This is a genomic window from Oceanimonas doudoroffii, assembly GCF_002242685.1.
Classification (GTDB): Bacteria; Pseudomonadota; Gammaproteobacteria; order Enterobacterales; family Aeromonadaceae; genus Oceanimonas; species Oceanimonas doudoroffii.
The window spans coordinates 1-54,874 of sequence record NZ_NBIM01000003.1; the positions used below are offsets into that span (position 1 = coordinate 1).

The 54,874-nt window shown below is 59.7% G+C and carries 60 protein-coding genes and 1 riboswitch (1 of these 61 cut by a window edge); of the genes, 22 read left to right on the top strand and 38 right to left on the bottom strand.

The window, feature by feature from the left end:
• Positions 1 to 190 (top strand): hypothetical protein (locus B6S08_RS18470; RefSeq protein ID WP_211284221.1); only part of this gene is annotated, 190 nt, incomplete at its 5' end.
• 295 nt (positions 191 to 485) lie between these two features.
• Entirely contained in the window at positions 486 to 953 is a 468-nt protein-coding gene (locus tag B6S08_RS10890) for an RNA recognition motif domain-containing protein (protein ID WP_094200845.1), read from the top strand.
• Between the two features lie 6 nt (positions 954 to 959).
• Here B6S08_RS10890 and murI read toward each other — a convergent pair whose 3' ends face one another.
• Both murI and B6S08_RS10900 read right to left on the bottom strand, forming a co-directional pair.
• Positions 960 to 1,763: a glutamate racemase gene (murI, locus tag B6S08_RS10895; RefSeq protein ID WP_094200846.1), complete on the bottom strand. Its 804-nt coding sequence runs from the start codon at positions 1,761 to 1,763 to the stop codon at positions 960 to 962.
• 312 nt (positions 1,764 to 2,075) lie between these two features.
• On the bottom strand, positions 2,076 to 3,875 hold the full coding sequence (locus B6S08_RS10900) for a TonB-dependent receptor domain-containing protein (RefSeq protein WP_094200847.1): 1,800 nt from the start codon (positions 3,873 to 3,875) through the stop codon (positions 2,076 to 2,078).
• Positions 3,876 to 3,910: 35 nt separating this feature from the next.
• Positions 3,911 to 4,107, bottom strand: a riboswitch (cobalamin riboswitch).
• Between the two features lie 178 nt (positions 4,108 to 4,285).
• On the opposite strand from B6S08_RS10900, the gene B6S08_RS10905 reads away from it, so the two are divergent.
• Both B6S08_RS10905 and B6S08_RS10910 read left to right on the top strand, forming a co-directional pair.
• On the top strand, positions 4,286 to 5,626 hold the full coding sequence (locus B6S08_RS10905; protein WP_094200848.1) for a sulfite oxidase: 1,341 nt from the start codon (positions 4,286 to 4,288) through the stop codon (positions 5,624 to 5,626).
• A gap of 9 nt (positions 5,627 to 5,635) precedes the next feature.
• On the top strand, positions 5,636 to 6,001 hold the full coding sequence (locus B6S08_RS10910) for a hypothetical protein (RefSeq protein ID WP_094200849.1): 366 nt from the start codon (positions 5,636 to 5,638) through the stop codon (positions 5,999 to 6,001).
• Here the strand turns inward: B6S08_RS10910 and B6S08_RS10915 are convergent.
• Positions 5,995 to 6,522, bottom strand: a complete 528-nt coding sequence (locus tag B6S08_RS10915) for an ATP--cob(I)alamin adenosyltransferase (protein ID WP_094200850.1) — start codon at positions 6,520 to 6,522, stop codon at positions 5,995 to 5,997. The two genes, B6S08_RS10910 and B6S08_RS10915, sit on opposite strands and share 7 nt — an antisense overlap.
• Before the next feature lie 135 nt (positions 6,523 to 6,657).
• Here B6S08_RS10915 and trmA point away from each other — a divergent pair, with 135 nt between their 5' ends.
• The gene (gene trmA / locus B6S08_RS10920; RefSeq protein WP_094200851.1) at positions 6,658 to 7,758 is read left to right on the top strand and encodes a tRNA (uridine(54)-C5)-methyltransferase TrmA; all 1,101 of its coding nucleotides are present in this window, start codon (positions 6,658 to 6,660) and stop codon (positions 7,756 to 7,758) included.
• A gap of 125 nt (positions 7,759 to 7,883) precedes the next feature.
• Here the strand turns inward: trmA and B6S08_RS10925 are convergent, their stop codons facing one another.
• The 3 genes from B6S08_RS10925 to rpmE form a co-directional block, all read right to left on the bottom strand.
• On the bottom strand, positions 7,884 to 9,128 hold the full coding sequence (locus tag B6S08_RS10925; RefSeq protein WP_094200852.1) for a malic enzyme-like NAD(P)-binding protein: 1,245 nt from the start codon (positions 9,126 to 9,128) through the stop codon (positions 7,884 to 7,886).
• A 120-nt stretch (positions 9,129 to 9,248) separates the two neighbouring features.
• Positions 9,249 to 9,986: a thermonuclease family protein gene (locus tag B6S08_RS10930; protein ID WP_094200853.1), complete on the bottom strand. Its 738-nt coding sequence runs from the start codon at positions 9,984 to 9,986 to the stop codon at positions 9,249 to 9,251.
• A gap of 112 nt (positions 9,987 to 10,098) precedes the next feature.
• Positions 10,099 to 10,314 carry a 50S ribosomal protein L31 gene (gene rpmE / locus B6S08_RS10935; RefSeq protein ID WP_094200854.1) on the bottom strand — a complete coding sequence of 72 codons (216 nt, stop codon included), beginning with the start codon at positions 10,312 to 10,314 and terminating at the stop codon, positions 10,099 to 10,101.
• 125 nt (positions 10,315 to 10,439) lie between these two features.
• Here rpmE and priA point away from each other — a divergent pair, with 125 nt between their 5' ends.
• Positions 10,440 to 12,650: a primosomal protein N' gene (priA, locus tag B6S08_RS10940; protein WP_094200855.1), complete on the top strand. Its 2,211-nt coding sequence runs from the start codon at positions 10,440 to 10,442 to the stop codon at positions 12,648 to 12,650.
• Positions 12,651 to 12,657: 7 nt separating this feature from the next.
• Here the strand turns inward: priA and B6S08_RS10945 are convergent, their stop codons facing one another.
• Entirely contained in the window at positions 12,658 to 13,248 is a 591-nt protein-coding gene (locus tag B6S08_RS10945; RefSeq protein WP_094200856.1) for an LON peptidase substrate-binding domain-containing protein, read from the bottom strand.
• A gap of 237 nt (positions 13,249 to 13,485) precedes the next feature.
• Here B6S08_RS10945 and argS point away from each other — a divergent pair, with 237 nt between their 5' ends.
• The 5 genes from argS to rraA all read left to right on the top strand — a co-directional run bounded on the left by argS (position 13,486) and on the right by rraA (position 18,561).
• A complete protein-coding gene (gene argS / locus B6S08_RS10950) occupies positions 13,486 to 15,240 on the top strand; it encodes an arginine--tRNA ligase (protein ID WP_094200857.1) in 1,755 nt (584 codons plus the stop codon).
• Positions 15,241 to 15,243: 3 nt separating this feature from the next.
• The gene (locus tag B6S08_RS10955) at positions 15,244 to 15,825 is read left to right on the top strand and encodes an SPOR domain-containing protein (RefSeq protein WP_094200858.1); all 582 of its coding nucleotides are present in this window, start codon (positions 15,244 to 15,246) and stop codon (positions 15,823 to 15,825) included.
• Positions 15,826 to 16,091: 266 nt separating this feature from the next.
• Positions 16,092 to 16,622 carry an ATP-dependent protease subunit HslV gene (hslV, locus tag B6S08_RS10960; protein ID WP_094200859.1) on the top strand — a complete coding sequence of 177 codons (531 nt, stop codon included), beginning with the start codon at positions 16,092 to 16,094 and terminating at the stop codon, positions 16,620 to 16,622.
• A 27-nt stretch (positions 16,623 to 16,649) separates the two neighbouring features.
• Entirely contained in the window at positions 16,650 to 17,978 is a 1,329-nt protein-coding gene (gene hslU, locus B6S08_RS10965; RefSeq protein WP_094200860.1) for an ATP-dependent protease ATPase subunit HslU, read from the top strand.
• Between the two features lie 97 nt (positions 17,979 to 18,075).
• The gene (gene rraA, locus B6S08_RS10970) at positions 18,076 to 18,561 is read left to right on the top strand and encodes a ribonuclease E activity regulator RraA (RefSeq protein ID WP_094200861.1); all 486 of its coding nucleotides are present in this window, start codon (positions 18,076 to 18,078) and stop codon (positions 18,559 to 18,561) included.
• Between the two features lie 73 nt (positions 18,562 to 18,634).
• On the opposite strand, the gene B6S08_RS10975 is transcribed toward rraA, so the two are convergent.
• From B6S08_RS10975 to B6S08_RS11025, 11 genes are all read right to left on the bottom strand, one after another.
• Positions 18,635 to 18,844 carry a cell division protein ZapB gene (locus tag B6S08_RS10975; RefSeq protein WP_094200862.1) on the bottom strand — a complete coding sequence of 70 codons (210 nt, stop codon included), beginning with the start codon at positions 18,842 to 18,844 and terminating at the stop codon, positions 18,635 to 18,637.
• Between the two features lie 142 nt (positions 18,845 to 18,986).
• Positions 18,987 to 19,769 carry a serine O-acetyltransferase gene (gene cysE, locus B6S08_RS10980; protein ID WP_094200863.1) on the bottom strand — a complete coding sequence of 261 codons (783 nt, stop codon included), beginning with the start codon at positions 19,767 to 19,769 and terminating at the stop codon, positions 18,987 to 18,989.
• A gap of 26 nt (positions 19,770 to 19,795) precedes the next feature.
• The gene (gene fieF / locus B6S08_RS10985; RefSeq protein WP_094200864.1) at positions 19,796 to 20,695 is read right to left on the bottom strand and encodes a cation efflux pump FieF; all 900 of its coding nucleotides are present in this window, start codon (positions 20,693 to 20,695) and stop codon (positions 19,796 to 19,798) included.
• Positions 20,696 to 20,789: 94 nt separating this feature from the next.
• A complete protein-coding gene (locus tag B6S08_RS10990) occupies positions 20,790 to 21,083 on the bottom strand; it encodes a hypothetical protein (RefSeq protein ID WP_094200865.1) in 294 nt (97 codons plus the stop codon).
• A 91-nt stretch (positions 21,084 to 21,174) separates the two neighbouring features.
• Entirely contained in the window at positions 21,175 to 21,651 is a 477-nt protein-coding gene (locus B6S08_RS10995) for a tRNA (cytidine(34)-2'-O)-methyltransferase (RefSeq protein WP_094200866.1), read from the bottom strand.
• Between the two features lie 4 nt (positions 21,652 to 21,655).
• Positions 21,656 to 23,017: an MATE family efflux transporter DinF gene (dinF, locus tag B6S08_RS11000; RefSeq protein WP_094200867.1), complete on the bottom strand. Its 1,362-nt coding sequence runs from the start codon at positions 23,015 to 23,017 to the stop codon at positions 21,656 to 21,658.
• A gap of 33 nt (positions 23,018 to 23,050) precedes the next feature.
• On the bottom strand, positions 23,051 to 23,695 hold the full coding sequence (locus B6S08_RS11005; RefSeq protein WP_094200868.1) for an SCO family protein: 645 nt from the start codon (positions 23,693 to 23,695) through the stop codon (positions 23,051 to 23,053).
• Positions 23,688 to 24,584 carry a heme o synthase gene (gene cyoE, locus B6S08_RS11010; RefSeq protein ID WP_094200869.1) on the bottom strand — a complete coding sequence of 299 codons (897 nt, stop codon included), beginning with the start codon at positions 24,582 to 24,584 and terminating at the stop codon, positions 23,688 to 23,690. Before cyoE ends, B6S08_RS11005 begins: the two co-directional genes overlap by 8 nt.
• Positions 24,521 to 25,552: a COX15/CtaA family protein gene (locus B6S08_RS11015; RefSeq protein WP_094200870.1), complete on the bottom strand. Its 1,032-nt coding sequence runs from the start codon at positions 25,550 to 25,552 to the stop codon at positions 24,521 to 24,523. Before B6S08_RS11015 ends, cyoE begins: the two co-directional genes overlap by 64 nt.
• Before the next feature lie 8 nt (positions 25,553 to 25,560).
• Positions 25,561 to 25,992 carry a hypothetical protein gene (locus B6S08_RS11020; RefSeq protein WP_094200871.1) on the bottom strand — a complete coding sequence of 144 codons (432 nt, stop codon included), beginning with the start codon at positions 25,990 to 25,992 and terminating at the stop codon, positions 25,561 to 25,563.
• On the bottom strand, positions 25,982 to 26,659 hold the full coding sequence (locus B6S08_RS11025; RefSeq protein WP_094201070.1) for an SURF1 family protein: 678 nt from the start codon (positions 26,657 to 26,659) through the stop codon (positions 25,982 to 25,984). Before B6S08_RS11025 ends, B6S08_RS11020 begins: the two co-directional genes overlap by 11 nt.
• Before the next feature lie 28 nt (positions 26,660 to 26,687).
• Between B6S08_RS11025 and B6S08_RS11030 the strand changes: the two genes are divergently transcribed.
• Positions 26,688 to 26,891, top strand: coding sequence for a DUF2909 family protein (locus B6S08_RS11030; RefSeq protein ID WP_094200872.1), 204 nt, complete (start codon positions 26,688 to 26,690; stop codon positions 26,889 to 26,891).
• 18 nt (positions 26,892 to 26,909) lie between these two features.
• On the opposite strand, the gene B6S08_RS11035 is transcribed toward B6S08_RS11030, so the two are convergent.
• The 7 genes from B6S08_RS11035 to B6S08_RS11065 form a co-directional block, all read right to left on the bottom strand.
• Positions 26,910 to 27,779 (bottom strand): cytochrome c oxidase subunit 3, encoded by an 870-nt coding sequence (locus B6S08_RS11035; protein WP_094200873.1) that lies wholly within the window; start codon positions 27,777 to 27,779, stop codon positions 26,910 to 26,912.
• Between the two features lie 13 nt (positions 27,780 to 27,792).
• The gene (locus tag B6S08_RS11040; protein ID WP_094200874.1) at positions 27,793 to 28,320 is read right to left on the bottom strand and encodes a cytochrome c oxidase assembly protein; all 528 of its coding nucleotides are present in this window, start codon (positions 28,318 to 28,320) and stop codon (positions 27,793 to 27,795) included.
• Positions 28,320 to 29,915, bottom strand: a complete 1,596-nt coding sequence (gene ctaD, locus B6S08_RS11045) for a cytochrome c oxidase subunit I (RefSeq protein ID WP_206063492.1) — start codon at positions 29,913 to 29,915, stop codon at positions 28,320 to 28,322. The genes B6S08_RS11040 and ctaD overlap by 1 nt, the downstream gene beginning before the upstream one ends.
• An 18-nt stretch (positions 29,916 to 29,933) precedes the next feature.
• Complete coding sequence (gene coxB / locus B6S08_RS11050) at positions 29,934 to 31,079, bottom strand: cytochrome c oxidase subunit II (protein WP_094200876.1); 1,146 nt, start codon at positions 31,077 to 31,079, stop codon at positions 29,934 to 29,936.
• A 204-nt stretch (positions 31,080 to 31,283) separates the two neighbouring features.
• Positions 31,284 to 31,898 carry a transcriptional repressor LexA gene (gene lexA / locus B6S08_RS11055; RefSeq protein ID WP_094200877.1) on the bottom strand — a complete coding sequence of 205 codons (615 nt, stop codon included), beginning with the start codon at positions 31,896 to 31,898 and terminating at the stop codon, positions 31,284 to 31,286.
• A gap of 78 nt (positions 31,899 to 31,976) precedes the next feature.
• Positions 31,977 to 32,849, bottom strand: coding sequence for a 4-hydroxybenzoate octaprenyltransferase (ubiA, locus tag B6S08_RS11060; RefSeq protein WP_094200878.1), 873 nt, complete (start codon positions 32,847 to 32,849; stop codon positions 31,977 to 31,979).
• Positions 32,846 to 33,433, bottom strand: coding sequence for a chorismate--pyruvate lyase family protein (locus B6S08_RS11065; RefSeq protein ID WP_094200879.1), 588 nt, complete (start codon positions 33,431 to 33,433; stop codon positions 32,846 to 32,848). Before B6S08_RS11065 ends, ubiA begins: the two co-directional genes overlap by 4 nt.
• A 115-nt stretch (positions 33,434 to 33,548) precedes the next feature.
• Here B6S08_RS11065 and B6S08_RS11070 point away from each other — a divergent pair, with 115 nt between their 5' ends.
• Positions 33,549 to 33,950, top strand: a complete 402-nt coding sequence (locus B6S08_RS11070) for a flagellar basal body-associated FliL family protein (RefSeq protein WP_094200880.1) — start codon at positions 33,549 to 33,551, stop codon at positions 33,948 to 33,950.
• Here B6S08_RS11070 and glpG read toward each other — a convergent pair.
• The 10 genes from glpG to B6S08_RS11125 all read right to left on the bottom strand — a co-directional run bounded on the left by glpG (position 33,928) and on the right by B6S08_RS11125 (position 43,570).
• Positions 33,928 to 34,776 carry a rhomboid family intramembrane serine protease GlpG gene (gene glpG, locus B6S08_RS11075; protein ID WP_094200881.1) on the bottom strand — a complete coding sequence of 283 codons (849 nt, stop codon included), beginning with the start codon at positions 34,774 to 34,776 and terminating at the stop codon, positions 33,928 to 33,930. The genes B6S08_RS11070 and glpG overlap by 23 nt on opposite strands.
• Positions 34,773 to 35,093, bottom strand: a complete 321-nt coding sequence (gene glpE / locus B6S08_RS11080) for a thiosulfate sulfurtransferase GlpE (RefSeq protein WP_094200882.1) — start codon at positions 35,091 to 35,093, stop codon at positions 34,773 to 34,775. Before glpE ends, glpG begins: the two co-directional genes overlap by 4 nt.
• 44 nt (positions 35,094 to 35,137) lie before the next feature.
• The gene (locus tag B6S08_RS11085; protein WP_094200883.1) at positions 35,138 to 35,842 is read right to left on the bottom strand and encodes an ABC transporter ATP-binding protein; all 705 of its coding nucleotides are present in this window, start codon (positions 35,840 to 35,842) and stop codon (positions 35,138 to 35,140) included.
• Positions 35,842 to 36,606, bottom strand: coding sequence for a high-affinity branched-chain amino acid ABC transporter ATP-binding protein LivG (gene livG, locus B6S08_RS11090; protein WP_094200884.1), 765 nt, complete (start codon positions 36,604 to 36,606; stop codon positions 35,842 to 35,844). The genes B6S08_RS11085 and livG overlap by 1 nt, the downstream gene beginning before the upstream one ends.
• On the bottom strand, positions 36,603 to 37,844 hold the full coding sequence (locus B6S08_RS11095; RefSeq protein ID WP_094200885.1) for a high-affinity branched-chain amino acid ABC transporter permease LivM: 1,242 nt from the start codon (positions 37,842 to 37,844) through the stop codon (positions 36,603 to 36,605). Before B6S08_RS11095 ends, livG begins: the two co-directional genes overlap by 4 nt.
• Positions 37,841 to 38,764, bottom strand: coding sequence for a high-affinity branched-chain amino acid ABC transporter permease LivH (gene livH, locus B6S08_RS11100; RefSeq protein ID WP_094200886.1), 924 nt, complete (start codon positions 38,762 to 38,764; stop codon positions 37,841 to 37,843). The genes B6S08_RS11095 and livH overlap by 4 nt, the downstream gene beginning before the upstream one ends.
• Positions 38,765 to 38,848: 84 nt before the next feature.
• Positions 38,849 to 39,964, bottom strand: coding sequence for a branched-chain amino acid ABC transporter substrate-binding protein (locus B6S08_RS11105; RefSeq protein ID WP_370462282.1), 1,116 nt, complete (start codon positions 39,962 to 39,964; stop codon positions 38,849 to 38,851).
• 436 nt (positions 39,965 to 40,400) lie between these two features.
• Entirely contained in the window at positions 40,401 to 41,426 is a 1,026-nt protein-coding gene (gene tdh, locus B6S08_RS11115) for an L-threonine 3-dehydrogenase (protein ID WP_206063493.1), read from the bottom strand.
• 11 nt (positions 41,427 to 41,437) lie between these two features.
• Positions 41,438 to 42,628, bottom strand: coding sequence for a glycine C-acetyltransferase (locus B6S08_RS11120; protein ID WP_094200888.1), 1,191 nt, complete (start codon positions 42,626 to 42,628; stop codon positions 41,438 to 41,440).
• Between the two features lie 96 nt (positions 42,629 to 42,724).
• Complete coding sequence (locus B6S08_RS11125; RefSeq protein WP_094200889.1) at positions 42,725 to 43,570, bottom strand: TetR/AcrR family transcriptional regulator; 846 nt, start codon at positions 43,568 to 43,570, stop codon at positions 42,725 to 42,727.
• Between B6S08_RS11125 and rfaD the strand changes: the two genes are divergently transcribed.
• The 6 genes from rfaD to waaA are packed head-to-tail and all read left to right on the top strand — an operon-like array spanning position 43,563 to position 49,919.
• A complete protein-coding gene (gene rfaD / locus B6S08_RS11130) occupies positions 43,563 to 44,516 on the top strand; it encodes an ADP-glyceromanno-heptose 6-epimerase (protein WP_094200890.1) in 954 nt (317 codons plus the stop codon). The genes B6S08_RS11125 and rfaD overlap by 8 nt on opposite strands.
• Positions 44,517 to 44,524: 8 nt before the next feature.
• Positions 44,525 to 46,291: a bifunctional glycosyltransferase family 4 protein/polysaccharide deacetylase gene (locus B6S08_RS11135; RefSeq protein WP_094200891.1), complete on the top strand. Its 1,767-nt coding sequence runs from the start codon at positions 44,525 to 44,527 to the stop codon at positions 46,289 to 46,291.
• A gap of 24 nt (positions 46,292 to 46,315) precedes the next feature.
• Positions 46,316 to 46,927, top strand: a complete 612-nt coding sequence (locus B6S08_RS11140; protein ID WP_094200892.1) for an acyltransferase — start codon at positions 46,316 to 46,318, stop codon at positions 46,925 to 46,927.
• Between the two features lie 4 nt (positions 46,928 to 46,931).
• Entirely contained in the window at positions 46,932 to 47,594 is a 663-nt protein-coding gene (locus B6S08_RS18630; protein WP_141202191.1) for an acyltransferase, read from the top strand.
• Between the two features lie 25 nt (positions 47,595 to 47,619).
• The gene (waaF, locus tag B6S08_RS11150; RefSeq protein ID WP_094200894.1) at positions 47,620 to 48,648 is read left to right on the top strand and encodes a lipopolysaccharide heptosyltransferase II; all 1,029 of its coding nucleotides are present in this window, start codon (positions 47,620 to 47,622) and stop codon (positions 48,646 to 48,648) included.
• 5 nt (positions 48,649 to 48,653) lie between these two features.
• On the top strand, positions 48,654 to 49,919 hold the full coding sequence (gene waaA / locus B6S08_RS11155) for a lipid IV(A) 3-deoxy-D-manno-octulosonic acid transferase (protein ID WP_094200895.1): 1,266 nt from the start codon (positions 48,654 to 48,656) through the stop codon (positions 49,917 to 49,919).
• Here the strand turns inward: waaA and B6S08_RS11160 are convergent.
• Positions 49,904 to 50,614 carry a 3-deoxy-D-manno-octulosonic acid kinase gene (locus B6S08_RS11160; RefSeq protein WP_094200896.1) on the bottom strand — a complete coding sequence of 237 codons (711 nt, stop codon included), beginning with the start codon at positions 50,612 to 50,614 and terminating at the stop codon, positions 49,904 to 49,906. The genes waaA and B6S08_RS11160 overlap by 16 nt on opposite strands.
• An 86-nt stretch (positions 50,615 to 50,700) precedes the next feature.
• Here B6S08_RS11160 and B6S08_RS11165 point away from each other — a divergent pair, with 86 nt between their 5' ends.
• Both B6S08_RS11165 and B6S08_RS11170 read left to right on the top strand, forming a co-directional pair.
• Positions 50,701 to 51,762, top strand: a complete 1,062-nt coding sequence (locus B6S08_RS11165; protein WP_094200897.1) for a glycosyltransferase family 9 protein — start codon at positions 50,701 to 50,703, stop codon at positions 51,760 to 51,762.
• A complete protein-coding gene (locus B6S08_RS11170; RefSeq protein ID WP_094200898.1) occupies positions 51,759 to 52,535 on the top strand; it encodes a glycosyltransferase family 2 protein in 777 nt (258 codons plus the stop codon). The genes B6S08_RS11165 and B6S08_RS11170 overlap by 4 nt, the downstream gene beginning before the upstream one ends.
• Here B6S08_RS11170 and B6S08_RS11175 read toward each other — a convergent pair.
• Positions 52,504 to 53,523 (bottom strand): glycosyltransferase family 9 protein, encoded by a 1,020-nt coding sequence (locus B6S08_RS11175; protein WP_094200899.1) that lies wholly within the window; start codon positions 53,521 to 53,523, stop codon positions 52,504 to 52,506. The genes B6S08_RS11170 and B6S08_RS11175 overlap by 32 nt on opposite strands.
• A gap of 77 nt (positions 53,524 to 53,600) precedes the next feature.
• On the opposite strand from B6S08_RS11175, the gene coaD reads away from it, so the two are divergent.
• Positions 53,601 to 54,086 (top strand): pantetheine-phosphate adenylyltransferase, encoded by a 486-nt coding sequence (coaD, locus tag B6S08_RS11180; protein ID WP_094200900.1) that lies wholly within the window; start codon positions 53,601 to 53,603, stop codon positions 54,084 to 54,086.
• 335 nt (positions 54,087 to 54,421) lie between these two features.
• On the opposite strand, the gene mutM is transcribed toward coaD, so the two are convergent.
• A protein-coding gene (mutM, locus tag B6S08_RS11185) for a bifunctional DNA-formamidopyrimidine glycosylase/DNA-(apurinic or apyrimidinic site) lyase (protein ID WP_094200901.1) crosses the window boundary here: on the bottom strand, positions 54,422 to 54,874 show its 3' portion. It continues 360 nt past the right edge of the window; only the last 453 of its 813 coding nucleotides appear in the window; the start codon falls outside the window, past its right edge; the stop codon is at positions 54,422 to 54,424.

The following is a 54,874-nucleotide window of genomic DNA, read 5'->3' on the forward strand; positions in this document are numbered from 1 at the left end:
AACATCCTGCGAGTGCCCACACAGTTTGCTTGATAAATTGTTAAAGAGCGTTGACCCTTCAGCGGGTCAGGGCTGCGTATTCTACGCAATCCTTGGTGTTCGTCAAGCGTTGAATCAAACTTTGTTTCGTGTTGTTTCAACCCTTGTGACCGTCGGCGTGTTCCGCCGTGTCAGTGAGGGCGCATTATAGGGAGCCGCCGATTTTGCGCAAGGGCTTTTTTGTAAAAAACTCGCCCTTTCGCACCAACAGCTCAACAACCCAGCAAAATCACATATTAACCACAGAGTTATACACAATATGTAAGGATTGGAATAACCACGAGTACATTTTTCATTCACTTTTGGGAGGCATGATGGCAAGGAAACACCGCAGCCAAAACAGATACCGGGTCAGGATGCCCGATTGAAGCTATGCTGTGATCGATACGCCGGACTGAACCTGCGGCGTGATTTATTCTTTTTCATTTTTCGAGACGCGATCATCAATGAAAGTATTTCAGCAACCCGTTCCCGTTCAGGCTGTTCTGCTGGCCATGCTGCTGGCTGTACCGGGCCTGGCCCTCGTCACCTGGGCATCGTCTTCTTTTTACCTGGGCCTCTTCTTTTCGCTGGGCGTGCTGCTGGGCGGCATAGTGGTGCCACTGCTGGTGCAGTCGCCGGCGGCCGGAACCCTGGCGACCACCACCCTTTATGTGGGTAACCTGCCCTACCGGGCCAATGAGGCCACGGTAAGAAGCCTGTTTGAAGAATTTGGGCAGGTATTGTCGGTGCGCCTGATGAAAGACAGGCAGACCGGCAAACGCCGGGGCTTTGGCTTTGTGGAGATGCCGGCAGACGCGGCGGAAGCGGCAAGGACCGCGCTAAACGACACCGAATTTCAGCAGCGTACCCTCAAGGTGCGGGAGGCCAATGAGCGCAAGGACGACGACGGTGATAACGAAGCCGCGTCATAAGCGGCCTCAAATCACGAAGGTCTTCAACCCCGCGAAGCCTTCACCTAGAAAAGCCCCTGATTGAGCCTGCGCTTTTGCGGTAAGTTCGGTGCAGTAAACGTGCCCGAACACTCCCTGCTCATCGCCCGCTTCGGCTGCGGGCGCCTGCAGTAACAGGCTGGCCACGCGCCGGGCAATAGCCTGGCCGGAGTCCACCAGTTGCACTCCTGGCAGGCATTGGCTCAGCTCCTGGGCCAGCAGCGGAAAATGGGTGCAGCCCAGCACCAATGCGCTGGGCCCGTCATCACTTCGCCAGGGAGCCAGCACGCGGGCAAGCCTGGTCATATCGACAGGAAGGCCGGCCAGCTTGTCTTCCGCCATTTTTACCAGCTCGGTGGTACCCAGCATGGATACCTGCATATCGGCGGCAAAACTTTGCACCAGCTCGGCAGTATAACTGCGGGACACCGTGCCCGGCGTGGCCAGCAGGCCAATATGAGTAAACCCGTGCAAACGGCAATATTCCGCCGCCGGCTTGATGGCCGGCACCACGCCCACCACAGGTATATGCAGACGCTCACGCAGGGCCGGCAACACATGGGTGCTGGCGGTGTTGCAGGCGATCACTACAATGTCTATGTCATGTTTTGGCACAAAGTTAGTCAGCAGCTCCAGCACCCGCTCCACCAGCCGTGTCTCGCCCAGCTCACCATAGGGAAAGCAGGCGTTATCGAAGAGATAGAAGTACTGGTGCGTTGGCAAAGACCTGCGGACTTCCCGGTAGACGGAAAGGCCTCCCATGCCGGAGTCGAAGATAAGAATATTTGCCACTGGCTGCCCTCGCTGTGCAAGGGCGTCATGATAACGCCAACGGCTGAAAAAGAAAAAAGCCGGCGCAAGGGCCGGCTTGCATCAATCAGGACAAGGTATCCCACACCAACACGCAGCATTAAGTGCCACTTTCGCTTGTCGCCTGCTGCGAACTTTCACAGGAAGTTCGATCAGGCAACAAACTCGGTACTAGCGAGCAAGCTCGCCCATGCATGCTCGACGATGGCATCCCTGCCATCGACGGTTGGCTTTGGGAACACCTTGTCCTTCTTCATGCCCTGCCAACTCTAGGGCGTGAAGAATATCACTCACTCAGAACCGGTAGTCGACGCCGACGTAGAACTCCATATCGGGGGCATCGTAGCCATCAACTACCTGATAGTCCTTGTCGAACAGGTTGTTTACCTTGCCGTTCAGGGTCAGGTTGCTGGTGAGCGGATAACGGGCTCCGATATTCCAGATGGTGTAAGAGGGCAACATTACATCGCCAACATCTGTTCTTTCTCCCACATACAGCACCTGAGCAAACAGACTGGCACTCGCTACATCTATATCACCGGTCCAGCTGAATTTGCGCTTGGCACGACGGAGCAGCTGGCGACCGTTATTGTTTTCATTTTCGGCATCGGTGTAATCATAACTAAAGGCATGATGTACAGGCCCGGTTTCAACATTGGCAACCAACTCAATGCCCCTGATGAGTGCATCGGTATTCTTGGTCGAGTTAATGTAACCGCCCTGATAAACAATCAGGTCATCGATTTTATTGCGATAAAAGTTAACCTGCCAATCCATCAGCTCGTAGTCGCCGGCCAGGCCAAACTCCCAGTTTTCAGACTCTTCGGGCTTCAGATCCTTGTTACCACCGAACCCATACAGATGACTGAAGGTCGGTGCCTTGAAGGCCGTGCCATAACTCAGGGTTGCCTTGTGCCGCATGGGAAGAGCCAAAGATAATGCACTCTGCCAAGTATCATGGGTACCAAACTGCTCGTTATCATCTACTCGTCCCGTCAACTCAAAGGATACTGGTGCCCAGGTATGATACACAGATGCGTAAACACCGGTATTATCTCGGTCAGGAGCACGCGTGCCCGTAGTTTTTGCTTTCAGTCGGTCTCTGTCCCAATCCATACCGGTCAAAACATAGCCTTGCTCGGAATAGTGGTACTGAACCAATCCATCAAGCCGTGTTGTTGACGTGTTGGTAATGCTGGCAGTATGTCGACCACTCTCCTTATTCCAGTCTTCGGACTCATACTCACCGTAGCTGGCATTAAGCTGACCGGATAATTGGTCACTCGTGTATTTCAGTCCGGTGTCTAACTGATAGGCCTCTGTATGATTTTTATCTGAGCCAGGTGTACCCCAAACCGGCTCATAAAAATCATATTCCAGATTGTTCTCCCAGCCGTTAAAGTTGGCATCCAGTGTCCAATTCTGATTCAGCTGATGTTCAATACCCAAAGTCAGGTTTTTACTGTCAAAGCCATCCCTGTCGTTCTGACTGTTGCTAGGTACAACATCATACCCACGGGTTTCCCGATAGCCGGTCGCCAACTGCAGGCGAGTAGCATCGCTAACCCACTGGTTGATTGAAGCATTGGCGGCATAGTAATCATTGCTGCCGGTGGTCACGCCCACAGTGGCATCATTAACCTGTGAAGTGGTAATGATATTGACCACGCCACCAATGGCACGGGAGCCATAGATAGCGGCGCGAGGGCCCCGAATATACTCGATACGCTGCACGTTATTGACCGGCAGCTGGCTGAAATCCACATTGCTGGACACCATTTGCGCCATCGGACGACCATTCAGCAACACCAGCACATGATCGGAATTGGTGCCGCGCACAAACAGGCTGCTGCTCTGACCAATGCCACCGTTCTGGCTGCCAAACTGCATGCCCGGCAGGGTTTCCAGCAGGTCGACAAGGGAGCGAGGCTGGCGGCGTTCAATATCGGCCTTGGTGATCACTTCCACCGGTGCCAGGGCACTGGTAAGCGGCTGCTCTACCCGGTTGTAGATGGTGATAGAGGTGGGATCGGTTGAATTCTGGGCAAAGGCGGCCCATGGCAGCAAAGCGGCTGCCAACAGCTTGTTGGACATGTTCTTCCCTAGTTCGCGTAGTGAGGCCCACAGGCCTTGTGACTCTCTCTTTGGCAGGTTTTCGGACTTGAAGGCACGAGCCAATGCTCACCTAGGGCGACGGCTTCCCACCTTGCGGCAGTGCCTGGAGTTTTCCGTGTCGCCTTCGTTCCTTCTTACCGCTGCGCGCCAGTTCCGGATTTGCACCGGATTCCCGTTTACGCCTGTCGGCACCAAAGCGCGGGAATTATAGGAAAAGGTTAACTGCATGTATATGCATGATTAATGAGACTAAACGCATCGAAAACTAGCCTGTAAAACATGAGCGCCCTCCCAATTACATAAATATCACATATATTTAACCTTCCACCCTTTGATAGCCTGCTCATTCGGGTCTTTGTCATTGCCACACGTAACAAGGAGAGAACACCATGGCCAGCGATTCAAATCACGACCAGAAGCCACGGCAGCGAGGGCTGCATGAACTTTACCGGGAAGATCCCATCAAGGCCGACGAGCAGCTCTGGGGCCGGGAAACCGACCCCGACAGCCGGCGCGGTTTTTTAAAACGCAGCGGTCTGCTGGCCATGGCCACGGCGCTGGGAGCCAGCATTCCCTTTGCCAAAAACATGCCCGCCGGGCTGATTCCGGCGGCCTTTGCCCAGTCCGACGAGCCTTTTACCCTGCCCGGCAAGGAAGGGCTGACCATTCTTAACGACAGGCCCATTAACGCCGAAACCCCGCCTCATCTGCTGGATGACGAAATCACTCCGGCCAAACACATGTTTGTGCGCAACAATGGCCTGTTGCCCAACATAGAAGCCCTGGATCCGAATAAATGGACCCTGGAGATCGCCGGCGAGTCCTGCGAGAACCCCACCACCTTTACCATTGCCGAGCTCAAGGAGCGCTTTAAGCATCACAGCTATCAACTCACGGTGGAGTGCGGCGGCAACGGCCGCAGTGAATACGTGCCGGCAGCCAGCGGCAACCAGTGGACCACGGGCGCCGTGGCCAGCCCCAAATTCACCGGGGTGCGCCTGCGGGACGTACTGGAAGCCTGTGGCATCAAGAAAGACGCCGTTTACATTGGCTACTACGGTGGTGATTTGCACCCCAGTGGGGATCCGAGCAAGGCGGCCATTTCCCGTGGAGTGCCCATGTCCAAGGCGCTGGAAGACGAAACCCTGATTGCCTGGGCCATGAACGATGAAGACATTCCAGTACTCAACGGCCACCCGCTGCGGCTGGTGTGCGGCGGCTGGCCCGCTTCTACCTCGGGCAAGTGGCTGAAGAAGATCGTGATTCGCAACCAGATTCACGACGGCAACAAGATGGCCGCGCCCTCTTACAGTGTGCCCAAATATCCGGTGGCTCCGGGCACTCAAGTGCCGAACGAAGACATGGAAATCATCGAATCCATGCCAATCAAGTCGCTGATCACCTTTCCCAAAACCGGTATTAGTCACCAATTGGGCCAGCCACTGAAGGTCCGTGGCCATGCCTGGGCCGGCGATCTGGAAGTGACCGAGCTGCATCTGTCCATCGACTTTGGCGCCACCTGGCACAAGGCCGAACTGCGGGCACCGGCCAACCGGCTGGCCTGGCAGCACTGGCAAAGCGAGCTGACCTTTCCCGAGAAGGGCTATTACGAGGTGTGGGCCAAAGCGGTAGACAGCGAAGGCCAGGCTCAGCCCATGGTAGTGCCGGGCTGGAACCCCAAGGGGTACCTCAACAACGCCTGCCATCGCATTGCGGTGCAAATTGTCTAGGAGGTGAGCATGATACGCACAGCTGCATTGGCGCTGCTGCTAGGCCTGACGGCGGCGCCCGCGTCGGCCGCCGAGCTGGACCCGCAAACCGGCTTTATTATCGCCCCGGGCTGGGAGACGGTGCGCAACAACTGCATCGCCTGTCATTCACCCAAGCTGGTCACCCAGAACAGCGGCAGCCGGGAACACTGGCTGTCTCTGATCCGCTGGATGCAGGAAAAGCAGGGGTTGTGGCCCTTTGATGCCCAGACCGAGGAGACCATTCTTGACTACCTGAGCACCGCCTACGGACCAAAGGAAGGCGCCCGCCGGCCACCGCTTCGGCCCGACCAGCTGCCGGAAAACCCTTACCGGCAGCCAACCAAGGCTCAGTAGTTCACGCTGATATAGGGCACCTCTTCCACGTTGAGCCTGGCCTTGATGGCCACGGTAAGCACAAAGAAGAAGTTGGCCAGCACATTGGCAAAACGGGGCAGGGTTTCTGCGAAACGCCTGCCTTCTTCCTCCAACCGCACCAGCATGCGCACTATCTTCTTGCCGGTACAACGGCACAGGTGCAACTGCGGCACCGGCGCCGGCCCCCGTGGCAACACAAAGCCCGTGACCCTGCCCTCGGTTTGCTGCTGATAATGGCTGTAACGCCCTTTCAGCCACTTGATGTCCTGCTCAAAAATGCCGTTTCTACCCCGCACCGAGCCGTTCAGGTTATAAATCAGCGACTGCAGTTGTTCGAGATCGGCCCGTATGTCATCACACCCCTCAGGCAGCGCCGCCAGCACCACGCCAATATGGCAGCACAGTTCGTCGGTAAGAATTTCGTAGTTGCAGGTCAGACGAGTTTCATAAATAAAGGGGTAACACCACTCCCGCAAATCGTCCGGCTTGGGTCGCCGCATGGGCTTGCTCCTGAAGTCTGAATACTGGCACTCAGTCTGGCAAAAAGCCCTCACCGCCACCAGCACAGGCCGGCCAACTGGACAAATTCACTACAACCCGTAGAATTTGCGCTCCGTTTTAAAGTGAGGCACGTCATGAGCACCCAGGTCACCCCGCACAGCTACCAGACCCAACTGGACGAAAAGGCCGCCCGGCTGGAGCAGACCTTTGCTCCCTTTAGCCCGCCCCGGCTGGAAGTGTTTGCGTCCGAGCCCGAGCATTACCGCATGCGGGCCGAGTTTCGAGTGTGGCACGAAGGCGATGACCTCTACTACATCATGTTCGACCAGGCCTCGCGGGAAAAATACCGGGTTGAGCAGTTCCCGGCCGCCTCACGCCTGATTAACACCGCCATGCCGTTGCTACTGGAGGCGCTCAAGCCCAACCCGGTATTGCGCCGCAAGCTGTTTCAGGTGGACTTTCTGTCGTCTTTGAGCAACGAGCTGGTGATCAGCCTGCTCTACCATCGCCAGCTCGGTGAAGACTGGCAGGCCGAGGTGCAGCATTTGCGCGCCCGGCTGAAAGAACAAGGCATCAGCGCCCATATTATCGGCCGCGCCAAAAAGCAGAAGCTGGTGCACGACTGTGATTATGTGGTGGAGCGGCTGAACGTGGCCGGCAAAGAGCTCATTTACCAGCAGGTGGAAAACAGCTTTACCCAACCCAATGGTCGTATGAACGAGCACATGCTGGCCTGGGCCCTGGACGTGACTCAAGGAGCCAGTGGTGATCTGCTGGAGCTGTATTGCGGTAACGGCAACTTCTCCCTGGCCCTGGCGCGAAACTTTCGCCGCGTGCTGGCCACCGAGATTTCCAGCTCGTCGGTGAAGTCGGCCCAGTACAACATTGCCGAAAATGCCATCGACAACGTCACCATACTGCGCATGTCGGCGGAAGAGTTCACCCAGGCCATGCGTGGCGTACGCGAGTTTCGCCGGTTAAAAGGCGTGGATCTGCAAAGCTACGAGTGCAACACCATACTGGTGGATCCGCCCCGGGCCGGACTGGACGAAGACACCGTAAAACTGGTGCAGGACTACGACAATATCGTCTATATCTCCTGCAACCCGGACACGCTGCGCCAGAACCTGGACACCCTGGGTCAGACCCACCACATCAGCCGCTTTGCGCTGTTTGATCAGTTTCCCTACACCCACCATATGGAAGCCGGGGTCTATCTGACTCGCCGCAAGTAAGGTGTGAGGATTAAGGGGGATTGGTATAAAGAGTATCCACCCCTCTCCCCTCACGCCTTTCCCCTCACAAAAAAGGGATCAAAAAGGGGAGCCGAAGCTCCCCTTTTTCATGCATGGGCCGACACTCAGTCCTGCATGTAGTTTTCCGGCAGCGCGATGCGGGCCACACCGGACTCCACGGCAGCCACGGCCACGGCGCGGGCAACGCGCGGCAGCAGGCGCGGATCCATCGGCTTCGGAATCACGTAGTCCTTGCCGAACTCGAGCGAGTCGTAACCGGACGCAACCAGCACTTCCTGGGGAACCGGCTCCTTGGCCAGGGCACGAATGGCGTCAACGGCGGCCACTTTCATTTCGTCGTTGATGCGGGTGGCACGCACGTCCAGGGCACCGCGGAAGATGAAGGGGAAGCACAGTACGTTGTTCACCTGGTTGGGGTAGTCGGAACGACCGGTACCCATGACCAGATCGTCACGAGTGGCGTGAGCCAGCTCGGGCTTGATTTCCGGATCCGGGTTGGAGCAGGCAAAGATAACCGGGTTCGGCGCCATCAGCTTGACGGCCTCGGCCGGCAGTACGTCGGGACCGGATACGCCCACAAATACGTCGGCGTCGGTGATCACGTCTTCCAGGGTACGCTTGTCGGTGTTGTTAGCAAACAGCGCCTTGTACTCGTTCAGATCGTCACGGCGAGTGTGGATCACACCATTGCGGTCCAGCATGTAGATGTTTTCACGCTGGGCGCCACACTTGATCAGCAGCTCCATACAGGCCACAGCGGCGGCACCGGCGCCCATGCACACGATGCGGGCTTCGGCGATGTCCTTGCCCTGCACTTCCAGGGAGTTGATCAGACCCGCGGCGGTCACGATGGCGGTGCCGTGCTGGTCGTCGTGGAATACCGGCACGTTGCAGCGTTCGATCAGCTCGCGCTCGATTTCAAAGCACTCGGGGGCCTTGATGTCTTCCAGGTTAATGCCGCCAAAGGTGTCGGCGATGGCTTCCACGGTCTGAATGAACTCTTCGGTGGTGCGGTGCTTGACTTCGATGTCCACGGAGTCGAGGCCGGCGAAGCGCTTGAACAGCAACGCCTTGCCTTCCATGACCGGCTTGGAAGCCAGCGGACCCAGGTTACCCAGACCCAGAATGGCGGTACCGTTGGAGATAACCGCGACCAGGTTGCCTTTGGCGGTGTACTTGTAGGCGTTTTCCGGATCGGCGGCGATTTCGCGCACCGGCTCGGCTACACCCGGGCTGTAGGCCAGGGACAGATCCTTGGCGGTTTCTGCCGGCTTGCTGATTTCAACGGAGATTTTGCCCGGCTTGGGGAAAGCATGATAGTCGAGCGCTTTTTGACGGAAGTCGGTCATTTTGCAAGTACCCTGATGCGATTGTAGACATTTATTCGATTACACTGTGAACAAGTTTATCACAATGTTTATACAATGTGATACTAATCAACTTTTTTCACCTTGCCCAGCCTGATCCCGCTATTTTTCTCGGTGAAACTGCCAGGGATGGTTAATCCACAGCAGCCAGCCATCGGCGGTTTTTCGCGCATGGCCACGCACAAACAGGTGCTCGCCGGCCTGCAGCCGGCCCAGAGCCCGACGAGATTGCGCGGACAGACGCTTGCCGGTGCGAACCTTAAGTCCACCCGCGGCCCGTATGGTCACTCCGCCGCGACCCTGGTGCACCTCGTGCACCTGAAACCGCAGCCGTTGCCAGCCGGTGCGCGCCGGCACCCGCGGCAGGTTTTGCGACCAGATCCCCAGCCGTCGGCCGTAAGCTATGCTTTCTGCCTGCAGCAGACAGTGCCAGTAGCCGTGATTGGGCGGGATCAGCAGCAGCTCACCCAGGCCCGCCGTCAGCATGCTTTTTACCAGCAGCCGACCGTCTGCGGTCAGGGGATGAGCCAAGAGGCGCCCATAATCATCACGCCTTTCCATGGCAAAAACCAGTTTCATTTGACTCCTTTCTGGTATTTTATTGCGCAGCCAGCGCCGGGCCGCCCGCGCGCCCGGCTCGGGGGCCAAAAGACCCTTTTTGTATAATTCCGGTGTATCTATTCCCACAAAGCGAATGCGTCTACCATCGGAGAGAAGGACAGTATCTCCGTCTATTACTTTTTTAACATTCACGGTTTCATACTGGCTGAATTGTGGACAGGCGAAGGCCGCCGAGAAGGGAGAAAAAACGAGCAGGGCAACACAGAGTCGAAGCAACATGTCGACGCACCGGATTCAGGCAGGCCGGTTAACCATGGTAAAGAAAGCGGGAGGAGGCAAATAACGGGCAACAAAAAAGCGCCCGCAGGCGCTTTTTCGAAACCGAAGCAGCTTACTTCTTGCTGCCCAGCATGCCGAAACGCTTGTTGAAGCGATCAACACGGCCGCCGGTGTCAACGATCTTCTGCTTGCCGGTGAAGAAGGGGTGGCAAGCTGAGCAAACGTCCAGGTTCAGATCATGGCCCAGGGTAGAGCGGGTCTTGATCTCGTTACCGCAAGAACATTTGGCAACAATTTCTTTGTATTCCGGATGGATACCTTGTTTCATGGACAACCTCTGTCAGTAGGCCGTGTCGCTATCTGATCCTGAGCCAGACACCACACGAGTGATACACGTTTTGTGAAGGGTGCGAATAATATAGGATCGCCTTTTTTCAGGCAAGGAAAATGCGGATGAAAAAACCAGCAACATCCCCACAGGCGCAACAGGCTTTGCTGCGGGTTGTGCTGCCCGTTCCGCTGCGTCGGGAATTCGATTACCTCTGCCCGCAACCCTTGCCTGCTCCCGGCTGCCGAGTGAGTGTGCCTTTTGGCAACCGGACCCTCGTGGGGCTGGTGGTGTCCCATCCCGAACACACCGAGTTTGATCTCTCCCGCATCAAGCCGGTCACCGCCGTGCTCGACGACACCCCGGTGCTGGGTGGGGCCGAACGTCAGCTGCTGGCCTGGGCAGCGCAATATTATCTGCACCCGCCGGGTGAAGTGTATTTTCAGGCTCTGCCCACCCTGCTGCGCAAAGGCGAGCCCGCCGGCTACAAGCCGGTGGAAGTCTGGCATGCCCTGGACGGTGACAGCGCCCCCCTGGCCCGGGCCATCAAGCAACAGCAGGCCCTGGCGCTGCTCACTCAGGGGGCCATGCCCCCGGGTGAGCTGGCAGCCCGGGGCGTGACCTCCGCCACCCTCAACGCCCTGGCCAAAAAAGGCCTGGCGGAAAAACGGCAAACCCTACCCACCCCCTCCGACTGGCGCGGTGAAGTGACCATCAATGAGGACGGCAAACCCCGCCTGACCACGGAGCAGGCGCTGGCGGTGAGCCTGTTGCAACAGGCCGAGGGCTTCAGCCCCTTTCTGCTGGAAGGCATCACCGGCTCGGGCAAGACCGAAGTCTATTTGCAGGCCATGGAGCCGGTGCTCAAGGCCGGCAGGCAGGTATTGGTAATGGTGCCGGAAATCGGCCTCACTCCCCAGACCATCGCCCGCTTTCAGCGCCGCTTTTCGCTACCCGTGTGTACCCTGCACTCGGCCATGAACGAGCGAGAACGGCTCGACGCCTGGCTGGCCTGCAAGGACGGCAGCGCCGCCATCGTGATCGGCACCCGCTCGGCCCTGCTCACGCCCTTTGCCCGACTGGGGCTCATTATTATCGACGAAGAGCATGACGGCTCGTTCAAACAGCAGGACGGCTTTCGCTATCATGCCCGGGATCTGGCGCTGCTGCGCGCTCAGCAGCTGCACATTCCCATCGTGCTGGGCTCGGCCACCCCCAGCTTTGAAAGCCTGCACAATGCCGCCAGCGGCAAATATCGGCTGCTCACCCTGAGCCAGCGCCCCGGTAGTGCCACCCTGGCCGAGCACCTGTTGCTGGACAGCCGTCACGTACAGCTGGAGGCCGGGCTTTCACCCCAGCTGCAGCAGCTGATGGCCGAAGAACTGGAAAAGGGCAACCAGGTGATGCTGTTTCTCAACCGTCGGGGCTATGCGCCGGCGCTGCTGTGTCACGACTGCGGCTGGGTGGCGGACTGTGAACGCTGCGATGCCCACTACACCTGGCACAAGAGTGGCAACCGGCTGCATTGTCATCACTGCGATCACCAGCGCGCCCGGCCGCCCCGCTGCCCCCACTGCGGCAGTACCCATCTGGTAGGCACCGGCCTCGGCACCGAGCAGGTGGAGCAGGCCCTGGCCATGTTGTTTCCCCAGTACAGCACCATTCGTATTGACCGGGACAACACGCGGCGCAAGGGCAGTTTTGAGCAGCACCTGGAAGGCATTCGCGCCGGCAAGTACCAGATCCTGATCGGCACCCAGATGCTGGCCAAGGGCCATCATTTTCCCGACGTCACCCTGGTGGCCATGCTGGACGTGGACGGCGCCCTCTTTGCCGGGGATTTTCGGGCCGCCGAGCGGCTGGCCCAGCTGTATATTCAGGTGGCCGGAAGGGCCGGACGGGCCAGCAAGCCGGGCCGGGTCATACTGCAGACTCACCACCCGGATCACGCCCTGTTGCAGGATCTGGCCAACCAGGGCTATCGCCATTTCGCCCACACCGCCCTGCAGGAGCGCCATCAGGCCGGCCTGCCGCCCTACAGCTATCAGGCGTTGTTTCGCTGTCAGGCCACGCAGGGGGAAGCCTGCCGGGAGTTTCTGGTGCCCCTGGCACAGCAGCTGGCTCCCGCCCTGCCCGCCTCCGTGCTGTGCCTGGGCCCCTTTAGCGCCCGCATGGAGCGCAAAGCCGGTCAGTACCGTTATCAGATGCTGCTGCAGGCGAGTAACCGGCGGGACCTAGCCAGTGCCTGCCGGCGAGCACTGGCCATTGCCGACACGCTGCCGGCGGCCCGCAAGGTAAGATGGTCGCTGGATATGGATCCGCAGGAATTGTGGTAACGCCGGCTCAGTGCCGCTGGCCTCGGCGGGATTCGGGGGTGATCATCGACAGCAGAAAGGTCAGCGCCCGGTGGCAGCTGGGTTCACTCATCAGCAGCTGAGTGTAGTCGTTCTTGATGGGTAGTACTTCCAGCCAGCGCTGGGTCACCCAGGTGGCGTCCTGCCAGCGGGGATCCGGATGCAGATCCGCCAGCTCCGGGTATTCCACAAAGACCTCCTGCAGCTTGTCGGCCAGCACCTGCTCCACCGGCGCCAGTGAACGGGACCGCCAGTTGTCGAGCAGATCCACTTCGGCCTGCAGCAGGCCGTCGGCCTCCTGCTCCAGCCGGCGTATGCGAAAACGCTCGGTGGCCTCCACAGTAATACCGAGCAGGCCGTCGTCCAGGGTATAGAAGTCCACAATTTTCACTCGGGCGCCCAGCATGTAAAGATCGCCCTTGCCGCCGTCGTCGGGTTCTTCCAGCATGCCGATGCCAAAACCCCTGCCATCCTTGCCGGCTTCGGCCACCATACGCACATACTTGGGTTCAAAAATACGCAACGGCACCCTGCCTTCCGGCAGCAGGTGCAGGGTCAGCGGTAACAGTGCCAGTCTCATGGGCCGCTCCTTGTTGCTTTATTCAGCATGAACGGGAAACGCTTACTTTGCCACCGGGGGCAATTTGAGTACCGATTTCAAACATGCCATACCATCAAGGGGACCCGCCCTGACTGGCCACGCTTTCAGCAAGGCGCCGGCGCCGGCCTTGAACGGTAGTTTTTGAGGCTGGTTATGAGTAGAATTTGTGCCCCTCGGGTTTTCTTCGACCTTGTCTCAAACTTTGGTGAACTGACAATGAAAGAACATATTCAAGCGCTGCTTGAGCAGACGGTCTCTACTCTCAAACAACAGGGCAAGCTGCCTGCCGAGCTGGAGCCCCGCATCCAGGTAGACCGCACCAAAGACAAGGCCCATGGCGATCTGGCCACCAACCTGGCGCTGTTGCTGGCCAAGCCCGCCGGCCAGAATCCCCGCGCCCTGGCCCAACTGCTGGTCGACAACCTGCCCGCCTCCGAGCTGGTGGCCAAAACCGAGCTGGCCGGCCCCGGCTTTATCAACTTCTTCCTCGACAGTGCCTGGCTGGCCCGCCAGATCGACGCCATGGTGGCCGACGAGCGCGCCAATGTGCCTGCCGCCGAGCAGCCGCAAACCGTGGTGGTGGACTACTCTGCCCCCAATGTGGCCAAGGAAATGCACGTGGGTCACCTGCGTTCCACCATTATCGGTGATGCCGTGGTACGCACCCTGGAGTTTCTCGGCCACAAGGTGATTCGCGCCAACCACATCGGCGACTGGGGCACCCAGTTCGGCATGCTGATCGCCTACCTGGAAAAGCTGGAGCAGGAAAACCCGGACGTGCTCTCGTCGGGCCTGTCGGATCTGGAGCAATTCTACCGGGAGTCCAAGCAGCAGTACGACGCCGACCCCGACTTTGCCGAACGTGCCCGTAACTACGTGGTGAAACTGCAGGGCGGCGACGCCTACTGCCTGAATATGTGGCAAAAGCTGGTAGACATTACCCTGCAGCACAACCAGGCCGTGTATGACCGTCTGGGTGTGTCCCTGACCCCGGCCAACGTCATGGGCGAGAGCATGTACAACCCCATGCTCAACGACATCGTCGCCGATCTGCAGCAACAGGGCCTGGCGGTGGAAGACGAGGGTGCCTTGGTGGTGTACCTCGACGAATACAAGAACAAGGACGGTGACCCCATGGGCGTCATTGTGCGCAAGAAGGACGGCGGTTTCCTTTACACCACCACCGACATCGCCTGCGCCAAATACCGTTATGAGCAACTGGGTGCCGATCGGGCGCTGTATTTTATCGACTCCCGCCAGCACCAGCACCTGATGCAGGCCTGGACCATAGTGCGCAAGGCCGGCTATATCCCCGACACCATGAGCCTGGAGCATCACGCCTTTGGCATGATGCTGGGCAAGGACGGCCGGCCGTTCAAGACCCGCTCCGGCGGCACCATCAAGTTGGTGAACCTGCTGGATGAAGCCGAAGAGCGTGCCACCGCCCTGCTGGAACAGAAGCAGACCGATCTCAGCGCCGAAGAAAAGGCCCAGGTCGCGAAACGGGTAGCCATGGCCGCGGTGAAATACGCCGATCTGTCCAAGAGCCGCACCACCGACTACATCTTCGACTGGGACAACATGCTGTCGTTTGAGGGCAACACCGCCCCCTACCTGCAGTATGCCTACACTCGCGTGCAGTCCATCTTCCGCAAGGCCGGTGTCAGCGCCGATGCCCTGAGCGGCAGCGTGGCCATCGAGGCCCCGGCGGAAGAAGCCCTGGCCCAGAAGCTGGTGCAGTTCAACGACACCGTCAAATCGGTGGCCGACAAAGGCATGCCGCACCTGCTGTGCCTGTATCTGTACGAGCTGTCCGGCGCCTTTATGAGCTTCTACGAAGCCTGCCCCATCAACAAGGAAGGCGTGTCCGCCGAGGCCCGGGCCAGCCGCCTGCGCCTGTGCGCCGCTACCGCCAAGGTGCTGCAGCAGGGCCTGTCTCTGCTCGGCATCGATACCCTGGAGCGCATGTAAGCCATGGCCAGGGATTACGTTCGCCGCAGCCCGCCCAAAAAAAGGGGCGGTACCCAGCAGCGCTCCGCCAGCCGTGGCCGGGCACCGGAGCGGCGTACTCCCTGGCTGGCCATACTGCTCGCCCTGACGCTACTGGCCGGACTCGGTTATCTGATCCTGCTGATCAAGGGCTCGGCGGACACCCGCCGAGCCGCCGAGCCCGCCGCCGAACAGGCGGCACCAGCCAAAAAGGTCAACCCCATCGACCAAAAACCGGTGGAGAAGTGGCGCTATATCGAGCAGCTGGAAAACAAGGAAGTGGTGGTGAGTGTGCCTACCCCCGCCAATGAACGTAAGAAGCCCGATGCCGCTCCGCCCAAAATTTATTATATGCAGTGCGGCTCGTTCCGCTCCTCGGCACAGGCGGAGCAACTCAAGGCCCGCATCGCCTTTCAGGGCCTGGCCTCGGAAGTCAAACGCAGCGAAGGCAGCAACGGCATCTGGTACCGAGTGGTGATGGGCCCCTACGACAGCAAGCGCAAGGCCGATCAGGAGAAACACAAAATGGGCCGTATCAACACCAGCTGCATCGTGTTGCAGGGCTGACAGTCGCTTTCTCTTTAATCCAATGGCAAGGTTGGCGATAGGCGCAGCGAATCCCAACCTTTCCTACCTGTGGCATTGCCCACGACGTACATTTTCCCCGACACAACGGCCGCGCAACCCCACCGTTGCTTCGCATGAGACCTATGGCTGCCGGCCTGACGCCAAGAGTCCGGCAACAGGGTTGAAGTTTTTCTTACTCGCCCCCATCTCCGTGAACATGACATTCTCGTCGGCCCGGCCGGCAACACCGTCAAGTGAGGTTCATAGTGACAACAATCGTTTCAGTACGCCGTAACGGCAAGGTGGTTATCGGTGGCGATGGCCAGGTTTCCCTGGGCAATACCGTGATGAAGGGCAACGCCCGCAAGGTACACCGCCTGTTCAACGGCAAGGTGCTGGCCGGCTTTGCCGGTGGCACCGCCGACGCCTTTACCCTGCTGGAACGCTTTGAGGCCAAACTGCAGGCCCATCAGGGCAACCTGGAGCGCGCCGCCGTGGCGCTGGCCAAGGACTGGCGAACCGACCGTGCCCTACGCCGGCTCGAGGCCCTGCTGGCGGTGGCCGATGAAAAGCATTCCTTTATCATTACCGGTAACGGCGACGTGGTGCAGCCCGAGCAGGATCTGATCGCCATCGGCTCCGGCGGCGCCTTTGCCCAGTCCGCCGCCCGCGCCCTGCTGGAAAACACCGACATGGATGCGCACGATATCGTGGAAAAGGCGCTGACCATCGCCGGCGATATCTGCGTCTACACCAATGGCAACCAGACCATCGAAGAACTCGACTACGGCCGCTGAGGCGGGCCGCTGCAACAGGATTGAATTATGTCTGAAATGACCCCGAGAGAAATCGTCCACGAGCTGGACCGCCACATTGTCGGCCAGGCCGATGCCAAGCGCGCCGTGGCCATTGCCCTGCGCAACCGCTGGCGGCGCATGCAGCTAGAGCCCGAGCTGCGCCAGGAAGTGACCCCCAAGAACATTCTGATGATTGGCCCCACCGGCGTCGGCAAGACCGAGATCGCCCGTCGTCTGGCCAAGCTGGCCAATGCACCCTTTATCAAGGTGGAAGCGACCAAGTTCACCGAAGTAGGTTATGTGGGCAAGGAAGTGGACTCCATCATTCGCGATCTCACCGACATCGCCATGAAAATGGTGCGCGAGCAACAGATGGATAAATACCGCCACCGCGCCGAGGAAGCCGCCGAGGAGCGGGTGCTCGACGCCCTGCTGCCCAACCCCCGCAACGGCTGGGGTGAGGAAGAAAAGGCCGACAACAGCGGCAGCCGGCAGATCTTTCGCAAGAAGCTGCGTGAGGGTCAGCTCGACGACAAGGAAATCGAGATCAACGTGTCCGCACCGCAGATGGGTGTGGAAATCATGGCCCCTCCCGGCATGGAGGAAATGACCAACCAGCTGCAGGGCATGTTCCAGAACCTGGCGGGCAATACCAGCAAACAGCGCAAGATGAAGATCAAGGATGCCTTCAAGCTGCTGGTGGAGGAAGAAGCCGCCAAGCTGGTCAATCCGGAAGAGCTGAAGGAGCAGGCCATTCACGCGGTGGAAAACCACGGCATCGTGTTTATCGATGAATTCGACAAGATCTGCAAGCGCGGCGAGAGCTCCGGTCCCGATGTGTCCCGGGAAGGCGTGCAGCGGGATCTGCTGCCGCTGATCGAAGGCAGCACCGTCAACACCAAGCACGGCATGGTGCGCACCGATCACATGCTGTTTATCGCTTCCGGCGCGTTTCAGGTGGCCCGCCCCTCTGATCTGATCCCCGAGCTGCAGGGTCGCCTGCCCATTAGAGTGGAGCTGAGCTCGCTCACCACCGAAGACTTCGAGCGTATTCTCACCGAGCCCAGCGCCTCGCTGACCGAGCAATACAAGGCACTGCTGGCCACCGAGAATGTGCATGTCGAGTTTACCGACGAAGGCATTCGCCGCCTGGCCGATGCCGCCTGGCGGGTCAACGAAACCACCGAGAACATCGGTGCCCGCCGCCTGCATACCGTGATGGAGCGACTGCTGGATGAGCTTTCATTTGAAGCTTCAGACAAGTCTGGTGAAACCATTACCGTGGACGCGGATTACGTGGATCGCTACCTCAAGGATCTGGTGGAAGACGAGGATCTGAGTCGCTTTATCCTCTGATTCATATGATTCCGGGAGCGGTCACATCATTGTGATTGAAAACCGCTCCCGCCCCCTTATACTGGAAGATACCTTGTCTTCAGACGTGGCTGACTCCATGGAATACAATACTTCTGAACTGTGCGATACCTACATTGATATGGTCGACGTGGTCGAGCCCATGTTTTCCACCTTTGGGGGCCGCAGCTCCTTTGGTGGCATGATCTCCACCATCAAATGCTTTGAGTCCAACGGATTGATCCTCGAGGCGGTAAAGCAAAGCGGCGTGGGCCGGGTATTGCTGGTTGACGGCGGCGGCTCATTGCGCCGGGCGCTGATCGATGCCGAAATCGCCGAGACCGCGGCGGAAAACGGCTGGGAAGGCATTGTCTGCTATGGCTGCGTGCGCGAGGTGGACGCACTGGAAGACACCGATATCGGCATTCAGGCGCTGGCTTCCATTCCGGTGGGGGCCGACGACAACGACATTGGCGAGATGGACGTACCGGTCAACTTCGGCGGCGTCACCTTCCTGCCGGAAGATCACCTTTACGCCGATACCACCGGCATTATTCTGTCGCCGGAAGCGCTGGATATCGAATAGTGTTCGACATGAGTGCGCACGCATAAAAAACGCCGGCAAGCGCCGGCGTTTTTTATGCGTGCGCGATGCCCGCTCAGGCGCTTTCTTCCACCTGATCAATCTTGCCCAGCAGTGCCTGCAGGCGATCCTGCCAGGCCTGATGCTGCTGACGCAGTTGCTGGTTTTCGTCGTCCAGCTTGCCGTTTTGTTCTTTCAGCTCGTCCACTTCCATCTGCAGCAAAGAGATGGTGTCAACCGCGGTCTGGATCTTGGCTTCCAGCTTTTCCAGTACATCAAAAGACATGTGCTAACCCCTGTAATTCACGTTTACCGGCCATCCGGCCCACAAGCCCGAGCATACCTTGGGCCCGCACCGACAACAAGACGCCGCACCGGGCGGAACGTCGTTTGCCGCAAAATTATGCCGGTTCGGTCAAATCCCTGCGTCAGATATTCTGACTCATGTCGAGGGAAGGCTTGTCCGAGCCCGGCCGACCCACCACCCGGGCCGGCACACCGGCCACCGTGGTGTGGGCCGGCACCGGCTCCAGCACCACGCTGCCGGCACCAATCTTGGCGCCCTCGCCCACCTCGATATTACCCAGAATCTTGGCACCGGCCCCTATCATCACGCCTTCGCGAATCTTGGGATGGCGATCACCGCACTCCTTGCCGGTGCCACCCAGGGTTACCCCCTGCAGAATGGACACATCATTCTCGATCACCGCGGTTTCCCCCACCACTATGCCGGTGGCGTGATCAAACATGATGCCCTTGCCGATACGGGCCGCCGGATGCACATCCACCCCAAACACCACGGAAATCTGGTTTTGCAGATAGGTGGCGAGGGAACGGCGGCCATGGCGCCACAGCCAGTTGGAAATGCGATAGCCCTGCAGGGCATGAAACCCCTTGAGGTAAAGCAGAGGGGTGGAAAACAGCTCAACCGCCGGATCCCGCTCCTGCACCGCGCAGATATCGGTAGCCACCATGTCCAGAATGGCGGGCTCCTCGTCCAGCGCCACCTCGATGACTTCCCGCAGCGAAATCGCCGGCATGACCAGGCTTTCCAGCTTGTTGGCGAGAATGAAACTCAGGGCACACTTGAGGGTGTCGTGGTTAAGGATGGTGGAGTGAAAAAAGCTGCCGAGCATGGGCTCTTCCACAATCATGCGTTTGGCTTCTTCACGAATGCGCAGCCAGGTTCTGGATTGTATGCCGTCTTCCATGGGTAAACCTTGTTTAAAATGTATGTTCACTTGCTTTCGGACCGGCTTCCGAAAGGCACTACCGAGACAGGATCCATATGGATGATAATGTCGGCATCGGCGAACTGCTGTCTCAGGGTTCGCTCTGCCGTGTCGGCGATGCGGTGGGCGCGCACCAGGGGCAGGTGATCATCCAGCTCCAGGTGAAGCTGAATAAAGCGGGTCCGGCCCGACCGCCGAGTGCGCAGCGCGTGCAGCCCCTGCACTCCCTCCACCGCCAGACAGCATTCAATAATGCGCTTTTGCTCTTCATCCGGCAACCGTCTGTCGAGCAACATCTGCACGGAATCGTAACCTATTCTCAGGGCGCCGGCCAAAATATAACCACCGATAAGCACCGCAAACAGGCCGTCGGCGCGATACCAACCCCAGCCGGAGAGCATTATGGCCAGCAATACCGCCAGGTTGAGCAGCAGGTCGGCCCGATAGTGCAGCTGATCGGCCTGAATCGCCAGTGACCGGGTTTTCCGAATCACATAACGCTGATACAGCAGCAGCAGGCCGGTCAGGGCCAGGGAAAACAGCGTTACCCCGATGCCGGTGGCCGCGTTGGCCACCGGAGCCGGGTTGAGCAGGTGGGCCACGCCGTTGAACAGCAAAAACAGCGCCGAGCCGCAGATAAAGGCCGACTGGGCCAGGCCGGCCAGAGACTCAGCCTTGCCGTGACCGAAACGATGCTCCTCATCGGGCGGCGCCAGGGCGTAGCGAATGGCCATCAGGTTAATCAGCGACGCGCTGATATCCAGCAGCGAGTCAGTTAGCGAGGCCAGCATGCTGGCGGAGCCGGTATAAAACCAGGCCACCAGTTTGATGATGATAAGCAGGCCGGCCACCAGGGTGGCCGCCGTGGCGGCGGTGGTAACCAGGCGAGAATAGGATGAAGACATGAGTCGGCCGGTGCAGGAATTTGCGCCATTATAGCGCTCACCTGCACCGGCCGTGATGTTTTCCCGGTGCTTGTTGTTTGTGCGCCGATGAACCTTAAAGGTCGCTCATCAGCTCTTCCAGTTCTTCGCGGCTGTCCTCCATCAGGTGATAAAGCGCAAAGGCGTCCTGAGCCGACAGCGCCAGGCAAAATGGAACACCGGCCGTTTCCTCACAGACCAGCTCCATGCTTTGTTCACTGCGGCGAAACAGTACATGATCGATATCGACCGAAAAGTGCTGCCGCCGCTCGGCCACATCCACTTCCAGTTCGCCCGTGGGATGCAATACCATTTTTGCCATTGGGTGCTCGGCATCCATCAGGGTACAGTTAAATCGTCTGTTCAGCATGGCACTCTCCTCCTGGTTGACGACATACCGTCACCAAGTGTAGGCCAGACTGCTCAATAAACAACCACAATTAATTGCGTGTCATTTTTATTCAAGATAAGGCCGAAATGGCCCCCGCAAACCCTTGCTGACGCCAGGCTTCGTAACTGATCACCGCCACCGCATTGGACAGGTTGAGACTGCGGCTGTCGGCCTGCATGGGAATACGAATTCGAAAGTCGGGGGCCACTTCCGTCAGCACGGCCTCGGGCAGCCCCCGGGTCTCGGGACCAAACAGCAACACGTCGCCGGGCTGATAGGCCACCTCGTGATGGTGGCGGCTGCCCTTGGTGGTGCAGGCAAAGATGCGCCGCCCGGCCATGGCCTGCAAAAAGGCGCCGTAGCTTTCATGCACGCTAATCCGACCGTAATCCGCGTAGTCCAGCCCGGCCCGGCGCAGCCGCTTTTCATCCAGGCTAAAGCCGAGCGGCTCAATCAGGTGCAGGCGGCAACCGTTGTTGCGCACCAGCCGCATGATATTACCGGTATTGGGTGCGATTTCCGGCTCGTAAAGGGCGATTTCAAACATGGCGTTATTTCTCCGCGGGCAAAACGTCGGGAACAAAGGCGCGTCGGCCATCCAGCTGCCACCAGGCCCAAGCCAGGGTCAAGCCCCGGGCCCCCATAAAACACAGCATGGCCAGCCACAGGGCGTGGTTGCCCAGCCCCTGGCCAAGCCACCACACCGGAAAGAACACCCCCAGGGTGGAAACCAGCATCATATTGCGCATAGCCCGGCCCTGAGTGGCGCCGATAAAGATGCCGTCCAGCACAAAGCACCAGCAGGACACCAGCGGCATGGCCACCAGCCAGGGCAGGAACCGGCCGGCCTGTTCGCGCACTTCGGCAATGGTGGTGATGCGATGCACCAGGGCGTCCCCGGCCAGGGCGAACACCAGGGTAAACGCCACCGCCACCAGGGCGCCCCAGAACAGATTGAGTCCACAGGCCAGCCGAAAACGCACTTGGCTGCCCCGGCCGATGGCCTTACCCACCATGGCTTCGGCGGCATAGGCAAAGCCATCCATGCCGTAGGAGATAAACATCAGAAAGTTCATCAGCACGGCGTTGGCTGCCACCACCTGGTCCCCCAGCCGGGCGCCCTGAAAGGTCATGAAGACAAAGGTCAGCTGCAGGCACAGCGCCCGAATGAAAATGTCCCGGTTCAGCCCCAGCAGGCGGCGAAAGGCCGCGCCGTTCAGGGCGTCGCGCCAGAACCCGGGGGCCGGCCGCAGCCCGCGCCGGTCCAGGGTACGCCATACCAGCCAGGCACCGAGGGCGGTGGCGGCGTAGTCTGCCAGCACGGAGGCGGCGGCGGCGCCCTGTACCTGCCAGCCCAGTCCCACCACAAACCAGATATCGAGCACAATATTGGCGCCGTTGCCCAGGATCAGCAGCCACATGGGCGCCCTGGCATTCTGGTTGCCCAGCAACCAGCCCAGCAGTACCAGGTTGGTGAGCGCCGCCGGCGCACTCCAGATGCGTACGTTCACATACTGGCGGCCATAGGTTTCCACCTCGGCACTGGCGCCGGCCAGGGAAAAGGCCAGTTCGATAATGGGCGTTTGCAGCAACAACAGCAGCAAGGCAAGCCCCCAGGCCAGCAACAGCGCCCGGGCCAGTACGCTTAGCAGTCGTTGCTCATCCCGAGCGCCAAAGGCCTGAGCCGCCAGCCCGGTGGTGGACATGCGCAAAAAACCCAGCAGAAAAAACAGCAGGCTGATGATGGTGGCACCCACCGCCACGCCGCCCAGGTAATACGCCTGCTCCAGGTGACCGATCACCATGGTATCGACCAGCCCCAGCAGCGGCACGGTGATGTTGGACAGCACCATGGGCAGGGCCAGGGCAAAGACCCGGCGATGCCGGGCGGCATTGAAAAAGGAGGTTTTCAAGAACGACTCAAACAGAAAAAGAAGGTGAAAACATCAGCCGCGCCAGCGGCCGACGATACGCTTGAAGTCCTGCAGCAGCAGTTGGGAATCCACCAGCGGGATGCCGCTGCCCTCGTCAAACACCGGACGAAATGACGCGTGCAGCTCACCGTTAGGGTTAATCAGGGCGATGGAAGCGGAATGATCCACCAGGTAGTCCTGCTCACCCCGCTCGTGCACACCGTAAATCAGCCCCAGCTGCTGCACCGCCGGCATCAGGATGCTGTGGTCGGCGGTGGCGGCAATAAACTCCGGGCTGAAGTGCGCGGTATAAGCCTTGAGCCGATCGGGCGTATCCCGGCCGGGATCGGCGGAGACAAACACCACCTGGGCCTTGTCACTCAGTTGCCTGAGTTGCGGGTAAACCCGGGCCAGATCCGCCAGGGTGGTGGGGCAGATATCCGGACAAAAGGTGTAACCCAGAAACACCAGACTCCAGTGATCACGAAACTGCCGCTCGGTAAAGGGCCGGCCATCGGCGTCGGTCAGCGCCATGGGCGCCAGGGGACGGGGTTCGGGATAGACCACTGCCGCCTCGGTCAGGGTATTCCTGCCCTGGTACCAGGCCGTACCGCTCAGGGTCCCCACTACCAGCAGGGTCAGTGCCAGCAGCCAAATCAGCTTGCTTGTGTTAGCCATAATCGATCCAGTGATCCGCCAGAATAAGGACAAAGAGCCACATCAGGTGACTGATGGAAAAGCGGAAGCATTGTAATGCGGTTTGCGGCCCGGGTCTAAACTTGAGCCGCCAGGCCCACTGCACAAAGCGCAGATTGAGCGCCAGCGAGCCCAGCAGGTAGGCCGGCCCCGACATGCTCACCACCCAGGGCAGCAGGCACACCAGGGTCAGCAACAGGGTATAGAGCAACACACAGGTTTTGGTGAACTCAATGCCGTGGGTCACCGGCAGCATGGGAATCTCTGCCTTGGCATAATCGTCCCGGCGGTGAATGGCCAGGGCCCAGAAGTGGGGCGGCGTCCAGGTAAAGATGATCATCACCAGCAACAGCGCATGCCCGTGAAACTCGCCGCTGACCGCGGTCCAGCCGAGCAGTGGCGGCATGGCTCCGGCCAAGCCGCCAATGACAATATTCTGGGGCGTTGCCCGCTTGAGCCAGACGGTGTATACCACCGCATAACCCAGCAGGGACGCCAGGGTCAGCCAGGCGGTCAGGGCATTGACCAGCACCAGCAGCACTGCCAGTCCGCTGGCCGACAGCGCCAGCGCAAAGGCCAGTGCCGGCCCGGTGGCCACTCTACCCTGGGCCACCGGCCTGTGGTGGGTACGAGCCATCTTGAGATCGATACGTCGGTCCAGCACATGGTTGATGGCCGCCGCCCCCCCCGCCATCAGGCCAATGCCCAGGGTGGACGCCAACACCGTCAGCGCAGACGGCAACGCCTCGGTTAAAAACATGCCGACCACGGCGGTGAGCAGTATCAGCGCCACCACCTTGGGTTTGGTCAGCGCGAAGTAATCCCGCCAGACCAGGGTCCGGTGGGCGGACAGTAACTCGCTTCGTGCCATTTTGCCTCCCTGCCACGCCACAGGCGTGTTCCTGTTCCCGTCAAAATCAGCAACAACACGGCCGCGCCGCCGTTATGGGCCACTGCCACCCACAGCGGCAGGTGCAACACCACGTTGGCCACTCCCAGCATCAGCTGCACCATGACCATAATCGCCAGCATAACTCCCCAGTTGCGCAACCCGGGTTGGCGCAGTAGCCGCCACGCCAGCACCAGCAGCAGCACCACGGTTACCATGGCCCACAACCGGTGGGCGGCATGAATGGTGGCCCGCTCCGCCTGGCTGAGCACGCCATACTGATAGGTCTCGGCGGGCATGCCGTGGGGGTGAAAGGCGCTCCATTGCCACTGGCCGACCCAGTCTCCCTGGCACACCGGCAGCTCGGTGCAGGCCATGGCCGCGTAATTGGCCGCGGTCCAGCCTCCCAGGGCAATCTGTACCACCAGCGCCAGCAGTGCCGCCCAGAACCAGGGCGCCAGGCTACGATCCAGTGAATGCCTCTGGGCACTGCGCTGCCCTCGGCACAAGAGCCAGAACAGCAGCGCCAGAATGCTGAAGCCGCCCAGCAGATGTCCCATCACCACGAAGGGCAACAAATTGAGGGTCACGGTGAGCATACCCAGGGTTGCCTGCCCCGTGACCATGGCCAGCAACAGCCATGCCGGCGCCCGGTAGTGGCGGTGGGCCCGCCTGAGCGAGCCCACCGCCATCAGCAGTATGGTCAGCCCAAGGGTACCGGCGGCATAACGATGGATCATTTCATTACGCGCCTTGGTCACTTCCAGCGGCGCATCGGGAAAACGCTCGGCGGCCAGGGCATGCTCTCCCGGCGTGGCCGGCACATAATTGAAGCCGTAACAACCGGGCCAGTCGGGACAGCCCAGCCCGGCGTCGGTGAGCCGCGTCCAGGCACCCAACACCACCACCACCAGGGTCAGAATAAAGGCAACGCCACAAAGCTTCTGCATGGCACCTCCTAGCCGGCCCGGGAATATTTCAGCAACCGGCGCAGATCGTTCAGCAGATCTCTGCCGGTCTCGCGGTTTTGCACCTCGTCCGCACCCATCGGGTAGCGCATCACCAGCATGCCCGGTGGATCGGCAATATAGACAAATCCCGGCACCAGCCCTTCACCGGCGGCCTGTTGTTCCACTCGGACCCGGTCCCCGTCCCGACCCAGGGCCAGATCCAGGTTATTGAGCAGCTCGGTGGCCGACGCGCAGTAATCACAGTGCGCAGGCGTGACCAGCACCAGCCGCCACTGCGTCGCCGCATCGATATGTCCTTCCACCCATTCGCCGTGACCGCGCACGCCGGGGGTAAACCAGCCCTGAGCCAGCACCAGCCAGGCCAGCGCCACAGGTAACACAAAAACCCCCACCAGGGCCAATACCGGTTTATGCTTCATGTCCCCTCCGATACCACCACCAGGCTGCCAGCCAGATGGCTACTGTCATGGTGAACCACTGCACCGCGTAGCCCAGGTGCTTTTCCGGCCCCATTACCACCGGCTGCCAACCATCGCCACCGCCGTCGGTTTTCAGCACCACCGGCAACACCGGCTGCCCCCAGCGCTCGGTCAGCAGGGCCGGCTCCAGGCTGGAAAGGCGCCGAGGATGGGCATCCCGCTCCCTCCCCAGTGACAGCGGCGGCTGCCAGGGACGCACCAGCACGCCGGTGAGCTCCAGGGCATGGTCATCGGGAGGGTTGACCGCTGGCAGGCGGGAACGATCGGCACTGGCCGGCCACCAGCCGCTGTCCACCGCCAGCAGGCCCTGAGGCGTCTGCAACGGCCGAATCAGCCGGTAGCCAGCCCGGCCTTGCTCAATCTGGTTGTCCAGAAACAACTCGCCGCCGGCAAGATAGACACCGCTGGTCCGCAGCCGGTAGCCAAAGGGGCTGTGCATGGCCAGGGCCTCTTTCAGCTCAAGCTCCATCTGGCTGCGTTGCTGCCACTCCTGCAATAGCTGGCGCTTTTCGTCGGCCCGGGACAACTGCCACATCCCCATGAACACCATCAGGGCACTGATGGCCGCGGTCAGCACCAGTAATCCGCCACGCTTACCTATAATCAAGGTTCCATCCTTTTCATACGCGTGATACATGCTGCTCAAACTGCTGATTGTGCTGTTGTTATTGCTGATGATCGGTAACCTGGCGCTGGGGCTGGGGGCCCTGCTCAGCCGGCGGGACCCGGCACTGATGGCGCGCTACATTGGCCGGCGGCTGCTGTTTGCGGTGATCATCGTCATACTGCTGATTCTTGCCCTGGCCACCGGCCTGCTGACCCCCAACCCCACGCCATAATAAGATTCAATCGAGACACTACAAAATATAGACAAAAACGAAGAGACACAGCCAGACCACGTCCACAAAGTGCCAGTACCAGCTGCTGGCCTGAAAGCCAAAATGCTGAGCCGGTGTAAAGTGTCCCTTGTTAACCCTGAGCCACATAATGAACAACATCAGGGTACCCAGGGTAACGTGGGCGCCGTGAAAGCCGGTGAGCAGAAAGAAGGTATTGCCGTAAATGCCGGAGTCGAGCCGCAGGCCGAGATCCTGGTAGGCATGCACGTACTCCCAGATCTGCAGCGCCAGAAACAACACCCCCAGCAGCACGGTGGCACCCAGCCAGGCCTTGATTCGGTCACGCTGCTCCTGCAGCAGGGCCAGGTGGGCCAGGTGCGCCGTCACCGACGAGGTCAACAGGATAACGGTGTTGATCAGCGGCAATCCCAGCCAGCCCATGGCGGTGGTTTCCATGCCCCCCGGGGTGGTCAGCAGCGGCCAGATAGGCTGAAACTGCGGCCACAGCACCTCGTGGGTCATGGCGTTGTTGCCGGCTCCCCCCAGCCAGGGCACCGCCAGAATGCGGGCATAAAACAGGGCGCCAAAGAAAGCGCCAAAAAACATCACTTCGGAAAAGATGAACCAGGTCATGCCCTGACGAAAGGATCTGTCCATCTGTTCGCTGTACAGGCCCTGATGGGATTCGCTGATCACATTGGAAAACCAGCCAAACAGCATGACCGTCATGACCAGGGTGCCGGCGGCAAACACCACAGGCCCGGCAATGCCGGCAATGCCGGCGGCCCACATACCTGCCCCCGAGGCCAGCAAAAACAGGCCAACGGCGCCGACAATAGGCCAGGGACTTTGCGCCGGTACATAATATTTTTCCGTCTTGACCGCCATGCTAGCCTCCTTGTCAGCCTTCGCTGGCCACCTGCTCGCTGATGTCGTAAAGGGTGTAGGACAGGGTGAATACCTCAATATCGTCGGGCAGCGCCTCGTCCACGTAAAAACTCATGGGCATTACCGCTCGCGCCAGGCCATCAAGGGGCTGCTCCTCAAAGCAGAAACACTCGGTCTTGCGCAGGTAACCCGCCGCCCTCCCCGGTGACACCGAGGGAATGGCCCGCAGCACCCGGTTGTCCACCCCCGGATTGGTCACGGTAAAGTCCACCCTGTGCATCTCGCCCGGATGCACTTTCAGCCGACGCACCGAAGGGGAAAATTCACCGCCCAGGCCGGTGTTCTGATAGGTGATGAACTCCACCGTGACCAGCCGCTGTTCATCCACCCGTTTCGCCGCTACCGCCGCCGTGGTGTCGGTCTTGCCGTTCAGCCCGGTGATGTCGCAGAACACGTCATACAAGGGCACCAGGGCAAAACCAAAGCCGAACATGGCCAGGGCCAGTCCGCCCAGCCGCAGGGCCTTCCTGCCGTGATCCATCACTTCACCTCCGGCGGCGTTTCAAAGGTGTGGTAGGGTGCCGGCGACGGCACCGTCCACTCCAGCCCTTCGGCGCCCTCCCAGGGTTTGGCCTGGGCCCGCTCGCCGCCGCGAATGCACTTCACCAGCACCGCCACGAAGATCAGCTGGGACAGGCCAAAGGCAAAGCCGCCGATGCTGACCAGGGCATTGATGTCGGCAAACTGCAGCGAATAATCGGGAATGCGCCGGGGCATGCCGCCCAGGCCGAGAAAGTGCATGGGAAAGAACAGCAGGTTGACCGATACCACGGAGCACCAGAAGTGCCATTTGGCCAGGCGCTCGTCGAACATGTGACCGGTCCACTTGGGCAGCCAGTAATAGGCCGCCGCCATGATGGAGAAGATGGCACCCGACACCAGCACATAGTGGAAATGGGCCACCACGAAGTAGGTGTCGTGATACTGAAAGTCGGCCGGAGTAATGGCCAGCATCAGGCCGCTGAAGCCACCCATGGTAAACAGCACGATAAAGGCCAGGGCGAACAGCATGGGCACTTCAAAGCTGATGGAGCCCCGCCACATGGTGGCCACCCAGTTGAACACCTTAACCCCGGTGGGCACCGAAATCAGCATGGTGCAGTACATGAAGAACAGCTCCGCCGCCACCGGCATGCCCACGGTGAACATGTGGTGGGCCCACACCAGAAAGCTGAGCCCGGCGATGGAGGCGGTGGCATACACCATGGAGGCGTAGCCAAACAGCGGCTTGCGGCTGAAAGCGGGAATGATGGCCGAGATAATGCCGAAACTCGGCAATATCATGATGTATACCTCGGGATGGCCAAAGAACCAGAAAATATGCTGGAACATCACCGGATCCCCGCCCCCGGCTGCCTCAAAGAAGCTGGTGCCAAAATACTTGTCGGTCAACACCATGGTCACGGCGCCGGCCAGCACCGGCATCACCGCAATCAGCAGAAAGGCGGTGATCAACCAGGTCCAGCAGAACAGCGGCAACTTCATCCAGGTCATGCCCGGCGCCCTAAGATTCCATATGGTTACAATGACATTGATCGCCCCCATGATGGAACTGATGCCCATGATGTGAATGGCAAACACAAACAGGGCGGTGCTGTCGGGACCATAGGTAGTCGACAGCGGTGCATAGAAGGTCCAGCCGAAGTTGGGGCCGCCGCCGGGCACAAACAGCGAGCTCAGCATCAGCACAAAGGCAAAGGGCAGTATCCAGAAACTCCAGTTGTTCATGCGCGGCAGCGCCATGTCGGGCGCCCCTATCATCATGGGAATCATCCAGTTGGCCAGGCCCACAAAGGCGGGCATGACGGCGCCGAACACCATGATAAGTCCGTGCATGGTGGTCATCTGGTTAAAGAAGTTGGGCTCCACCAGTTGCAGCCCGGGCTGAAACAGCTCGGCCCGAATCACCATGGCCATGGCGCCCCCCAGCAGGAACATGGTCAGGCTGAACAGCAGGTAGAGGCTGCCGATGTCCTTGTGGTTGGTGGTAAACAGCCAGCGGCCCAGTCCCCGGGCGGGGCCGTGATGATGCTCCTCTCCCACCAGGTGAATGTCCGCGGTTTCAGTGCGATCCATCTGCGCCATCACTGCCCCCTATTGTCCCTGTCTGGCCTGATGAATGTCCTTGGGCTGTACCAGATCCCCGGTGTCGTTGCCCCAGGCATTGCGTTCATAGGTGATCACCGCCGCCAGCTCCTTGAGCGCCAGCTGCTTGTCAAAGCTCTGCATGGCGGTGCCCGCCTTGCCGTACAGCACTATGTTGATATGGCCGGCCCTGTCATTGAGCACCATGTCGCTGCCTGTAAGGGCTGGAAAGGCACCGGGAATGCCTTCGCCATTGGCCTGGTGACAGGCGGCGCAGGCTTTCTGGTAAACCTGCTCGCCCAGGGTCATCAGCTCCTCCCGGCTCATGTTCATGGCCAGCAGTTCCTGCTCGGCGGCCCTGGCCTCGGCCTGTTCGGCCCTGACCTGAGCCAGCCAGCCATCAAATTCCTCGGGTGAGCGGGCATCCACAACGATGGGCATAAAGCCGTGATCCTTGCCACACAGCTCGGCGCACTGACCCCGGTACAGGCCGGGCTCGTTAATGCGGGTCCAGGCCTCGTTGATAAAGCCGGGCACGGCGTCCTTTTTCACCGCAAAGGCCGGCACCCACCAGGAGTGAATGACGTCGTCGGAGGTGATCAGGAAACGCACCTTGCGATCCGTGGGCAGCACCAGGGGATAATCCACCTCCAGCAGGTAGTTGTCTCCCTTGGTCACCGTGCCAGCAATCTGCTGGGGCATGGTGGCCAGCAGGCTGAAAAATTCGACGTCTTCGTCGAAGTAGCGGTAATGCCACTTCCACTGAGAGCCGGTGACCTGCACGGTGAGATCGGGTTCGGACGCGTCTTCCATCGCCACCAGGGTTTTGGTGGCGGGAATGGCCATGGCCACCAGAATGAGAAAGGGAATAATGGTCCAGAGGATCTCGACCTTGGTGCTTTCGTGAAACTGGGCGGCCTTGGCCCCTTTTGACTTGCGATGGTGAATAATGGCCCAGAACATGACCCCGAACACCACCAAGCCGATAACGGCACAGATAATGAGGATGGTCATGTGCAGGCCGTAAACCTGCTGGCTGATTTCGGTGACCCCTTCGGTCATGTTAAGACGGGTCTGCGCCCGCGTAGGCAGGCAGACCAGCAAGGACAATAGCAACAGCAGAATCGGCTTCACGCGCACCCCCAATCGTTTCATCCTGTCACCCGGAGTACTCAAGTCTGGAATGAATGTGTGCCGAACGACTACATCCCTTAGGCTCGGCTGACTCTAAGTAAAGCAGCACTCAAGGAAATGTAAAATATAAAGATTTTAGGACTGAGGATGGGGGAATAGGGGCTGTAACGGGCCTGAGTGAAGAAAGGACCGGCAGGCAGGGGCCTGCCGGTTGAAACGACGACGTTAGAAATCACCGTTGCGGATCACGCCCACGGCCAGGCCTTCAATGGTGAGCTCCTGGCTGCGCAGATCCACTTCAATGGGCGAGAGCTCTTCGTTTTCCGGGATCAGGCTGACCTTGCTGCCCGTGCGCTGAAAGCGCTTGACGGTCACTTCGTCGTCGAGCCGGGCCACCACCACCTGGCCGTTGCGAACCTCCTGGGTTTTGTGCACCGCCAACAGGTCGCCGTCCATGATGCCGATGTTCTTCATGCTCATGCCCTGCACCCGCAACAGAAAGTCGGCAGAGGGGTGGAACAAGCCGGGATCAAGCCGGTAATGGCTCTCGATGTGCTGTTGCGCCAATATGGGTTCACCGGCGGCCACCCGGCCCACCAGCGGCAGGCCCTGTTCTTCTTCCGCCTCTTCCCCGGCCAGGCGAATGCCCCGGGAAGTGCCGGGCATGATTTCAATCACGCCCTTCTTGGCCAGCGCCTTGAGGTGCTCTTCCGCCGCATTGGCGGACTTGAACCCCAGCACCTTGGCAATTTCCACCCGGGTGGGCGGCATGCCGGTTTGCTGAATGTGTTCCTTGATAATGTCCAGCACCTGCGACTGGCGGGGAGTAAGGGCCTTCATGATGAAACCTGTCTGTTTATACAGTTAACTGTCAGTATATCCAGTAATGAGTCCAGAGCAAGCCCCAAAGCCTTCCACTTACCACAGCGCCAGCACCAGGCCGGCGAACACCGCCATGCCGGCGTAGTTGTTGTTGAGAAAGGCGCGAAAGCAGGGCATGCGCTCCCGATCGCGAATCAAACGCTGCTGATACACAAACAGGCCGGCGGCCGCCAGCAGGCCCCAGTAAAAGGGGGCGGCCAGTTCAAACGCTCGGCCCGCCGCCACCAGCAGCAACAGGGTAGCCAGTTGCAGCAGGCCCACAATCAGCTTGTCACGCCGGCCAAACAGAATGGCGGTGGACTTGACGCCGATTCTGAGGTCGTCGTCCCGATCCACCATGGCATACATGGTGTCGTAGGCCACGGTCCAGGTCAGGTTAGCGGCAAACAGCAACCAGAGGCCGGCGGGCAGGCTGTTGCTCTGGGCGGCAAAGGCCATGGGAATGGCCCAGGAAAACGCGATGCCGAGAAACAGCTGAGGCAGGTTGGTAAAGCGCTTCATAAAGGGATAGAGCGCCGCCCAGAACAGACCCGCAAAGGCCAGGCCAATGGTAAAGGCATTGGTGGTCAGCACCAGCACAAAGGAAATGCCCACCAGCAGGGCAAAAAAGCCCAGCGCCTGGCGCTCGGTGAGTTCACCGGCGGGCAGCGGCCGGGCCTGGGTGCGCTTGACATGACCGTCGATATGGCGGTCGGCGTAGTCGTTGATCACACAGCCGGCGGAGCGCATGGAAAACACCCCGGCCACGAACACCAGCAGCAGCCAGGGTGACGGTAACCCGTCGGCGGCAATCCACAGTGCCCACAGGGTGGGCCACAGCAGCAGCAGGGTGCCAATGGGCTTGTCGAGCCGGGCCAGGGCCATGTAGGCGCGCCAGCGCGGTCGGGAAGGAGAAGTCAGGGTGGTCATGAGGTCGTGTCCTGCATTGTGTCCTGATAGAGAGCCGAAGCCGGCAAAAAGAGTTCGGTCACCAGCACTCGGGCGGCGCCGGTGCTGAGGGTGGAGCGGCGCGCCCAGGGCGCAGGGGCAAAGCCGGCGTTCAGCCCGGTACGCTCGGCCAGTCGCCGATATTCAGTAGCATTCAGGCGCGCGAACTCAAAGGGCGTGCGCTCCAGATCCGGCGCCTCGAACATCAGCTCACCCAGCGCCCGGGAGCCCAGCCCGGCCAGCGCCGGCAGCGCCCGTTGCGTGGCGGAAGAATAGAGCGAGCTGGCATAGACCCAGGGCCGGCCGTCACAGCACAGCAATACCTCTCGACAAAAGGCCTGGTCACAGCCGAGCAGTTCCGCCTGGGTCGGTGTGAGCGACCGCAGGCTGGCATCGCTCAACAGCTGCACCTCAAACTGCCGGCAGTGCCGGCGCAATAGCCGGGTCAGTGAGCCGGTGTCATGCAGCCAGGCATTCAGCACCGGCGCAGCCGGCGTTTCGCTTCCCCAGCGCCAGAGGTGATCGGCGCTGGGGGCCGTGTTTTGTTCATCAAACAACAAAGACATACAATTGCTTTCTGGTCCTGCTCCGGTCACAGCCCGGCCTCACCGGGCACCCGCCGATTGACTTGGCCGGCAAATATTTAAACAATGCCCGCTCGCTTACTCGTCGGAGACTCATATGTTTCGGTTTGTTGCCCTCTGCCTGCTGCTGGTCAGCGCAGGCCCGCTCAGCGCCCAGGATGAACCGGCGGCGCCTGCCGGGCCCATATACTACACCATGACACCGGACATTATTACCAACTACCAGAACTCAGGACAAAACCTGGGCTATGTGCGAGTGGCGGTGGATCTGATGCTGGAACGACCGGATCAGCTGACGGTGGTGGAAGAGAATATGCCGCTGCTGCGGGACGCGCTGAATGATCTGCTGGCCCAGAAAAGCCGGCAGGAAATCCGCTCCCTGCCGGCCCGCACCGAACTGGCCGATCAGGGCCGGGAGCGGCTCAACGAACTGCTGCTCGAGGAAACCGGCCAGACCCCGGTGCGCCGTCTGCTGTTTACGACCTTTCTTTACCAGTAGTGCGGCGGTTGTCGAGCCAGGCCTGAAGCAGGCCGATCAGGGCGCCGCCCAGGTGGGCCATATTGGCCACCGGCGTGCCCAGCAGATCGGCAAAGCCCAGCACCAGCCACACCACCATGAAGACCGCCATGCCGTCGGGCAGGCCGATGCCCCGGGCCGGGTTGAGTCGGCCGCTGAACCAGACGTAGGCCAGCAGCGCATACACCACCCCCGACAGCCCCCCGAAACGCGGCCCGCTGGCCCAGAACTGCAGCAGGTTGGGCAGCACCGCCGCCACCAGCAGCAGCACCAGCAGCTTGCCGCTGCCCAGCCGTCGCTCCACCATGCCGCCCAGATACCACCACCAGAACAGGTTGAACACCAGGTGCATCAGGGAGAAATGCATCAGCGCCGGAGTAAAGGCGCGCCAGAATTCCACCCCCAGCAGCCATTCTGCCCGGGGCGGGAAAGACAGCACGCCGAACATGGGCAGCCCCAGCCAGCTCAGGCCATAAACCAGCAGGCAGGCCAGCAGCACCAGCAGGTTGACCGGACCGGTCTGGCGCAGCAGATCGCTGATCCAGCCGGCTTGCCGGGGACCATCGGCAAAGCGGGCATGACTGTCTCCCCGCTTCCAGGACGCCTCCTGATAGCGGGGGTGAAAGGGTTCGGCGAGAAAGCGTTTTACTTCCCGGTGGGCCTGCTCATAACGAGACTCGTCCACCAGCCAGATATGCACATTACCGTCGTCGTCCTGGGTGAGCTCACAGTGCAGGCCGAGCTCACTCAGGTAGTCCACAAAGGCCTGGGCCCGGCGCGGATCGTCGAGCACCAGCAGCGCCTTCACGACTGGCCGACCACCGCCTGACTGCGCCGCCAGGCCTCAAAGCCGCCGTCCAGGCTGTAGACTTCCTCAAAGCCCTGATTGATCAGGTACTGGGCGGCGCCCTGACTGCTGATGCCGTGATAGCACATCACAATCACCGGCACCTCGTAATCCACCTCGTTGGTAAAGCTCACCAGGCTGTCGTTGGTGAGGTGAAAGGCACCCTCGGCGTGGGCCAGGGCAAAGGACTGGGGGTCGCGAATATCCACCAGCCGGGCCCGGCCCTCGCTCAGCATGACGTGGGCTTCATCCACCGAAATATGGGCAAACTGATCCATGAATTCCTCCTCATTAATGTGGCGCCAGTGTACCCAATTCAGCCTCAGCCGCCCAGATAGGCGTTGCGTACCCGTTCGTTCACCAGCAGGGCGGCGCCGGTGTCGGCCAGCACCACCCGGCCGTTTTCCAGCACATAGCCCCGGTCGGCCAGCTTGAGCGCCTGATTGGCGTTCTGCTCCACCAGAAAGATGGTCATGCCCTTTTCTTCCCGCAACTGAGCAATGGTGTCAAAGATCTGATTGATGATAATGGGCGCCAGCCCCAGCGAGGGCTCGTCCAGCAGCAGCAGCCGGGGCTTGCTCATCAGCGCCCGGCCAATGGCCAGCATCTGCTGCTCGCCGCCGGACATGGTGCCGGCACGCTGGTGGCGGCGCTCCTTGAGCCGGGGGAACATGGCAAACACCTCGGCCATCAGCCCGCCGTGCTCGCGTTTGTCCACGAAAAAGGCACCCATGTGCAGATTTTCCTCCACCGTGAGCCGGGCGAAAATGCGCCGCCCTTCCGGCACGATGGCGATGTCCCGGCGCATGATGGCGGCGGTATCCAGCCCGGACAGATCCTGGCCTTCATACAGCACCCGGCCCCGAGACGGTCGGGGATCGCCGCAGATGCTCATCATTAATGTGGTCTTGCCGGCGCCGTTGGCGCCGATCAGGGTGACGATTTCCCCCTGCTCAATGTGCACGGTAACGTCTTCCAGGGCGCGAATCTTGCCGTAATGGGCGCAAATATTGTCGACATGCAGCATCAGGCTTCTCCCAGGTAGGCGTTGATCACGTCCGGGTGGCTGCGCACCGCGTCGGGGTCGCCGTCGGCCAGGGGGCGGCCCTGATTGACCACGTAAATATGGTCGGAAATGTCCATTACCAGCTTCATGTCGTGTTCAATCAGCAGCACGCTGACGCCTTCGTTATCACGCAGATCCTGAATCAGCCGGTTCAGCTCCTGAGTCTCGTTGGGGTTGAGCCCCGCCGCCGGCTCGTCGAGCATCAACAGGGCCGGTCGTGCCGCCATGCAGCGGGCGATCTCCAGCCTGCGCTGCTGGCCATAGGCCAGATTGCCGGCGGCGCGGTTGGCAAACTCGGTCAGGTTGACCTTCTCCAGCCAGTAATGGGCCCGCTCCAGCCCTTCCCGCTCGGCCCGGCGAAAACCCGGGGTCTTCAGCAGGCCGGCGAGAAAATTGGTGTTGAGATGGGCATGCTGGGCCACCAGCAGGTTTTCCAGCACCGTCATTTCCCTGAACAGGCGCACATGCTGAAAGGTACGCACCATGCCCAGACGGGAGATTTTGTGGCCCGGCAGGCCGGCAATGGCCTGGCCGCGAAAGCGCACCGTACCGCCGCTCGGCCGGTAAAATCCCGACAGGCAGTTGAATACCGTGGTCTTGCCGGCGCCGTTGGGGCCGATGATAGACACAATTTGCCGCTCCGCCATGGTGAGCGCCACCCCGTCTACCGCCACCAGGCCGCCAAAACGCATGGTGAGGCCGGATACGTTCAGCAATTCACTCATGATTTCAGCTCCATGTGAGGGCGGTGCATGGGCAGCAGCCCTTGCGGCCGCCAGATCATCATCAGCACCATCAACAGGCCAAACAGCAACATGCGGTATTCGTTAAATTCCCGGGTCAGCTCCGGCAGTATGGTCATGATGATGGCCGCCAACACCACACCAATCTGCGAGCCCATGCCCCCCAGCACCACGATGGCCAGAATGATGGCCGACTCGATAAACACAAAGGACTCGGGGCTGATAAAGCCCTGCCGGGCAGCAAAGAAGCAGCCGGCAAAGCCGGCAAAGGCCGCGCCAATGGTAAAGGCACTGAGCTTGATAAGGGTGGGGTTGAGGCCCAGTGAGCGGCAGGCGATTTCGTCTTCCCGCAACGCCTCCCAGGCCCGTCCCAGGGGCATGCGCAGCAGCCGGTTGATGATAAAGATGGTCAGCACCACCAGCACCAGCGCCAGCAGGTAAAGGAAGATCACCTTGTAGCCCGAGTTGTAGGCGATGCCAAAAAACTCGTGAAAGGTGTTGTCGCCGCGACGGTCGAACTCCAGTCCGAATAGCGTGGGTTTGGGAATGCCGGCAATACCGTTAGGGCCGCCGGTGATCTCGGTCATGTTGTTGAGTAATATACGAATAATCTCGCCAAATCCCAGGGTCACGATGGCCAGGTAGTCCCCCCGCAGCCGCAGCACCGGAAAGCCCAGCAAAAACCCGAACAGTGCCGCCAGGGCGCCGCCCAGCAGCAGGCAGGTCCAGAAATCCAGGCCAAAATAGGCATTGAGCAGGGCATAGCTGTAGGCCCCCACCGCGTAAAAGGCCACGTAGCCCAAATCGAGCAGGCCGGCCAGGCCCACCACCACGTTGAGGCCCAGCCCCAACATGACGTAAATCAGGGTTAACGTGGCCAGATCCACCGCGCCGCGAGAGCCCATAAAGGGCCACACCAGCAGGGCCGCCAGCACCAGCACGGACACAATGCGATACAGCCAGGGCTGCTCTTCCGGCGCCGGCAGGGCAAAGCCGCCCTTGCGTTCCGCCAGAAAACGAAAGGGTTTGCGCCACTGCTCGGCAAACAGCTGGGCCAGAAACACCAGGCCGGCGCCCAGTGCCAGCCACTGCCAACTGGCGTCCAGCCGATTGGCCACCACCAGCCGAGTGCCTTCGGTTTCCAGCCGCAGACCAAGCAGCCAGCCCGCCAGCAGCAGAAACAGGGCGGCGGCAATGAGTGCAGGTTTCAGTTTGCTCATACCTTTTCCACCTCCGGTTTGCCCAGAATGCCGGTGGGCATGAACAGCAGCACGAAGATCAGCAGGCCAAAGGACACCACATCCTTGTATTCGGTGCTGAAATAGGCGCCGGTCATGGCCTCGGTCACCCCCAGCAGCAGGCCACCGAGTACGGCCCCGGGAATGCTGCCAATGCCGCCGAGCACGGCCGCGGTAAAGGCCTTGAGCCCGGCGATAAAGCCGATGTAGGGGTTGATGACGCCGTAGTAGGAGCCCAGCAACACCCCGGCCACCGCCGCCAGGGCGGCACCGATGACAAAGGTGAGGGCGATGATGCTGTTGCTGTTGATACCGAGCAGGTTGGCCATTTTCAGATCTTCGGCACAGGCCCGGCAGGCCCGGCCCATGCGCGAGCGGGAAATAAACAGCGACAGCAGGGTCATGGCAATAAAGGTGACCACGAAGATGATCAGCTGCATATAGGACAGGGTGGCCTGAAAGCCCTCGCCGCCAAAGCTCCAGCCGCCGGGCAGCAGGGGCGGAATGGCGATATCCCGGGAGCCTTGCGCCAGGCGCATCATGTTCTGCAGAAAAATGGACATGCCGATGGCGGAAATCAGCGCAATCAGCCGTTTGCTGTGGCGCAGCGGCCGGTAGGCGACCCGCTCGATGGAATAGCCGTAGACGCTGGTCAGCACTATGCTCACCGCGAAGGCGCCGCACAGCAGCAGGGCGGTGCTGTCGATGCCGGCCATGGTCAGCGCCGTCATCACCATAAAGGCGGCGTAGGCGCCGATCATGTACACCTCGCCGTGGGCAAAGTTAATCATGCCGATAATACCGTACACCATGGTGTAGCCGATGGCGATCAGGGCATAGGTGCTGCCGATGGTCAGGCCGTTAAGCAGCTGCTGAATAAAGTAAAGAAGGGGCTCGGACATACAACCTTTCCTTGTCGTAGCACGATGAGCGCCGTCAGCAGGCGGGGCAACCCCGCCTGCTGACGATGGAGTAACGGCCGGCCGTTACAGCTGGGTGGAGGAGCCGTCCTTGTGCCATTCAAACACGCCGAACTCAAAGCCCGTAAGATCGCCCTTGTCGTCCCAGGCCAGTGGGCCCATCACGGTGTCGACCGGTTCGGCCCGCAGCGCGGTGGCCACCGCTTCCGGGTCCGCGCCGACCCGTTTAATACCCTCGGCAATGGCTTCCACCGCCGCATAGGTGGTCCACACAAAAGGCCCGGTGGGGTCTTCACCCTTGGCCTGAATGGCGGCCACGATATCGGCGTTGGCCGGATCCAGATCGTACTTCTTGGGCAGGGTCACCAGCAGGCCTTCCGAGGCGTCACCGGCGATGGAGGTAATATCCTTGTGGCCCACCCCTTCCGGCCCCATAAAGCGCGCCTTGAAGCCCTTTTCGGCTGACTGACGCAAAATCAGCCCCAGCTCCGGGTGGTAGCCGCCGTAATAGACGAAGTCCACCTGCTCCCGCTGCAGCTTGGCGATCAGCGCCGAGAAGTCCTTGTCGCCGGAGGTAATGCCCTCATAGGCCACCACATTGGCGCCGGCGTCTTTCAGGGCGTCGCGCACGCTGGAAGCCAGGCCTTCGCCGTATTGCTTCTTGTCGTGAATAATGGCGATGCGCTCAGGCTTGACCTTGTCGACGATGTGACGCGCCGCGGTGGGGCCCTGATCACTGTCGAGGCCGATGGTGCGCATGACGAATTCCAGGCCCCGCTCGGTAATGGTGGGACTGGTGGCCGCCGGGGTCACCATGAGAATGCCTTCGTCGTCGTAGACGTCGGACGCCGGCAGGGTACTGTCGGAGCACAGATGACCGGCCACAAACTGAATGCCGTCATTGACGATGCGGTTGGCCACCGCCACCGCCTGCTTGGGATCACAGGCGTCGTCGAACTCCACCACTTCCAGGGTGTGCTCACCCAGCCGGCCGGATTTGTTGATCAGCTCCGCCGCCATGCGGCCGCCGGTAAACTGCATGTCGCCATACTGAGCCACCGGGCCGGTAATGGGGCCGGCAATGGCAATCTTGATGTTGTCGGCCTGGGCAGAAAACGCCGCGCCGTATCCCAGGGCGGCAAACACCGCCATGGCCACCACCTTTTTATTCCTTGTCACCATACGAACATCCTCTATTCGAAATCGGGTACCGCCGAAGGGGCTTCGGCCGTCTTCTCTGTTCTAACCCTTGTACGAAATTAGCACAAGGGGAAAATGCTTCGTATGGGACCGGGTGGATTTGTGAATCGGAATGGATGAGCTGGAGGACAGGTGAACTGGGGACGGGAGACGGGAGACGGGAGACGGGAGACGGGAGACGGGAGACGGGAGACGGGAGACGGGAGACGGGAGACGGGAGTATCATTCAGTGCGAGCTTCAGCTGGCAAGAGCCAGCCGGACAAACAACTGATGTGCTGGCGAGGAAGTTAAAGGGCAACTGCATCACGACCCTCTGCGTCAGGGATGGCGCAGCGGAGCCCCCATGGAAGGGTGTACGGCGTGTCGTGAGGCAGTGCCCTTTGGCCGACTTACTGCGGTATGTCAGGCACGCCAGGCTTACTGCCAGTCGAGGATCACCTTGCCGGACTGGCCGGAGCGCATGGTGTCAAAGCCCTGCTGGAAGTCGTCCACCTTGAAGTGGTGGGTGATGATGGGGCTCAGATCCAGGCCGGACTGGATCAGGCTGGCCATCTTGTACCAGGTTTCAAACATTTCCCGGCCGTAAATGCCCTTGAGCACCAGCCCCTTGAAGATCACCTGGTTCCAGTCAATGGCCATGTCGGACGGGGGAATTCCGAGCATGGCGATTTTGCCGCCGTGGTTCATCTTGGCCAGCATGTCCTGAAACGCCGCCGGCACGCCGGACATTTCCAGGCCCACGTCAAAGCCCTCGGTCATGCCCAGCTCGGCCATAACATCACTCAGGTTGTCGGTGGCCACGTTGACCGCCCGGGTCACGCCCATGCTGCGGGCCAGATCGAGGCGATATTCGTTAACGTCGGTGATCACCACGTGGCGCGCGCCCACATGGCGGGCCACGGCGGCGGCCATGATGCCGATGGGGCCGGCGCCGGTGATCAGCACGTCTTCGCCCACCAGATCGAACGACAGCGCGGTGTGCACGGCGTTGCCAAAGGGGTCGAAGATGGACGCCAGATCGTCGGAGATTTCATCGGGCAATTTGAAGGCGTTATAGGCCGGAATCACCAGATATTCGGCAAAGGCCCCTTCCCGGTTCACGCCCACGCCCACGGTGTTACGGCACAGGTGGGTACGGCCGCCACGGCAGTTGCGGCAATGGCCACAGGTGATGTGACCCTCGCCGGAAACCCGGTCGCCGATGGCAAAGCCGCGCACTTCCTGACCGATGGCTACCACCTCTCCCACGTATTCGTGGCCCACCACCATGGGCACCGGAATGGTCTTTTGCGACCAGTCATCCCAGTTGTAGATATGAATGTCGGTGCCGCAGATGGCGGTTTTACGGATTTTGATCAGCAGATCGTTGTGACCCAGTTCCGGTTCGGCCACCTCGGTCATCCAAATGCCCGGTTCGGCCTTGAGTTTTGCCAGTGCTTTCATGTTGATTCTCCTCAGATCACGCCCAGTTCTCGACCCACTTCGGTAAAGGCCGCAATGGCCCGATCCAGCTGCTCACGACTGTGGGCCGCCGACATCTGAGTGCGAATGCGGGCCTGGCCCTTGGGCACCACCGGGAAAGAGAAACCGATAACATAAATGCCTTTTTCCAGCAGCTTGTCGGCCATTTGCGCCGCCAGGGCGGCGTCGCCCAGCATCACCGGAATAATGGCGTGATCCTTACCGGCCAGGGTAAAGCCGGCGGCGGTCATTTGCTCTCTGAAGTAGTCGCTGTTTTCCCGCACCTTTTGCCGCAGAGCGTCGCCGTTCTCCAGCATTTCCAGCACCTTGATCGAGGCGGCGACGATGGCCGGCGCCACCGAGTTGGAGAACAGGTAGGGCCGGGAGCGCTGGCGCAGCCAGTCGATCACTTCCTTCTTGCCCGAGGTGTAACCGCCGGAGGCACCACCCAGGGCCTTGCCAAGGGTGCCGGTAATGATATCGACTCTGTCCATCACCTCGCAGTATTCATGGGTACCCCGGCCTTGCTCGCCAACAAAACCGACGGCGTGAGAGTCGTCCACCATCACCAGAGCATTGTACTGATCGGCCAGATCGCAGATGCCCTTCAGGTTGGCGATGACACCGTCCATGGAGAAAACGCCGTCGGTGGCAATCAGTTTGAAGCGAGCGCCGTCGGCCTCGGCCTGCTGCAGCCGGCTTTCCAGCTCGGCCATGTCGTTGTTGGCATAGCGGTAGCGTTTGGCCTTGCACAGGCGCACGCCGTCGATGATGGAAGCATGGTTCAGCGCATCGGAAATAATGGCGTCTTCCGGGCCCAACAGGGTTTCAAACAGGCCGGCATTGGCATCAAAACAGGAGGTGTAGAGAATGGTGTCTTCCATGCCGAGGAAGGAAGACAAGGCAGTTTCCAGCCGCTTGTGCAGATCCTGGGTGCCACAGATAAAACGCACCGAAGCCATGCCAAAGCCATGGCTTTGCAGGCCCTGCTGCGCCGCCTCAACCAGTTGCTCATGGTTGGCCAGTCCCAGATAGTTGTTGGCGCAGAAGTTGATAACCTCCTGTTCGCCCACGCGAATGGCGGCGCTCTGAGGAGAGCTGATCACCCGCTCCTTCTTAAAAAGGCCTTCTGCCTTGGTGTTTTCCAACTGCTCGGTTAAGTAAGCATAAAATGCCGACGACATAACAAACTCCCGTTTTCCATGTGGCTATCTGGGTTCAATTCAGACCATTTTACTACCTCATTGGGTGATACTCATAACTTATTCCACCTTCTTCGGCTATTTGTGAAAGGGATCACCGGGGCTGGCGGCCAGGGCGTGATAATGTGCCAGAACCTGGTCTAGCTCGAGTCCTTTATTCTCATGGAAATAGGGCTTGAGCAGGATCAGTACACGCACCATTCCCTCATAAAGCACCGCCTGGATGATGCAGGGCTGAAGCAACTGCATGCGCCGGTAACTCACCCAGCAGGACACCATCAATGTCAGGGTTTGCGCCAGGGTGGCGATGTCTTGCTCGGGCACGGCCAGCACTTTCCGAGCATTGAATTCCCGCAGCTGCGCCTGCAAATGGCCCTCCAGCCGCCGCTGCACCTCGAGGTATTGTGCGTGCAGTTGTGGATCCCGCCGCAGAATGTCCTCGAGATTGGCGTGAAAAAAACGGAACTCCCACATCACATAAAACACCGCATCCAGGTAATGAAACCAAAGTGCCGGGCTGGCGCTGGCCGAGCCGGTGGCCGGCGTGAAGCTTTTGGTTAAATGTGCGCAATACTGTTTGAAAATACAGCGAACAATGTCGTTCTTGTTGCGAAAGTGATAGTAGAGGTTGCCCGGGCTGATGCCCAGGTAGGCGGCAATATGATTGGTGGTCACCCGGGCTTCGCCCCGCTCATTAAACAGTTCAAGGGCGGCAGCCAGAATGCGGTCCCGGGTTTTCTTGGGGATAGCCACGGCACGCAATAACAACGAAATGATAACTGAATAGTAACACAGTGCCGCCGCCACACCCGTCGCCGGCAGCGGGTTAGTTTTCTGGCCGCAGGGCATGGTAAACTTGCGCCCACTTTTCTTCGAATTGCCGAACCCGGGTTCGGCCAGCAAGAGGCGAACAACGATGATCATTGTAACTGGCGGTGCCGGCTTTATCGGCAGCAACCTGGTAAAAACCCTGAACGAGCAAGGCCGCACCGACGTGGTGGTGATCGACGATCTGACCGACGGCACCAAGTTCGTCAACCTGGTCGATCTGACCATCGCCGACTATCTGGACAAAGACGAGTTTCTGCACCGCATCGTGTCCGGCGACGAGTTCGAGGAGTGGGGTGGCATTGAGGTGATCTTCCACGAAGGCGCCTGCTCCGCCACCACAGAGTGGGACGGCAAGTTCATGATGGAGAACAACTACGAGTACTCCAAGGATCTGCTGCACTACTGCCTGGAGCGGGAAATTCCGTTTATCTACGCCTCTTCCGCCGCCACCTACGGCGGTCGCAACGACAACTTCATCGAAGAACCGCAATACGAGCAGCCGCTCAACGTGTACGGCTACTCCAAGCAGCTGTTTGACCAGTATGTGCGCCGCCTGATGCCGGAAATCAACTCTCAGGTCGTCGGCCTCAAGTACTTCAACGTATACGGCCCCCGAGAGCAGCACAAGGGCAGCATGTCGAGCGTGGCCTTTCATCTCAACACCCAGTTGCACAAGGGCGAAAACCCCAAGCTGTTCGCCGGCTGTGACGGCTACGGCGACGGCGGCCAGATGCGCGACTTCATCTATGTGGGCGACGTGTGCAAGGTCAACCTCTGGTTCTGGCAAAACCCGGACGTGTCCGGCATCTTCAACTGCGGCACCGGCCGTGCCGAACCCTTCCAGAACGTGGCCGATGCCGTCATCGACTTTCACGGCAAGGGCCAGGTGGAATACATTCCCTTTCCCGACCACCTGAAGGGCCGCTATCAGAGCTTTACCGAGGCCGATCTCACCAAGCTGCGTGCCGCCGGTTACCCCCACGAGTTCAAGACCGTGGCCGAGGGCGTGGCCGAGTACATGAGCTGGCTGAACAAGTAAGGGACGCCATGAACATTCTGATGGCATTGTCCCAGATTGAGGTGACCGGCGCGGAAGTGTATGCCACCACAGTGGGCGACGTGCTCACCGAGCGCGGCCACAAGGTGTTTTACGTCTCCGACACCCTGACCAAGCCGCACCGGGGAGCCTTTTTCAAACTGCGTTTTAACAAGCGCAGTATTCCCCGCCGGTTCTGGCACGTGGGTTATATGGTCTACCTGATTAAAAAGCACCGCATTCAGCTAGTGCATGCCCACAGCCGAGCCTCCAGCTGGAGCTGCTATGTGGCCTGCAAGCTCACCGGTACCCCCATGATCACCACAGTGCATGGTCGCCAGCCAGTACACGCTTCCCGCAAGAAGTTTCACGCCTTGGGCGATCGCGCCCTGGCGGTGTGCGAAGCAGTGCGGAATCAACTGGTTTCCGGTCTGGGAGTGCAACCCGAGCTGATTGCCATCGGACGTAACGGCATCGACACCAACCACTATCAGCCGGTGCCGGTGCCCGACAACGACAAGCCGGTTGTCAGCATCATCGGCCGCCTGAGCGGCCCCAAGGGCGAGCTGTGCTACCGGCTGCTGGATCAGTGTCTGGATCTGAACCGTTACCGGGTACAAATCGCTTCCGGCTCTCAAGTACCCGAGCGCTTTGAACGTTTTAAAGGCAAAGCCGACTTTCTCGGTTACGTGCATGATGTGCCCGGGCTGATGGCTCAATCCGATTTGGTGATCGGTGCCGGCCGGGTGGCCATGGAAGCCATTCTGATGCAACGTCCGGTCTTTGCCGTGGGCGAGGCAGAAACCGTAGGGCTGGTGACCCCCGACAACATTGACGCCGCCATGGCGAGCAATTTCGGCGATATTGGCCCCACCGATCTCAATATCGACTTTGCTACCCTGCCCGCTCAAATTACCGCTGCTCTGGACACTCGATTCGACAGCTCCGCGCTTGCCAGCACTGTTAAGAGCGCCTACGACCTGCAGGCGGTAACTACCGAGCTTGAAGCTCATTATCAGAGCGTTTTGGTGCACCGGCGGCGGCGGGAAGTGCCTATCATCATGTATCACCGCTTTATTAAAAATGAGAGCGAAAAAGGGATCCATGGCACCTATCTGCACGTGAACATGCTGGAAAAGCACTTCAAGCTGCTGAAACGTCTGGGGTATGAGACCCTTACCTTTGCCGATCTCACCGATAAAGGCATGGCGAGCCGGCTGGACGCCGGTAAAAAGTACATCATCATCACGGTGGATGACGGTTACAAAGACAACTATGAGCTACTGTTTCCGCTGTTGAAAAAATACGGCTTCAAGGCCGTGATATACGCCGTCACCGGAGAAACCTTTAACCGCTGGGACGTGGAAAAACCCGACAACCCGGAAAAAGCCGTGGAGCTGATGACCCCAGCCCAGATAAAGGAAATGGCCGATTCCGGCCTCGTGGAGTTTGGCGGTCACACCCTGACCCATCCCAAGCTGGACCAGCTAGGTCGCGAGCAACAACGTGCCGAAATTGCTGAAAACAAGGCCCAACTGGAGCAACTTTTGGGCCATAAGCTGACCTCCTTCGCTTATCCATTCGGTATTCACAACGACGACAGCAAACAATTGGCCAAAGAACTGGGTTATCCCTTTGCCGTGGCCACCAACAGCGGCCCCCTGGCCATGCATGAAGATCTCTGGCAGATCCGTCGCATCGCCATATTTCCCCGTACCGATGTATTTGGACTGTGGCGGAAGATTAAAGGGAACTATGTGTTCAGGAAAAATAAATAATACAAATCAACCGGTACCTCGAACATGATGAGCAAGTTCAAGCTGCGACTGCTTAATATTGTAAAAAACAAGGAAGGAAACATTTACCTCGCTCCTCAGTCCTATCTTGTCTGGAACAAGATAAAGCTTTCCGGAAAGAAGAACCGACTGCATGTGAAGGGAAATGGAAAGTTCCGCCGCTGTACCATCAGCGTAAAAGGTGATAATAACCTCATTGAAATAGAGGACGGCGCCAATATCAGTTTCAGCAACCTGGAAATTGTCGGTAACAACTGTCTAATCCGCATTGGCAGGGAAACCGATATCGGCGGCGCCTACCTGTCCGCCAAGGGGGAAGCCACCCGGCTTACTATTGGCGAACACTGCATGTTTTCCCGTAATATCAATGTAATGACCTATGACGGTCACCCCATTTATGATGCAGACAGCAACGAGGCTCTGAATTCCCCTAGTCACATTGCTATCGGCAACCGTGTCTGGGTCGCCGCTAACGCTGCCATTCTGAAGGGTGTCACCATTGCAGACGACAGTGTTGTTGCTTTTGGCTCAATTGTCACCAAAAATGTAGATAAGAAGACCATAGTAGCAGGATCACCAGCCAAAACCATCAAGCAAAATATCAAGTGGGAGCATTAAAAAGTTGAAAAAACTCCTGCGAAATAGCCTGTATCTTCTGGGGCTTCCCAAAAGCCTTTATGTGTGTTTACGGTTATGTAGTTTCAAGGATGCATTCAAGCTTCCCATTTTGGTATCACACAGAACAAAACTGAATAGCCTTTCTGGCAAGGTCAGTTTTTCCAGACCCAAAACGGGTACTGTAAGAATTGGATTTGGCAGTGTTGAAACTGTTGATTTTGCTTATCAGAGAACCATCCTACACATTACCGGACACATTCACTTTCACGGCAAAACCAAGATTGGAAAAGGTTCAAAACTGTCGATAGAGGGTGAGCTCGTACTGGGTGAAAACTTTCATATCTCCGCCGGCGGAACCCTGCTTTGCAGAAAAGAGATTAGTATTGGCCGCAATGGTCTGATGGCCTGGGAAAGCCTGATCACAGATGCTGATCATCATCATCTGCTCAATCAGAACGGGGATATCATCAATCCGGCATCAGCAGTCAGAATTGGAGATCATGTCTGGATCGGGGCTCGCGCCATGATTCTGAAGGGCAGCGAAATAGCCGACGATTGTGTAGTCGGAGCGCAAAGTCTAGTCACAGGACGCTTCTCTGAAAACAAGGTACTGATTGCTGGCAGTCCTGCAAAAGTAGTGAAAAAAGACATACTCTGGAAAGAATAACGCTTTGGGCCTTGAGACGAAACATATGAAAATTCTGGTTATAGGCCCTTCCTGGGTCGGAGACATGGTGATGTCCCAGAGCCTCTACATCACCCTGAAAAAGCAACACCCCGAGGCCGAGCTGCATGTAATGGCACCGGCCTGGTGCTGTGCCCTGTTGGAGCGTATGCCCGAAGTGGACAAGGCCATCGTGATGCCCCTGGGGCATGGCGACTTCGGGCTAACCGAGCGCTTTCGACTGGGCAGAAAACTGGCTACTGAAGGTTATGACTGGGCCATCATTCAGCCCAACTCTCTCAAATCGGCGCTGATCCCGCTGTTTGCCGGCATCAAGAAGCGCACCGGCTGGAAGGGCGAGTCCCGCTACGGCCTGCTCAACGACCTGCGCAGCAACAAACGGGACTTTCCACTAATGGTCGAGCGCTACAATGCCCTTGCCTACCCCAAGGCCCAGATGCAAAACCATCAGAACATTCCCGAGTTGCCCTGGCCGGCCCTGAGTGTGAATGCCAATAATCAACAGTCTGCTCTGACCGAGCTGAACCTGAATACCACCAGAGCGATACTCAGCCTTTGCCCCGGAGCCGAATTTGGCCCCGCCAAACGCTGGCCCGAAACCTATTATGCCGAGGTGGCACAACACCAGATTGAACGGGGCCGGCAGGTCTGGATCTTCGGCTCTGCCAAGGACATTGCGGTAGCCGAAGCCATTAAGCATCAGCAGCCTGAACGGTTAAGGGAGCACTGCCATGTATTGGCAGGCAGAACCTCGCTGCACCAGGCCATCGACCTGATGGCGCTGAGCACCGCCGTGGTATCCAACGACTCCGGCCTGATGCATATCGCCGCCGCCCTGCAACGCCCTTTGGTGGGAGTGTATGGTTCCACCTCTCCTCAATACACGCCGCCCCTGGCAGAAAAAGTGGCTGTGGTGCATACCGATATCGAATGCCGCCCCTGCTTCAAGCGGGAGTGCCCGCTCGGACACCTCAAATGCCTGAAGGAGTTACCCCCCCAGCGGGTGATTGACGCTCTGGCCAGGCTGGCAGGCTAGTCACCATGCTCTATCGCCTGCTCTACAACCTGCTTATTCACCTGTTCAGCCCGCTGTTGCTGGCGCTGTTATACTGGCCGAAAAAAGGCAAACCCGGCTTTGGCCGACGCTGGCCGGAGCACCTGGGCCTGGTGGCACCAGTCAACGGCGAACGGCCGGTGTGGCTGCATGCGGTGAGCGTAGGGGAAGTGGTGGCGGCCACCCCGCTGATCAAGGCACTCAAGGCGGCACACCCGGAACTGCCGGTGCTGGTCACTACCACCACCCGTACCGGTGCCGATCAGGCCGCCAAGCTTGGGGATCTGATCGAGCACCGCTACGCCCCCCTGGACTTTCCCTGGGCGGTGGCCCTGTTTCTGCGCCGGGTTAAGCCTCGAGCCTTGCTGATCATGGAAACCGAACTCTGGCCCAACTGGCTCGCCGCCTGTGGCCGACGCAACGTGCCGGTGATGGTGCTCAATGCTCGACTGTCGGCCCGCTCCGCCGAAAGATACCGGCGTTTTCACGGCATTTTCCGGCTGTTATCCAACCATCTCAGCCATATTTCCTGCCAGTATGGGGACGATGCCGACCGCTTTGCCGGCCTCGGCGTACCTCAAGACAGGCTGAGCATTACCGGCTCCATCAAGTTTGATATCGACTACGACGATGCGGTACGGGAGCAGGGGCGAGCGCTGCGAATGCAACTGGGCGCACAGCGCCCGGTGTGGATTGCCGCCTCCACTCACGAAGGGGAAGACGAACAGCTGCTGGCGGCGCATCAGACACTGCTGACACACCAGCCGAGCACCCTGCTGATGCTGGTGCCCCGACACCCACAACGCTTTGATCAGGTCGCCGCGCTGGTACACAAACAGGGGTTAACCCTGCATCGCCGCACCCAGGGTGAGCCGGACGCCGGCATTCAGGTGTATCTGGGCGATACCATGGGCGAACTGCCGGTGCTGCTGGCGGCGGCCGATGTGGCCTTTGTGGGGGGCAGTCTGATTGAGCGGGGTGGCCACAACCTGCTGGAGCCCGCCGCCCTGGGTAAGCCGGTACTGACGGGCCCTTCAACCTTCAACTTCAGCGACATTACCCGTGAACTGCGCCAGGCCGGCGGTGCCAGGGTGGTGGCCAATGGCGAAGCACTGGCGCTGGCGCTGGCCGAGCTGCTTGAACACGAGCCAGAGCGTAATACCATGGGAAGCGCGGCCCTGAAGGTGGTCAGGGCCAATCAGGGCGCACTGGCGCGCACCCTGGACACCATCGCCAATCAGCTGGCCTTGTGATAGCCCTGTTGCAGGGCTTTCCAGTCCTGCTCGTTCCAGCGGAAAGCCTCGTGCAGGTTCAGTTCCTTGCGGAATGAACGCAGCAGGCGGTCCATGTTTTCCCGGGACCAACTGCCGGGCTGGCGAAAATGGCACTTGTCGAAGTCAATGAGCCAGCTCTTGCCGCCGTCATCCAGCAGGATGTTATGACTGTTGAGATCGGCGTGGTACAGGCCGGCATCGTGAAAGCGGCGAATGGTATGGCCAATACTTTGCCATTCCTGCTCGTTCAGTGATCTTTCCTGCAGTATGGCTACCAAATCCCGAGCATTGTTGATGCGGGTCAGCATGATATCGGCCCGGTAGACCAGGTTGGAGCGCACCATGCGCGCGGCACAGGGACGCGGCACCGGCAGGCCCTTGCGGTGCAGCTTGGCCAGCACGGTAAATTCGGCCATGGCCCGGCTTTTGGACTCGGCCACATGCAGGAAAGTGTCTTCCATGACCCGGCCGATCATGCCGCCCCGGTAGTAATGACGCAGCACCTTGTGACCCTCTTCATCTTCCACAAACCAGGTAGTATTGCGCCCCACCGCCTTGCCGCGAATGGCGTTGTGCTCGCGCCAGAAGTCGATCTCAAAAAAGTCCCGGTGAAAGTCACCAAAGCAGTCCGGGTCATACCAGATAATTTCAGAGCCGTGCTCAATTCGTTCCATTGCCTTCCCCCCAGCGAAAAGCCGAATTTTACATGGCCGAAAAGGCTTTGCATAATGCCGGACTCAGAATCCACAAGAGTTCCCTTATGGCAGTCTTCACCTCGGCTCCCACCTCCCTGTGCTTGCTGCGCCTGTCCGCCATTGGCGACTGTTGCCATACGGTGGCGCTGGTGCAAGCCATACAACGCCAGTGGCCACAAACCCGCATCACCTGGATCACCGGCAAAATCGAAGCCCGGCTGCTCGATCAGCTGCCCGATGTCGAGATTGTCACCTTTGACAAAAGCGCCGGCTGGCGAGCCTATCTCCGATTGTGGCGGCAATTACGCGGCCGCCGCTTTGATGCCCTGCTGCATATGCAGGCGGCCATGCGCGCCAGCATTGTCAGCCTGGGCATTCGCGCCGAATACCGCCTTGGCTTTGAACGGGAACGCGCCAAGGACGGCCAATGGCTGTTTACCAACCTCAAGGTGGAGGCCAAGGGCGAACACGTGGCGGACGGCTTTATGGGCTTTGGCCGAACACTGGGGTTGATTGACACAACGCCTCGGTGGCATTGGCCCGTGACGCCCGAAGCACAAGCTCAGGCCGCCAAACATAAGGATAAACGACCGTTATTGCTAATCTGTCCCGCCGCCAGCAAGGCCTACAAGAACTGGACCGCCGAGGGCTATGCCGCCCTCGCCGATCATGCTCATAAGCGCGACATGAAGGTGATGCTGATCGGCAGCCCGGCCAAGATGGAACGGGATCTGGCGGCCCGCATCGAACAACTGACGGCCAACATTGATGAAAACCTGGTGGGTCGAACCAGCCTTCCCGAGCTGATGGCATTGATCAAGACGGCCAGCCTGGTGGTAGCCCCCGATACCGGCCCGGCGCACATGGCCACCCTCACCGGCACTCCGGTGCTGGGGCTCTATGCCCATCATAACCCGGCCCGCACCGGCCCCTATCATTGCCGGGATTATGTGGTCAGCGTTTACGAAGAGGCCCTACTGGCGGAAACCGGCAAGACCCCCGCCGAGCTGCCCTGGCGTACCCGGGTCAAGGATCAGCACGCCATGAAGCGCATTACCATTGAGCGAGTAACCGCGCAATTCGACCGCCTCTGTGGTGATTTCAATCTATTACAGGAGCCGTCATGAACCGCCCCACCCTTGCCGCTGTGCTGATCGTCAAGAACGAAGCCGACAACCTGGCCAAGTGCCTCGCCACCCTGGACTGGGTGGATGAAATCGTGGTGATGGACTCGGGCAGCACAGACGGCACCCGAGCCGTAGCCGAGTCCGCCGACGCCCGCTTTTTTGTCAACGATCAGTGGCCGGGTTTTGGCCCTCAGCGCCGCCTGGCCCAGAGCAAGGTGCAATCCGATTGGGTGTTGTGGATCGATGCCGACGAACGGGTCACCCCCGAGCTGCGCGCCAGCATAGAAGCCGTGCTGGAAAGCCCCACCAACAACACCGTGTATTCCCTTCCCCGCCTGTCCTGGGTGTTTGGCCGTTACATTCGCCACTGCGGCTGGTACCCGGACCGGGTTCTGCGGCTCTACCCCAAGGCACTCACCGGCTACAACGAGGCGCTGGTGCATGAAAAGGTGGAGACGGGCCCCGGCATCACCATCTCACCGCTGCAGGGCGATCTGCTCCACTACACCTACCGGGATCTGCAGCACTATCTGGTGAAGTCGGCGGGCTATGCCGCCGCCTGGGCCGAGCAGCGCCAGCAGCGCGGCAAAAAAGGTTCCCTCACTCAAGGCCTGTTGCACGGCATCGGCTGCTTTCTGAAGATGTATGTGCTCAAGGCCGGCTTTCTTGACGGTAAGCAGGGCCTGCTGCTCAGCCTGCTGTCGGCCCATTCCACCTTTGTGAAATACGCCGATCTCTGGATCAGGACAGAAACTCGGCCGCCCAGGAACTAATCTGGCCCGTCACCGCCTTTACATCCACACTGCTCATGTCTTCGGCCTCAGCGCCTTTGGGCGGGTGAAAAGCCAGGTGACGGCCTTCGCTGTTGAGCGGGCGCCAACGCAGCGGGGTGGCCGAGCGGCGCAGGGGAAAGAAGCCCACGGTGGGCACATCCAGGGCGCCGGCAATATGCAACGGCCCGGTGCTGCCGGCCACAAACAGCTGGCCGCAGGCCAGCAGCCGGCAAAAGTCCGGCAGCGGCAGCCCGCTGGCCACCACGGCACCGTCGCCGGCCATATCGGCCACCTCTGTCGCCAGGTCCTCTTCCCCCGGCCCGGCGGTGAGCACAGGTTGAACCCCAGGAAACGCCGCCTGCAGGCGGTCGAGCAGCCCGGCATACTGCGCCGTATTCAGGTTATTGGCCGAGCCGCCACTGCCGGCGTGCACCAGCAACCAGGGCCGGCCGGCATCAATACCAAGCGCTGCCGCCTGTTGCTCACGAAACGTCGCCAGCTCAGAGGCGTCAAAGCCCAGGTAGGGCGTGGCCGGCTCCACCGGCGTGATGTCATTTTTGACCAGAAAGGCCCGTACCAGATCCAGGTTATATTCATACTCCGGCTTGGCGGACTCGGAGCGGCGCTGTTTTACCCTGTGGTTATACAGCACCTGGGCCAGCTTGGTGGCCGGCGCCCAGCGCTGGGGAATGCCCGCCTGCCACATCAGCCTGGCGTTACGAAAATTGGAGAACAGGCAGATAACGGCGTCGAAGTTACCGCTTTCAAGCTGCTTCAGCAGGGATTTTTGCGCGGCAGCGTCTGCGCTTTTGCCCGGATCCGCCAGCACGGCGTCAATGCTCGGGCACAGCTCGGCCAGCGGCCGAGTATAGCCGGGCACCAGGGCGGTAATATGGCAGTCAAGGGACGCCTTGAGCAGGGCAAAGGCCGGCCAGGCCAGCATGAAATCGCCGATTTTGTCGTTGCGCACCACCAGTATTCGTTTCATTCCGCTCTCCCGCTTGCTCTCTTGCCGCGCTATTGTACCTTATTCTTTTCGTTCATCGTTTGATAAAAGGAACCGTCATGAGCATCAGGGTCATTTACCCCGGCACCTTCGACCCCATCACCAATGGCCATCTGGACCTGATAGAACGCGCCTCACAGCTGTTTGACGAGGTGATCGTGGGCGTGGCCTTCAGCCCCAGCAAGCGGCCCATGTTCGAACTGGAAGAGAGGGTGGCACTGGTGAAAGAGGTGATCGAACAGCAGCAGCTGAGCAATGTGACTGTAGTCGGTTTCTCCGGCCTGCTGGTGGACTTTGCCAAGGAATATAACGCCACCGTACTGGTGCGGGGCCTGCGGGCGGTATCGGACTTTGAGTACGAATTTCAGCTGGCCAACATGAATCGGCGGCTGATGCCGGAGCTTGAAAGCGTCTTCCTTACTCCGGCCGAGGAAAACTCCTTTATCTCTTCCACCCTGGTGAAGGAAGTGGCCATTCACGGTGGCGATATCGGCCAGTTCGTACCCGATGCCGTGCATGAAGCCATCGCGCAGAAGCTGGCGTAAACGCTCGCTATTGAACGAACCCGCAACGCAAAGCGACAGCGCGTGCACTCCGCCGACTCGCTTCAAGCCCACCCTTGGGACGTTCGATCCGTGGCATTTGACGGTCGGCTACGGCAATCCCCGCTGCCGCTTTGAGAAATTCCTGCGCCGACCACCGAAAACCAACAACAGTCGGCACCTTGCTCACCTGAGGTGGGCAAAGGGTGTCTGCTTCGCCGCGCCCTTTGCGCCAGGGATGGCGCAACGGAGCCCCCATGGAAGGGTTTACGGCGTGCCGGCGAAGTAGTGCGCTTTGACCGACGAGTGTGCACACTCTAGCAGGCAGTAACGGGCTTTCAGCGCTGGCAGCGCCCGCAAAACACAGTGCTGCGGCCATTCATGCGAATTTCCCTGAGCAGGCTGCCGCATTGCACACAGGGCTGCTCGGCCCGGCCATAGACCTGCAACTCCTGCACAAAATAGCCGGGCTTGCCGTCGCTGCCGGTAAAGTCCTTGAGGGTAGTGCCCCCCTGTCCGATGGCCCGGGACAGCACGGTTTTGATTTCTTCGGCCAGTTTCAGGTAGCGCGCCCGGCTGATGCTGCCCGCCTCACGTTGGGGATGAATACCCGCCGCAAACAGCGATTCATTGGCATAGATGTTACCCACCCCCACCACGGTATGGTTGTCCATAATGAATTGCTTTACCGCAGTCTTGCGGCCCCGGCTGCGAGTAAACAGGTGGTCGCCATCAAAGTCATCGGTGAGCGGCTCCGGGCCCAGCTTCGCCAGCAGCGGGTGTTTCTCTGC

Excerpts from the sequence above, each read along its gene's own strand:
- B6S08_RS11105 (WP_370462282.1), bottom strand. The coding sequence starts at position 39,964 with ATGGTGACAAGGAATAAAAAGGTGGTGGCCATGGCGGTGTTTGCCGCC.
- waaF (WP_094200894.1), top strand. The coding sequence starts at position 47,620 with ATGAAAATTCTGGTTATAGGCCCTTCCTGGGTCGGAGACATGGTGATG.
- coaD (WP_094200900.1), top strand. The coding sequence starts at position 53,601 with ATGAGCATCAGGGTCATTTACCCCGGCACCTTCGACCCCATCACCAAT.
- B6S08_RS11040 (WP_094200874.1), bottom strand. The coding sequence starts at position 28,320 with ATGGATCACGGCAGGAAGGCCCTGCGGCTGGGCGGACTGGCCCTGGCC.
- argS (WP_094200857.1), top strand. The coding sequence starts at position 13,486 with ATGAAAGAACATATTCAAGCGCTGCTTGAGCAGACGGTCTCTACTCTC.
- priA (WP_094200855.1), top strand. The coding sequence starts at position 10,440 with ATGAAAAAACCAGCAACATCCCCACAGGCGCAACAGGCTTTGCTGCGG.
- B6S08_RS11095 (WP_094200885.1), bottom strand. The coding sequence starts at position 37,844 with ATGAGCAAACTGAAACCTGCACTCATTGCCGCCGCCCTGTTTCTGCTG.
- cysE (WP_094200863.1), bottom strand. The coding sequence starts at position 19,769 with ATGGAAGACGGCATACAATCCAGAACCTGGCTGCGCATTCGTGAAGAA.
- trmA (WP_094200851.1), top strand. The coding sequence starts at position 6,658 with ATGAGCACCCAGGTCACCCCGCACAGCTACCAGACCCAACTGGACGAA.
- B6S08_RS11160 (WP_094200896.1), bottom strand. The coding sequence starts at position 50,614 with ATGGAACGAATTGAGCACGGCTCTGAAATTATCTGGTATGACCCGGAC.
- B6S08_RS11020 (WP_094200871.1), bottom strand. The coding sequence starts at position 25,992 with ATGAAGCATAAACCGGTATTGGCCCTGGTGGGGGTTTTTGTGTTACCT.
- B6S08_RS11035 (WP_094200873.1), bottom strand. The coding sequence starts at position 27,779 with ATGGCGGTCAAGACGGAAAAATATTATGTACCGGCGCAAAGTCCCTGG.
- B6S08_RS10925 (WP_094200852.1), bottom strand. The coding sequence starts at position 9,128 with ATGACCGACTTCCGTCAAAAAGCGCTCGACTATCATGCTTTCCCCAAG.
- glpE (WP_094200882.1), bottom strand. The coding sequence starts at position 35,093 with ATGGATCAGTTTGCCCATATTTCGGTGGATGAAGCCCACGTCATGCTG.
- waaA (WP_094200895.1), top strand. The coding sequence starts at position 48,654 with ATGCTCTATCGCCTGCTCTACAACCTGCTTATTCACCTGTTCAGCCCG.
- coxB (WP_094200876.1), bottom strand. The coding sequence starts at position 31,079 with ATGAAACGATTGGGGGTGCGCGTGAAGCCGATTCTGCTGTTGCTATTG.
- B6S08_RS11140 (WP_094200892.1), top strand. The coding sequence starts at position 46,316 with ATGATGAGCAAGTTCAAGCTGCGACTGCTTAATATTGTAAAAAACAAG.
- B6S08_RS11030 (WP_094200872.1), top strand. The coding sequence starts at position 26,688 with ATGCTGCTCAAACTGCTGATTGTGCTGTTGTTATTGCTGATGATCGGT.
- B6S08_RS11015 (WP_094200870.1), bottom strand. The coding sequence starts at position 25,552 with ATGCAGAAGCTTTGTGGCGTTGCCTTTATTCTGACCCTGGTGGTGGTG.
- ctaD (WP_206063492.1), bottom strand. The coding sequence starts at position 29,915 with ATGGATCGCACTGAAACCGCGGACATTCACCTGGTGGGAGAGGAGCAT.
- hslU (WP_094200860.1), top strand. The coding sequence starts at position 16,650 with ATGTCTGAAATGACCCCGAGAGAAATCGTCCACGAGCTGGACCGCCAC.
- livG (WP_094200884.1), bottom strand. The coding sequence starts at position 36,606 with ATGAGTGAATTGCTGAACGTATCCGGCCTCACCATGCGTTTTGGCGGC.
- B6S08_RS10955 (WP_094200858.1), top strand. The coding sequence starts at position 15,244 with ATGGCCAGGGATTACGTTCGCCGCAGCCCGCCCAAAAAAAGGGGCGGT.
- rpmE (WP_094200854.1), bottom strand. The coding sequence starts at position 10,314 with ATGAAACAAGGTATCCATCCGGAATACAAAGAAATTGTTGCCAAATGT.
- B6S08_RS10910 (WP_094200849.1), top strand. The coding sequence starts at position 5,636 with ATGATACGCACAGCTGCATTGGCGCTGCTGCTAGGCCTGACGGCGGCG.
- livH (WP_094200886.1), bottom strand. The coding sequence starts at position 38,764 with ATGTCCGAGCCCCTTCTTTACTTTATTCAGCAGCTGCTTAACGGCCTG.
- B6S08_RS11085 (WP_094200883.1), bottom strand. The coding sequence starts at position 35,842 with ATGCTGCATGTCGACAATATTTGCGCCCATTACGGCAAGATTCGCGCC.
- rfaD (WP_094200890.1), top strand. The coding sequence starts at position 43,563 with ATGATCATTGTAACTGGCGGTGCCGGCTTTATCGGCAGCAACCTGGTA.
- tdh (WP_206063493.1), bottom strand. The coding sequence starts at position 41,426 with ATGAAAGCACTGGCAAAACTCAAGGCCGAACCGGGCATTTGGATGACC.
- B6S08_RS11170 (WP_094200898.1), top strand. The coding sequence starts at position 51,759 with ATGAACCGCCCCACCCTTGCCGCTGTGCTGATCGTCAAGAACGAAGCC.
- B6S08_RS10900 (WP_094200847.1), bottom strand. The coding sequence starts at position 3,875 with ATGTCCAACAAGCTGTTGGCAGCCGCTTTGCTGCCATGGGCCGCCTTT.
- rraA (WP_094200861.1), top strand. The coding sequence starts at position 18,076 with ATGGAATACAATACTTCTGAACTGTGCGATACCTACATTGATATGGTC.
- lexA (WP_094200877.1), bottom strand. The coding sequence starts at position 31,898 with ATGAAGGCCCTTACTCCCCGCCAGTCGCAGGTGCTGGACATTATCAAG.
- B6S08_RS11070 (WP_094200880.1), top strand. The coding sequence starts at position 33,549 with ATGTTTCGGTTTGTTGCCCTCTGCCTGCTGCTGGTCAGCGCAGGCCCG.
- B6S08_RS10890 (WP_094200845.1), top strand. The coding sequence starts at position 486 with ATGAAAGTATTTCAGCAACCCGTTCCCGTTCAGGCTGTTCTGCTGGCC.
- B6S08_RS10990 (WP_094200865.1), bottom strand. The coding sequence starts at position 21,083 with ATGCTGAACAGACGATTTAACTGTACCCTGATGGATGCCGAGCACCCA.
- B6S08_RS11165 (WP_094200897.1), top strand. The coding sequence starts at position 50,701 with ATGGCAGTCTTCACCTCGGCTCCCACCTCCCTGTGCTTGCTGCGCCTG.
- B6S08_RS10930 (WP_094200853.1), bottom strand. The coding sequence starts at position 9,986 with ATGTTGCTTCGACTCTGTGTTGCCCTGCTCGTTTTTTCTCCCTTCTCG.
- fieF (WP_094200864.1), bottom strand. The coding sequence starts at position 20,695 with ATGTCTTCATCCTATTCTCGCCTGGTTACCACCGCCGCCACGGCGGCC.
- B6S08_RS11005 (WP_094200868.1), bottom strand. The coding sequence starts at position 23,695 with ATGGCTAACACAAGCAAGCTGATTTGGCTGCTGGCACTGACCCTGCTG.
- B6S08_RS11120 (WP_094200888.1), bottom strand. The coding sequence starts at position 42,628 with ATGTCGTCGGCATTTTATGCTTACTTAACCGAGCAGTTGGAAAACACC.
- cyoE (WP_094200869.1), bottom strand. The coding sequence starts at position 24,584 with ATGGCACGAAGCGAGTTACTGTCCGCCCACCGGACCCTGGTCTGGCGG.
- B6S08_RS11065 (WP_094200879.1), bottom strand. The coding sequence starts at position 33,433 with ATGTCTTTGTTGTTTGATGAACAAAACACGGCCCCCAGCGCCGATCAC.
- B6S08_RS11125 (WP_094200889.1), bottom strand. The coding sequence starts at position 43,570 with ATGATCATCGTTGTTCGCCTCTTGCTGGCCGAACCCGGGTTCGGCAAT.
- B6S08_RS10945 (WP_094200856.1), bottom strand. The coding sequence starts at position 13,248 with ATGAGACTGGCACTGTTACCGCTGACCCTGCACCTGCTGCCGGAAGGC.
- B6S08_RS10905 (WP_094200848.1), top strand. The coding sequence starts at position 4,286 with ATGGCCAGCGATTCAAATCACGACCAGAAGCCACGGCAGCGAGGGCTG.
- B6S08_RS11135 (WP_094200891.1), top strand. The coding sequence starts at position 44,525 with ATGAACATTCTGATGGCATTGTCCCAGATTGAGGTGACCGGCGCGGAA.
- B6S08_RS11175 (WP_094200899.1), bottom strand. The coding sequence starts at position 53,523 with ATGAAACGAATACTGGTGGTGCGCAACGACAAAATCGGCGATTTCATG.
- ubiA (WP_094200878.1), bottom strand. The coding sequence starts at position 32,849 with ATGACCACCCTGACTTCTCCTTCCCGACCGCGCTGGCGCGCCTACATG.
- B6S08_RS10915 (WP_094200850.1), bottom strand. The coding sequence starts at position 6,522 with ATGCGGCGACCCAAGCCGGACGATTTGCGGGAGTGGTGTTACCCCTTT.
- B6S08_RS10995 (WP_094200866.1), bottom strand. The coding sequence starts at position 21,651 with ATGTTTGAAATCGCCCTTTACGAGCCGGAAATCGCACCCAATACCGGT.
- B6S08_RS10975 (WP_094200862.1), bottom strand. The coding sequence starts at position 18,844 with ATGTCTTTTGATGTACTGGAAAAGCTGGAAGCCAAGATCCAGACCGCG.